Origin of the sequence: Streptomyces sp. P1-3 (assembly GCF_050613155.1) — a bacterium.
Lineage (GTDB): Bacteria > Actinomycetota > Actinomycetes > Streptomycetales > Streptomycetaceae > Streptomyces.
This window is the reverse complement of record NZ_CP192512.1, coordinates 567,183-620,643: the sequence shown is the minus strand read 5'-3', so window position 1 is coordinate 620,643 and position 53,461 is coordinate 567,183. Positions and strand designations below refer to the sequence as shown.

Genomic DNA, 53,461 nt, shown 5'->3' with positions numbered 1-53,461 from the left:
CGCCCACCGGGTGCCGTTCGGCGTGGTAGCTGTCGAGGAGCCCCTCCGGCGCCCAGCCGTCGACCGCGGCGGCCAGCTTCCAGCCGAGGTTGAACGCGTCCTGCACACCGAGGTTGAGCCCCTGCCCGCCCGTCGGCGGGTGGATGTGCGCCGCGTCGCCGGCCAGCATCACCCGGCCGACCCGGTAGCGCTCGGCCTGCCGGGTGGCGTCGCCGAACCGGGACAGCCAGCGCGGCGAGTGCACGCCGAAGTCGGTGCCCGCGAACGCCCGCAGCTGCTTCTTGAACTCCTCAAGGGTCGGCGCGGTCGCACGCTCCTCGGCCACGCCGTCGGCGGGCACGACGACGCGGTACCTTCCGTCCCCGAGGGGCTTGACACCGAACCGCAGTTGGGTCTTGTTGACTTCCGCGACGGCGGCGGCAATCGTCGCCGGATCCTCGGTCACCTCCACGTCACCCAGCAGCGTCTCGACCTTGGCGGGCTCGCCGGGGAAACCGACGCCGAGCAGCTTGCGCACCGCACTGCGGCCGCCGTCGCACCCGACGAGGTAGCGCGAGCGCAGGTGCGTGCCGTCTGTCAGCTCGACGGTCACCCCGTCCTCGTCCTGGCTCAGCCCGACCACTTCGCAGCCGCGCCGGATCTCGGTACCGAGTTCGAGGGCACGCTCGTTGAGCAGCCGCTCGGTGACCGGCTGCGGGGTGGCGAGGCCGTACGAGTGGGCCGTGTCCAACCGGTCCGGCCACGGCTTGGCGATGCCGCCGAAGAGACCGCCGACCTGGAACTTCTCACTGACCGCGGCGAACCGGTCCAGCAGGCCGCGCTGGTCCATCATCTCAACGCTGCGCGCGTGCAGGCCTTGCCCGCGGGACTGCTCGGTCGGCTCGGTCAACTTCTCCAGCACGACCACGTGCACGCCGTGCAGCCGCAACTCGCCGGACAGCATCAAGCCGGTCGGACCACCGCCGACCACGATCACGTCAATCATCACAACCCCCGTTTCCGCTCATTCTGGCTTCGACCGGAGATTCTGCGCCATGACCCGGGCCTTGTCGCAAGTCCCCCGGTGCGCTATACGTTGAGAGTGGAAAGGAGTGGGTACTCCCCTTTCCGGCTCCGCGGGCGATCACGGTCAGGCTTCAAGCCGCAGTGAGGAAAGGCCAGTCGCGGGGCTGCCGTCACCCGAATCGTCCGCCTCACCGTCGACGACGTCACCGACGACGGGTGTGGTTGGCGTCCGCCGGCGGGCCCGGGGACGCGGACGGGGCGGGTGCATCGGCATCGGGCCTCTGATTCGACGGGCGGCCCTTGGAGCGGCCGGTGACGATGAGGGCCACCGCGCCCACGATGACCGCGCCGCCGAGGTACACATTGGCGCCGATGGTCTCGCCCCCGAGGGCCACGCCCAGGACCACCGCGATCACCGGGTTGACGTAGGCGTAGGTCGCCACGGCGTCGTTGGGCAGGGTGCTGTTGGCGTACATGTACGCGGTGAACGCCACGATCGAGCCAGCGAACACCAGCCAGGCGAGCCCGGCGAGCGAGGCCCCGGAGATCTCCGCGACGTCCAGCCGCGCCGGCTCACCCCGTACGACTCCCAGGGCCAGCAGCATCACGCCTGCGGCGATCATCTGGGTCGAGGCCGCCACCATCGGGTGCGAGGGGAGCGGCGCGCTCCGGGCGTACACCGACCCGGTAGCCCACAGCGCGGAGGCGATGACCACCACGATGACGGCTCCGATGTTCACGTTCCCACCGGGCCCGCCGACCAGGATTCCGATCCCGGCGGTACCGAGCACCAGCGCCGCAACCACGGTCGCCGGTATGCGAGTGCGGGTGACCAGCGCGTTGATCAGCACCATCCACACCGGCACGGTGGCGACGATCAGCGCCGCCAGGCCCGAGTCCAGATGCTCCTCACCGGCGCTGAGCAGGCCGTTCCCTCCGACGAGCATCAAGGCTCCGACGGTGGTCGCGGACCGGATGTGCGGCCAGGTCAGACGCCGCTCACCGCTGGCGTGGCGCGGGGCCACGACGGCGAACATCAGCGCACCCGCGACCAGGAACCGGGTGCCCGCCATGAGGAACGGCGGGATGGTCTCGACGGCCATGCTGATGCCGAGGTAGGTGGATCCCCAGAGGATCCAGACGGTCACCAGGGCCGCCCACGACAGGGCATGTTCTTTCTTCAAATGAGGCATCATGGCCACTAAGCCTTATCTTTTTAAGATCAAAGAGCCTGTCGCTTCTGTATATTAGGTATGGGAGAGTGCGGCGACAAGCCGTGTGCGTACCGTGCGATGGAGGAGCTGCCTTCGATGAGCCGCCGACTGGACGACACCGACCGGGCTCTGCTCCGTGCGCTGAGCGCCGACGGACGCAGGACCCTGCGGGCCTTGGCCAAGGACGTGGAGCTGTCGGAGCCGGCCGTACGTGAGCGGATGCAGCGCCTCGAGCGGGATGGAGTGATCACCGGCTACCAGGCGACCGTGGCGCCGGAGCGCGTCGACGCCGCCACGGCCGCGTTCATCGCCCTGCGGTTCGGCCCGGGTGAAGAGGCCCGCGCCACGGTGGACGAGGCCCTGCGGCGCGAGCCCTGTGTGCTGGAGGCGCACCAGGTCGCGGGTGACGACTGCTACTTGATCAAGGTGCGAGTGGCGTCGACGGGTGAGCTGGCGGACGTGCTGGATCGGATCCGCGCCATCCCTCCCGTCCAGGGCACGGGCACGACGATCGCGCTGCGCACGATCTTCGAGCGGCCGCTGCTGGCGGGTGGCGCCGCACTCGGATCGGAGCCGGAGACGTCTGAGAACTAGGCTCTGGCCGTATGCACGTAGTTGCCGTCCTGGCCCTTGAGCTGCGGCTGCCTTCGACCTGGCCATCCCTTGCCAGGTGTTCGACATGGCGCGGGGTCAGAATGCCACGCCTGCCTATGAGGTGAGGTGTGGGCCGAGCGGACGGTCACCGCGACCGCCGGCGAGCAGCCGTCCTTCCGGGTCTCCTCACCGTACGGCCTGGACGACGCCCGCGACGCCGACACGGTGATCGTGCCCGGTATCGGCCCGGACCGGGCGCCGTCGCCGCGAGCCGTGCGGCTGAAACGCGACGTGGCCGCCCGGGGCGGACGCGTGGCGTCCAGCTGGCCTGACCTGTGCCTGTACATGGTGCGGTGCGAGCTGGGGGCGGCCGCGGCCGCCCGTACCGCCCGCATGAGCGTCATGGCGCCGCAGCGCGCCGGCGGCCAGGCGCAGTTCATCGACTACCGCGACCCCGTCGGCGGCGCCACGCGCCCCGGACGCGGCTCGGCCGGCACGGGGGAGAGCGCCCGCGTCGGTACCTGCCGAACGTGGCCGTATCTTACGGATCATGGGCAGTCGTGCCACCGTTGGACGGCCTCCGGCGCCGACGGACTTGGCGACGCACCGCTTCGCCAAGCACTCTCTGGAGCACGACATGCGCAGACGGAGCCTTCTTCACCGCCGACGGCCCGGGACGGTGATCACGCCCTCCGGTATGGAGATCGTGATCCGTGCGCCGTGGCCGCCACGTTCGGCCGACCCAATCATGGTGCCTATAGGCGGCTACGGGGACGGGTCCGGGCTGAGCGAGCAGATCAGCCGCGGCACCCTGCCCAAGGCGCGGGAGCGCCGCACCACGGCACCAGGCTCCGCGGCTGGTTGGTGATGCCCCGCGACGCGACGGCGGAAGCGCCGTGCCCGCTGCTCGTATGGATACACGGTGGCCCTCACAGCTCCTGGAACTCCTGGCACTTTCCTGCGGCGCGGCCACCAGCCCCGGGGTGTGGCTCGCGTCAGCCGACGACCGGTACCGAGGCGCAGCGGCGAGCGCGATCGGCGAGGGCGGCGAGATACCGCTCGGCGTCCAGGGCCGCCGCGCATCCGCTGCCCGCCGCTGTGACGGCCTGCCGGTAGGTTCGGTCCACCACATCGCCGGCGGCGAACACCCCGGGCAGCCTGGTCCGGGTCGAGGGCGCCGCGACGCGCAGATAGCCGTATCCGTCGGTGTCCAGTTGCCCGGCGAACAGCCGGCTGCGCGGATCGTGGCCGATCGCGATGAACAGCCCGGTGACCTCCAGCTGAGAGGTGGCCCCGGTGCGGGTGTTGCGGATCGTCACCCCGCTCAGCCGCTCCTCGCCGCTCAGCTCGGTCACCTCGCTGTCGAAGGCGTAGAAGATCTTCGGATCGGCGAAGGCGCGGGCCTGCATGGCCTTGGAGGCGCGCAGGGTGTCACGGCGGTGGATGAGGGTGACCGACTCGGCGTAGCGGGTGAGGAAGGTGGCTTCCTCCAGCGCGGTGTCCCCGCCGCCGACCACGGCCAGGTGCTGCCCCTTGAAGAAGAACCCGTCGCAGGTGGCGCACCAGGACACCCCGCGGCCGGACAGCTGCTCCTCGCGCGGCAGCCCCAGTTTGCGGTAGCCGGATCCGGTGGCCACGATCACGGTCCGCGCCAGGTGGGCGTGGCCGTGGGCGTCGGTGAGCCGCTTGGTGACACCTGTCAGATCGACCTCGACGATGTCGTCGTCGATCATCTGGGCGCCGAAGCGGACGGCCTGGGCCCGCATCGCGTCCATCAGGTCCGGGCCCTGGATGCCCTCCGGGAACCCGGGAAAGTTCTCCACGTCGGTGGTCGTGGCCAGCGAGCCGCCGACGAAGACGCTGCCGCAGAAGACCAGGGGGAACAGGCCCGCGCGGGCGGCGTAGAGGGCGGCTGTGTATCCGGCGGGACCGGAGCCGATGACGACGACATCCCGGACCGCGGAACCGTCGCCCGCGACCAGGGCGCTCACCGGGAGTCCCGGGCGGTGGATCCGCGGCCGACGTACAGCAGACGATTCTTGGACCCCGCGCCCGGATCCTGCACACGGTCCTTCGTGGACGCCTCGATCAGCGCCGTGTCGATGTCGGCGGGGGCGGCGTCCGGATGGTCGGACAGGTACATCGCCACGGCACCGGTCGCCTCGGCGGTCGCGGCGGAGGTCCCGGACAGGCTGCCGTACGCGTCGTCGCTCGCGGCCCCGGCGGTGGGGATGTCCTCGCCCGGCGCGAACAGGTGCACGCAGGCCCCGTAGCCGGACCAGGCGGGGCGGCCGTCCCGCCGGTCGGTGGCGGCGACGGTGATCCCGGTGGTCTGCCTGCCGGGGGTCTTCATGCAGGCGTCTCCGCCGGTCCCGTCGGCGCTGCCGCCGGCCGCCGCGGTGTAGGGGATGCCCAGGCGCGTCATGTTGTACAGCTGGCGGTCGATCACCGTGCCGGGCTCGCCGGAGAAGCCGAGGCTGACCACCGCGGGCCGTTCGGCGTGGGCGGTGATCCAGTCCACCGCGGACATGACGTGCTCCATCGAACCGGTGCCATCACAGCCGAACGCCCGTACCGACTCGATCCCGGCCTGCTTGGCGGCGCCGGACCGTTCTCCGGCCGCGATCGCGGCGGAGGCGGTGCCATGACCATGGCAGTCGTGGTCCTCGCCGGGGCCCTGGGCGATGGCGTCGTACGCGGTGCGGGCCCGCCCGCCGAACTCCTCATGGGTGGTGCGGACTCCGGTGTCCACGACGTAGACGCGGACACCGGAGGCGGTGTTGGGAGCGGAGTAGCCGCCGTCCAGCGGCAGTTCCCGCTGGTCGATACGGTCCAGTCCCCAGCCGGGCGCCGAGGGGCCGTCACCGGAACCGACGAAGCCGCCGGAGCGGTCGGGGGCGGCTCCCAACCGCCCTGCGACCCGGTAGGTGCGGTCCTTCGTCACCGAGTCCACCCGGCTGTCGTTGAGGTACTTCGCCACCTGCTCATCGGTCAGGGTCGCGGAGAAGCCCTGCGAGGCCGAGTAGTAGATCCGCCGCAGCTCGCCGCCGTTCTGGGAGGTCATCTCCTTCGCCGCTTTGGTCACTTCGTCGGCCGAGGCGGCCACGCCCCGTATCTGGACGATGTGCACGGTGCCGGCGGAGTGCGGCTCGGCCGCCATCGCGGACGGACCGGCGGCCAGAAGGGGCGTGGCCAGCGCGGCCGCGACGGCCACGGCAACCGTGGTGGTGCGCGCACGGCGCGAAGTCGCACGGAACGGGGTCTTCTTCATGGTGTGGGGGGTGCCTTTCACATCAGGTCACATCAGGTCACATCAGGGAGCCGGTTCTGCCCGGTGACCTCGGGGCAGGACAGGCCCGTCCTGTCCTGCCCCGAGGTGTGGGGGATGGAGAGAAGAGTGGCGTCCCGCCCGAGGGCGGCGGCTACAGCTTGTTCAGCCAGGCGCGCAGCGATTCGGGATCGTCGAAACCGACCTGACGGCTGCCCACTTCCTCACCGTTCTTGATGTCGATCAGGGTCGGGATGTACTCGATGCTGTAGCGGTCCGAGAGCTCCTTATTGGTGTCGACGTCGACCCGGGCCCAGACCCACTTGCCGTTGTCCTCCTTGTTGTACTTCTCGAGATACGGCTTCTGTGCCTGGCACGCGCCGCACCACTCGGCGGTGAAGTCGAGAACCACCGGCTTGGTCTTCGACCATTCCATGACCTGGTCGAAGTTGGCCGAGGTCACGTCGACCGAGTCGGGGATCTCGGCCGCGGTGGCGGCGTGGGGGGTTGCCGCAGGTGTCGGCGCGGCGACGGCGGGTACGGCCGCGCCGCAGGCCAGGACGGTCACGGCGGCCGCCGCGACGGAGAGTTTGCGGAGCATGGATGTGTCCTTTCGTCGGGAACGGAACGTGCTGAACGGCGGGCCGGGTCAGTCGGCGCGGGACACCTGGGACTTCTCGGTCGGCAGGCCACCGCTCACCCAGTCCTCGATGCCTTCGCGGTACTTGCGGACATTCGTGTATCCGAGTTCCACGAGCCGGGCACCGACGAGTTCGCTGTTGCGGCAGGGAACATTGGCGCAGTACACGACGATGGGGGTGGAGAGATCGGGAAGTACGGTGGGGGCGAGTTCATCGGTGAAGCGGGACGCCGCCTCGTACGGGAATCCCGGAATGTTCACCGCGTGCGGCAGATGCTCGCGCTCGTAGTAGTCCACCGGCATGGTGTCGACCACGGTCACTGATCCGGCCTCGATCTCGGCTTCGAGCTCTTCTCTCTTGACCAGCGGTAGCACTTCAGCCTCCGGATTTCGTCAGGTCAGTGTCGCGGAGAGGGGTTTGGCGCCTGGCCCGGCGCACTGCCGGGCCGTCGGACCGGGGCGCGGCACCCGCGGGGGCGATCCGGCCGATGGCCGCGTAGAGCAGGAATGCGACAACCACCGCGTTGATGGCCGGGATCCCGTGGTCCAGGTACTTTCCGACCCCGGCACCGGCCGCCCAGCACACCAGCGACAGCGGCATCCAGTCGGAGCACTCACCGGGCATGACACCGCTGAGCCGGGCCCGGTCGAGTTCGGCGCGGAACCGCCGCACCACGAAGTACTCGGCGATGATGATCCCGGCCACCGGTGGGGCCAGAATGCCGATGGTCTCCAGGAATTCGGTGAAGTCGTCGACGATTCCCATGGCGGACAAGGCGGTTCCGATGACACCGATCAGCAGGGTGACCGACCGTCTGCCCACCCGGCGGCCGAGGAGCACATCGATGGAGTTCACCAGGCCCAGCGAGGACGAGTAGAGATTCCAGTCGTTGATCTTGAGGATGGCCGTCGCGAGGATCAGGGTGCCGAGGAATCCCGAGGACGAGGTGATGATCCCGACGATGTCCGAGGTGCGGGCGGCGTGCGCGAGCAGCACCGCGGTCAGCCCGATCAGATACTCCCCGAGCGTCACGCTGATCACGGTCTGTTTGACGACGTCGGAGGGCCGGCGATTGAACCGCGTCATATCGGGCGTCATGATCGCGCCGAGAATGAACGCGCCGGAGACCAGGGTGGTGCCCTCGGCCAGTGACATCGCCGGACCCGGCGGGGCGGAACTGATCAGGTCGGCCAGTGAATGGTCCGCCAGGGCGTCGGTTATCGAGAACGCGGCGAGCAACAGGAAGGCCGGCACGGTGAGATAGGCGGTCCACGCCATCATCCGGAAGCCCAGCACGGTGATCGCGGTGATGACGCCCCCGCCGACCAGGGCCCACATCCATTCCGGTGCCCAGCCCGCGAGATCGTGCATGCCCTGGGCGAACACGCCGTTCTGTACGCCGAACCAGCCGGCCAGGCTCAGTGCGATGAGCAGGCCCACCAGCGCCGAGCCCTTGCGGCCGAAGCCGGACCAGCGGGCCAGCACCGAGGTGGACAGCCCCTCCCGGACACCGGCGATGCCGAGCAGAATGGTGATGACCTCCAGCATCACCGATCCGATGGTGATCGCCAGGACCGCGTCGGTGAAATCCATGCCGAAACCGAGCACGGCCCCGACCATGAACTGCTGGAACGACGACACCTGCCCGAATCGCTGGACGGCGACGGAGACCCAGGAATGCCGGGATTCCTCCGGCACCCGCGTGAGCGAGTAGTCGTCGAGCCGCTCATCCGGATCACCTGGCCGCGCTGCGGCGGCCATCAGCGGTTCGCTTCACTGGTCAGTCGCGCGCTGTACCGCGAGACCGCGCGATCCTGTTCCCGTACGACCAGAAACCCCTGGCCCGGGGCCGGTGACCAGGGCAGCTCATTCCGGTAGAAGCGCTCCAGAAAGTCCACGGGATGGTGATAGACGAACATCGATGGGCCGCTCTCGGTGATTCCGCCTGAATCGACGAAGAGCGGTAGCTCGGCAAGGAAGTAGCGGACCGCGAGGCGGAGCTGCTCCTGGGTCGGCAGCGTGTCCGGCGGCAGCTTGCGATCGAGGACCCAGTGCGAGGCGTCCAGGCATGCCTGCCGGAACAGCGGGTCGTCGGCGCAGAGCCCGTGGGCATGATCCAGCAGTTCGCGGTAGCGGGCGTTCTCCTCCAGTCGAGCCATGCCGAGTATCAGTTCGGCGGGGTCGTCGACCGACAGTGTGCGCAAGGCGGTGGTGATCTTGTTGTGCACGTACTGGCCCTGGCGCTGCGCCTTGTGGCGGGCGCGGTCCGGCGGATAGCCGAGCGCTTCGAGCGTGTAGGCCGCGGCCGTATCGGGGACGAAGAAGTGGCAGCTGTCGAATTCCGACAACGCCCAGTCCGCCAATGCGACGAGCCGTTTGGTGCTGAAGTAGCTGTTGAACGGGCTGACGCCGATGCAGGCGTGCGATGCGTTTTGCTGTGCTGCACAACAATTCTGGGTGAGGGGTTGGACATCGAACATGGCTTCGTCCTCGCGTATTGGTCTAGGCCAATAAGGTGGGGGAGAGGATCGGCGGCGGATCGTTCAGATCGTCGCTTGCGGGCGGAGCCTCTGGGTAGTGTCAATCCGTTATGCCGTGAACGCATACCCTCGGCCGCGGGCTGCGGTCGCCGCCGGAAGGCTCTGTGTTACGGCGGGAAGCCGCCCGTAACGCTACGCGCGTGGCGCCGTCGATAAGCTTCTCGGATTCCTTGTCCGGGCCTGGCCGCGGCCGCTAAAGCGCGGTTACCTTCTGACTTATGGACCTACAGCTCCGACACTTACGTAATCTGTGCGCTATTGCCGACGCGGGAAGCCTCAACCGCGCCGCGACGGCGCTCGGCCTCCCTCAGCCGGCGCTCAGTCGCCAGGTCCGGCGGCTGGAGCAGCTGCTCGGCGGCCCGCTCTTCGTACGGGACTGCAATGGAGTGCGGCCCACCGCCTTCGGAGTGGAGGTGATCAACCATGCCGAGTCGATCGTCCGGGTCGCCGATCGCTTCGGTGAGCAACTCCGCGCCCATCGGCTCAAGCAGCGCAGCGGCGTACGAGTGTGCTGGGCGACCAGCGCGCTGCACGAACCGCTGCTCCACTGCCTGCGCCAACTCCCCGGCGGCGGACGGCCGCACATCGTCGTCGCCGACTCCTCCCGCAGCCTGGCCGGACTGCTGCGCACCGGGGACGTCGACGTGGCACTGCGCGACCGATGCACCAGCGAGGAGCCGGCCGACACGCGGTGCGCCTCCACCGAGCAGGACGGTGATCCGGTCTCCGAGATCGTCTGGGCCGAGAGCCCGGTGCTGCTCGCTCTCGCCGCCGACCACACATTGGCCACCGCCCCGGCCATCACCATGGCCGATCTCGCTGAGGAGGACTGGATATCCGTGTACGGACCGGACAGATGCCATGAAGAACTGCGCCGCATATGCGGGGGATTCGGCTTCACCCCGCGCATCAGTCACGACGTCCCGGTCAGTGGCCCGCGCAGCGATGTGATCCGCCACCAGCGCTGCGTGACGCTCGTTCAGGCCATGCGGCCGATGGGGCCAGGAGTCGTCCGCCGCGAGATCGCCGACCTGCCGCTGCGGGTCCGGCACGCGGTCGCCTTCCGCCGCGACAGCCACTTCGCGGCCCAGATCCCGCTGCTGGTCGAACTGCTGGGCCGGGCGTATCAAGAGCTGGCGAGCGGGACACCGGGCCGACCGGCCGGTCAACCCACCGCGATGGACGTGCGCGCGGCCGGAGGCCCACGCGCCCACCCCTCCTGTACCGACCAGTGAATACCTGAACGCCATGGAGATCGAGATATCCGACCTGCGCCTCCTGCGAGCTGTCGCCGAGACCGGCAGCCTGGCCGGAGCCGCCCGCGAACTGGGCGCCAACCAGGGCAATCTGAGCCACAGGCTGCAACGGATCGAACGGGCCACCGGCCTGGTCCTCTTCCGCCGGCACCACCACGGCGTCACGCCGACCGCGGCAGGCCGACTCCTGCTGCACGAAGCCGACGCGCTGATCCCCCTGGTCGATCAGTTGCTCGCGGTCACCGCCCGAACCCCACACCCCGACCCCTACACCACTTCCCCCACCTCATACGAGGGATAGGCCGCCCGGACCGTCGTTCAACCCGACCTGACGAAACCGCAGCCGACTGCCTCTGCGGTCAGGGCTGGTCGTACCAGGCGAATGCTGCGATCCGCCAGCCCTCTGGGGTGCGGACGAACTGGATGGTCTTGGTCCCGCCTCCCTTGAACGGCTCACCGTCCAAGATCCCGGACTTGCGGTACTCGCCGAACCGCGACGCGATATCGCCCGCGATCTCTGTCCGTTCGGAGGTCTCCCACTCGGAGAACTCGACCAGCCGACCATCGGTCAGCAGCCGCTGGCGAGGCTCGATGAACTCGTCCACGGTATAGACCGTGAACTCCGGGCCGGTCTTGACGATCACGCCACCCGGTAGCACCAGCCGACGGATCCGGGCCACGTCGGCAGCCTTGCCGCCCCGATTGTCAAAGGCTCCGAAGAACTCGGAGGTCACCACGTCGATCTCGACCTTGGACATGGCCCGACACTAACACCGAGGGGGCGCCGCCTCAGGGGCCCTCTCGAGGGTCGGCATGCCTTCGAGCGCGCCGAGGCGGCGGGGCCGTCCAGATCGAGGCCGGCCTCTCTGACGTCGACGCGCCTTCGCCACAGCGGGAAGCCCACGACTCGGTGCTGCTCACCGTCGGCAAGAACTCATCGCGGTCGGGCCCCGGCTCCTCCCGGCCCGGAGTGGACATCACCTCGCGTGCGAGCGGTCCACCCGTCAGGAGTCGAAGTGGCGGCGAGAGGACTCGATGTGACCGAGGTACCGGTGCGTCCAGTCGCACATGCCGTCGATCGTCACTCGCAGGGCCTGGCCCGGCTCGGTCAGGGTGTACTCGACCCGGGGCGGCACGGTGGGGTGCACGGTCCGTTCGACCAGGCCGTTGCGCTCCAGCATGCGCAGGTTCTGGGTGAGCATCTTGTGGCTGATGCCTTCGATCCCATCGCGCAACTCGCTGAAGCGCAGGGTGCGTTCACCGAGGGCTTCGATGATCAGGAGCGCCCATTTGTTGGCGAGGTCCGAGAAGATCTCCCGCGCCAACGAGTCCGCGCGCGTCAGGTCCGCTTCCTTGGGCGAGCCCCTGAACTGCTTGGTCACCATAAGGTTCCCCAGTCACTGAAAAGTGCGTTCTTCCAGGTCAGCGGCCACTCTCCTACAGTTCTTGAGTAACCACAAGAGACCACAGACCTCGCAGTCCGGTGGGAAGCGAGCCCACGGGCTCTCAGGACAAGGAGACAGGCAGCATGGCCATCACCCTGGTGAACCCCAGCGGACTGCCGGAGATCGATGCCTACCGGCAGGTGTCGATCGCGAGCGGGTCGAAGCTGGTCTTCATCGCCGGGCAGGTCGCCTGGGATGCCGAGGGGGTCACGGTCGGCGAAGGCGACCTCGCCACGCAAGTCGAGCAGTGCTACCTCAACATCGGCAGGGCCCTGGCCGAGGTCGGTGGCAGCTTCGACGACGTGGCGAAGCTGACCGTCTACGTCGTCGACTGGACCCCCGACAAGATGCCCCTGCTCTTGGAGGGAATCACTCGGGCGGCCGCGAAGCTGGGCGTCACCCCGGTACCGCCGGCCACGCTGCTGGGAGTTGCGGCGCTGGACGTACTCGACCACCTGGTCGAGGTCGAAGCCACCGCGATCCTCGACTGAACAGGCGTTCTGGCGAGTGCCGTCGTGCCGTCGGCGACATGGCCGTTCCCGGCGAGCGGCAGCGTGCGCGCCGATTGGTAGCGGCAGCCCGCCGCGTCGAATGCCGCTGCGGCGGCGAGCTGTCGCGGCAGGTCGCCGTCCAGCGTCGCCTCCGCCCGGTCCAGCTGGGCGGAGGCGACCGGATTGCCGGCGACCACGCTCTGGGCGGCGTTGACCCGGTCCCGGGCGGTCGGCAGCGGGTCCGGCACCGCCATATGACCGGCTGAAGGCGGAAACCCGGCCGTCCCGGACCCGGACCCGGAGTCGGGGCCGAGGCGTCGGGGTTCAGCTGTCCCGGCGCCAGATCGTGCTGCCCAGGTCCGTGCTGCGGACGAGCTGGACGCGCCAGGGGTCGATGCGGATCACGTGGTACTGGGGGTCGTCCGGGCCGCCGCGCCAGTAGTGGACCGGGTCGTAGCCGACGCCCGGCGGCCCGCCCCTGAGGTAGAGGTCCCAGGCGTGGCGCCGGGACTCCTCGTCCTCGGCCCAGGTGGAGACGCTGTCGACGAAGAGGGCGTTCTGCCGGGGGCTCCAGTACGCGTACGTGGTGTGCGGGTTGTGCGCGAGGTGGGCCGTCTTGACCGGGGTCCGGTAGGCGGCGAGCCAGCCGACGGGGCGGCCGTCGACGATCTCCCAGACCGGGAGCAGCACCCGCGCCCGCGGGCGGTTCCGGCGGTCGACGGTGACCATCGTGGCGTACTTGATCTCGCGGATGTAGTGGAAGAAGGTGTTCTGGACCTCGGAGAAGTCGTGGGTCCTGGTGGCCATGAGGGGTCTCTCCTCGGTAGGGATCGGGTCGTCGGCCGCATCGGAGGGCAGCGCCTCAGATCGCGGTGCGGGTCTCCGTACGGTCCGCGCCGTCCATCCGCCCCATCCCGTCCGTGCGGCCCGTCCCGTCCGTACGGTCCGCGCCGTCCCTACGGTCCGTGCTCACGGCCCCCGGCACCGCGCCCGGGCGGCCACCGCCCCGCAGCCCGAACGCGCCGATGGCGACGGCGAGCAGGGCGGTGGAGAGCGGGACGGCGAGGGCGGCGTGGTAGCCGTCGAGCAGGGCGGCGGGGCTGCTCGAATCCGTGGCGGCGACGTTGACCGCGGTGGCGGCGGAGAGGCCGAGCGCGGCGCCGAACTGGAAGGAGGTGTAGAGCAGGCCGCCGGCCAGGCCCTGCTCGGACTCCTCCACGCCCTCCGTGGCGACGATGGTGAGCGGTCCGTACGCCAGCGAGAAGCCGAGGCCGAGGAGGATCAGGCTCGGCAGCATCATCGGGTACGTCCAGTCGGCGCCGACCGGCAGGAACAGGCCGTACGAGAGCGCCGCCAGCAGCAGCCCGCCGAAGATCACCCGGGCGTTGCCGAACCGGCCCACGAGCCTGGGGGTGAGCGTGGGCGACAGGATCGCGTCGACGCCGATGACGATCATCGCGAAGCTCGTCTGGAGTGTGGACCAGCCGCGCAGCTCCTGGAGGTAGAGCACCACCAGGAACTGGAAGCCGAAGAAGCCGGCGGCGAAGAGAAGCCCGACGAGGTTGGCGCGGACCAGCGAACCGCGGCGGAGGATGCCGAGGCGGACGAGCGGGGTGGCGGCGCGGCGCTCGACGGCAGCGAAGACGGCGAGGAGGGCGAGGCCGGCGGCCAGTGTGCCGACGGTCCAGCCGAGGCCCGCGTGCGAGGCGCGTTCGACCCCCAGGACGAGCAGCACGATGGCCGCGGTGACGGTGATCGCGCCCGCCAGGTCGACGCCCTGCCCGGCCCGGTCCTCCCGCGGCGACTTCGGCACGAGCGCAAGCGCGGCGACCAGGAGGACGGCGGACAGCGCGACCGGTGCGAAGAACACCAAGCGCCAGTCGGCCGCGGTGAGCAGCCCGCCGACGACCAGACCGATGGAGAAACCGCCGGCCGCGGTGCCGGAGTAGATGAGCAGGGCCCGGTCGCGCTGCGGCCCCTCCGCGAAGCTCGTGGTGATGATGGACAGGCCTGCCGGGGTCATGAAGGCGGCCGCGACGCCGGTGGCGAACCGCGCGGCGATCAGCATCCAGCCCTCGGTGGCGAAGCCGCCCAGGCCGGAGAAGAGCACGAAGACGGACAGCCAGAAGACGAACATCCGGCGGCGCCCGAAGAGGTCGGCCGCGCGGCCGCCCAGCAGCATGAAGCCGCCGTAGCCCAGGACGTAAGCGCTCATGACCCACTGCAACTCGCCGGTGGACATGCCGAGGTCCGCGCGGATCGACGGCAGGGCCACGTTGAGCATGGCCACGTCGATGCCCTCCAAGAAGATCGCCCCGCACAGGACGAACAACACGCCCCAGTTTCTCGCGCTCATCTGCATCTCTCGATCCCTCGGTTCCTCAGTGACGTGGGTGGATGGGGGGCGGGGGACGGGGTCGTCTCCCGCTCCATCACCCTCGGTCGGCCGGGGAGGGGGAACAACAGCGAAGATCGCAATGTTCGTTCAGGCAGGCTTACCGATCCGGGGACTTCCGGGGAGCGGAGGTTGTCCATGGAGCGCGACGAACTGGAGTGCTTCCTCATCCTCGCCGAGGAGTTGCACTTCGGCCGCACGGCCGAGCGCATGCGGCTGTCCCGGGCCCGGGTGAGCCAGCTCGTGCAGCGGCTCGAACGCCGCGTGGGAGCACCGCTGTTCGTCCGTACGAGCCGCCGGGTCGCCCTCACCGCCGTCGGCCGGCAGCTCCGCGAGGACCTCGAACCCCACCACCGCGCGATCGACGCGGCCCTCGCCAGGGCCGCCGCTGCCGCGCGCGGCAGCGGCGGGGTGCTGCACGTCGGCTTCTCCAGCCCGCCGGCCGGGGAGATCGTGCTGCGGGCGGCCGAGGCGCTGCGCGCGAGCCACCCGGAGCTCGACGTGGAGATCTGCGAGGTGCCGCTGTCCGATCCGTACGGACCGCTGCGCAAGGGCGAGTTCGACGTCCAGCTCATCGAGCTCCCGGTGCGCGAGGAGGACCTGGGCGAGGGCCCCGCGCTGTTCACGGAGGAGCGGGTGCTGGCCGTCGCGTCCGGGCATCCGCTCGCCGCCCGCCGGCGGGTCTCGCTCGAAGACCTGGCCGAGGTGGTGCTGCTGACGATCGCCGGTGAACTCCCCGACTACCGGCTGGAGCACCACGTCCCCGCGCACACCCCAGGCGGCCGCCCCATCGCGCGCGGTCCGGGCGTCACCAACATGCAGGAGGCGCTGATGCTCGTCGCCGCCGGCAAGGGCGCGTTCCTCACCGCCGCACACACCGCCACGTACTACGCCCGCCCCGGCATCTGCTACCTCGCCTTCGACGACGCCGCCCCAGTCGGCTACGGGCTGGTCTGGCGCGCCGGCGACAGCACCGGCGCGGTGCGGGCCTTCGCGCGGACCGCGCTGGAGGTGGCGCGGGCCGACGAGCAGACGAGGGCCCCGGGCGCGGCGACCCCCGCATCGCCCACATCCCGCGCCAGGAGGCGGGCGGCCGGGGCCGCGGCCTGAACCCGACGACCGCGTGGGGATTGACCCATGATTCAGGTGCTCGAATGACCTGGTCAGCGGGTCACTTCCGGCCGTAGAGTCATGATCATGACTGAGGAAATGACCACCGGATCCACGACCACGACGCCCCTGCAGGCGGTGCTGACCCGCAGTGCGGAGGCCGAGACCTGCGCCGACCCGAGCAGCGTGATGACCCTGCTCGGCGAGTCGGACGGCGCCGGAGGCGGCTTCACGAGCTACCGGTCCACCTTCGCAGAGGGAGCGGTGGGGGCACCGGCCCACTTCCACACCAAGGCGACGGAACTGTTCTTCGTGATCAGCGGATCCCTGCGGGTGCTGGTGGGCGAGGAGGTCACCGTCTTGAACGCGGGCGACTTCCTGGCGGTGCCGCCGCACACCCCGCACGCCTTCGCCGCGGCCCCCGGCGCCGAGGCGGACGTCCTGTTCGTGTTCACCCCGGGAATGGACCGGTTCGACTACCTGCGCCTGCTGAGCCGGGTGATGCGCGGTGAGGCCGACCCCAAGGAGATCGCCGAGTCCGGGGAACGCTTCGACAACCACTACGTCGACAGCCCCGTGTGGCGTGCCGCTCTGGAGGGCTCGGCGTGATCGACTCCACGACACACGTCCGCGTGGCCCGGCCCTCACGGGACCTCGCCGCTGCGGAACGCTTCTACGTTGACGGCCTCGGGCTCGACGTGCAGTGGCGGACCACCGAGCGGAGGCCGGGCAAGCACGATCTGCTGATGGTCGGCCCTGCCGGCGGGTCCTGGCACTTCGAGCTGACCCACGACCCCGAGCACCCGCTGGAGCCGACCCCGACCGTGGAGGACCTGTTCGTGGTCTACCTGGGCAAACCCGTGGACGACGCCCTCGTCGAGCGCCTGGTCGCCGCCGGTGGAACCCGGGTGCCCGCGCACAATCCGTACTGGGACGAGTACGGGGTGACGGTCGCTGACCCGGATGGCTACCGCCTCGTGCTGTGCTCGCGCACCTGGGGCTAGATCATGCCTGCTAGGCGTCGAGCCAGCCGCAGGGCGGTCTGACGCGTCGGGGCGGCGGGGGATCCAGGACGACCTCAGTGTAGGGACGACCTCAGCGTGGGCTGGGGGTCCAGGACGGGGAGCGGCCCAGGAGGGTCAGAATGCGGTCCAGCGTCGTTGTGCCGTCCGGGGTGGGGAGGGCGGGACGGAAGGCGCTTCCCGGGGGCAGGCGGTGGTCGTCGCCGGTGGGGACGGCCCGCGCGATCGGCAGGGCGGGTTCGAGCAGCTCCGGGTCGGGGTCGTACGGAAGGCCCAGCGTGCGGGCGACGTCCCAGCCGTGGACGACGTAGTCGAGGAAGTGGAAGCCGATCGCGCGGACGGCCGGGAATCTCTGGGCCGCCGTGAACTCCGGAAGGGTGCAGACCTGGTCCGGGTTCGTCACGGCGGCGAAGGCGGCGAGGACGTCGCCGGCCGCGGCGGCGTAGTCCGCCACCGGGTCCTCAGCGAGCGGCTTCGGCGACCAGTGCGCCAGGTCCTGGCCGTCGCCGCGGACTGCCGCCGCGAATCCCCGGTGCTGAACGGTCATATGGGCGAGCAGGTCCGCCAGGGTCCAGGCCGCGCAGGGGGTGGGGCGGGGCAGATCCGCGGGGGTCAGGTGGCGGACGACGGCGATGCTGCCGCCTACGGCTTCGGCGTTCAGCTTCTTGAGGTCGGTCAGGCGTTGCCGTTGCTCGTACGTGTGCGTACTCGTGGCCGCGTTCGCTCCGGAATCTATATGCATGCGCTTACGATGTGCGCATGCGTATGGTTAGTCAAGGGGTATTTTCGTGGCCATGGCTAAGCGCACGGCAGACGGAGGAGGCCAGGCACCGGGGACGGCGGGCGGCGGAGACCGGGCAGAAGGCGGGGAGCGCCGTCCGGATCTGGCGGCGATGATCGTGCCGCTGGGCCGGGCTCTGATGGCCGCCGAGCAGCCGATCCTCGATACCCACGGCCTGGCTATGTGGGCCTACGCGGTGCTGCTGCGCCTCGGCGAGAACCCGATCCGCTCGCAGGCGGCACTGGCCGAGGCCATCGGGGCGGACAAGACGCGCATCATTGCCGTCCTCGACGACCTGGACGCACGGGGGCTGATCCGGCGTCGGCCCGATCCGGACGACCGGCGGGTGCGGCTGCTGTCGATCACGCCCGAAGGGCGACGGCTGCGCGACGCCGTACAAGCCGACATCCAGCGGGGAGAGGAAGAACTGCTGGCGCGGTTTCCGGCCGCGGACCGGGAGGGTTTCGTAAGGGTCCTGCGGGAACTGTCCGCCGCTACGAGGGGAAGCGGCAGCGCACGGCAGGGCGCAGCGCCATGAGCGCCGGCGCGGCCGGCCATCGGCGGCTGCGCAGCCACCGAAGCCCATCGCCCACTGCCGGAACGTACCGACTTCCCGGGCTGGGGCTGCCCGCCGACTCCCGGCGGGCGGCCCCAGAGACATTTCGCGCTATGCGGTCACCACTTGTAGGTCCAGACGGTGTCGTTGTACGTGTCGGAGCTGTTCACGTGGATCCGGATGCGAGCGGTGTCGTCTTGGAATGTCTGGCCGGGTTTCCAGGTCTGCATGTCCAGCGTGGTGCAGTTCCCGGTGGGTGCGGCGGCTTTGGGATTGCTCACCACGCGGACCGGTCCACTGCCGCTGGCGACCGAGGTGTCGACCTTGTAGATCAGTACGCCGGTGGCGCAGGCGCCTGAGTCGTTGTTGGCGGCCTTGCGGGACTCGGCGACGTAGGCCGTGGTGGCGCTGGTCTTGATCACCGCCAGCTTGTGGCCGCTGCCCCCGTATTCCACCCCGTTCAGGTTGGTGGAGTACGTGCCGTCCGTGGACAGACACGAGACCTGGCTGTCCGTGATCCATCCGAGCTTCCATGCCTGCCAGCCGAGGAACTGCGGGGCGGGGCCGCTCACCTTGCCCATGACGTCCCAGCCGCCGACGTACTGGTGCTGTTCGCCGTTGAAGGCGTAGAGGTCGGGCAGGCCGAAGGTGTGGCCGGTCTCGTGGTCGGCGACCTTGTAGCCCCAGTGCCACATGTCCTGTCCGAAGGTCACCGCCCACTTGATCGTCACCCAGGCGTTCGTCGCCTTGTTCCAGACATAGGTCGGGTTGGCGGGGTCCTGGACCCAGGTGGGGGTGTGGGTGATCGCGGCCGCGGTGCTGGTCGGCACGATGTAGAACATGTCGTAATTGGCGATGTTGACGCCTGCCTCGGCGGCGCCGGCGAGCGCGTCCTTCAGATATACCCGGTGCGTGTCCCAGGAGAACCCGCGCGCCCAGTTGTAGTCGGTTGAGTTCTTCGGCATGCGCACCCAGTTACCGTTTGGGGCTTGCATGTCCAGCCAGACCTTGCCGTTGGATGCCTTCCACATCCAGTCGGCGGCGCCGGATATTTGGTTGTAATAGCGATCGAGAGGCTTGGTGGTCCCGACGGCGTCGGGGAAGTCCACGTAGATCACGCCCACGCGCTTGGTGCCCGCCGGTTTCTGGAACCGGTTGTAGTCGGTTTGCTGGCCCTCGTCGGTGTAGCCGGTCGTCCCCTGGAGCGCGCATTCCGAGGTGCTTCCGTTGGACCCATGGGCGGTGTCGACGGGGCCGATGAGCAGGGCGACCGACGCGATCAGGGCCAGGGCGAGTACGGGCACCGCGACGCGCGGGCGCCACGACGCGAGTGGGGATCTCATGGTGTGCCTCCGTGGGGGAGAGGTGTGCGTCCGTGGGGGAGCCCGCTCTGAGTGATGCGGGCATGACATTCCGTTGCCTAACCGATGAATGTGTTGGGGACAGGATGCGGATGCGGCGGCGGTGCCAAAAGCTACCGGATTCCCATAACAGTGCGCTATGAGCCCGGAATTGTGTCGCCCCGATCACGAGCGGTTATCGAGAATCCGGGCGCAAAACGAAACCCCGGTCCGGCGCGCTGGGCCCGTAGGGAGCATCATCGAATTCTTCGGAAGGGCGATGCCGCGTAAGCGGCCGTCTCAACTCCGTGCCACCGGAGGCCATTTGAGGCGGCAGTCGTGGTGGCTGTTCGGTCGGATCGGCTCATCGCTGCATCCGGCCGGCCTCGGCCGCGTCGGGCGCGCCGCGTTCGTTCGGGCCTCGGTACCGGATCCCGGGGATGTCCCTGTCGGCCGACGAGCGGCCGACAGGGACATCGGGCTCAGGGGAGGTCGAACCGATCGAGGTTCATCACCTTGTCCCACGCCGCCACGAAGTCGCGCACGAACTTCTCTCCCGCGTCCGCGGACGCGTAGACCTCCGACACCGCTCGGAGCTGGGAGTGCGAACCGAAGATGAGGTCGACGGCGGTGGCGGTCCACTTGACCTCGCCCGTGGCGCGATCCCGGCCGTCGAACACGTTCTCGGCCGAAGCCGACGCCTTCCACTCCGTGCCCATGTCGAGCAGGTTGACGAAGAAGTCGGTGGTCAGTGTCTCCGGCCGGTGGGTGAGGACGCCGTGCGGGGACCGCCCGAAGCCGGTGTCCAGAGCCCGCATGCCGCCGATCAGAGCCGTCATCTCGGGAGCGGTCAGGGTCAGCAGGTTGGCGCGGTCCAGCAGGAGGGTCTCCGGCGAAAGCTTCTCTCCCGCCCGGAGGTAGTTGCGGAAACCGTCCGCCCTGGGTTCGAGCACGGCGAACGACTCCACGTCCGTCTGCTCCTGCGATGCGTCCGTGCGCCCCGGGGTGAACGGGACGGTGATGTCGTGCCCGGCGTTCTTCGCGGCCTGCTCGACGGCCGCGCACCCGCCCAGGACGATCAGGTCGGCGAGTGAAACTCTTGTTACGCCGGTCTGTGAGCGGTTGAAGTCCTGCCGGATCTGCTCAAGGGTCCGCAGCACCTCGGCCACCTCGGGCAGATCGTTGATCTCCCAGTCCTTCTGCGGCGCGAGCCGAATCCGTGCCCCGTTGGCCCCGCCGCGCTTGTCGGTGCCGCGGAAGCTCGCCGCCGACGCCCAAGCGGTGGTGACCAGCTGGGCGACGGACAGTCCCGAGTCGAGGATCCTGCCCTTGAGGGCGGCGATGTCCTCGTCCGCGACCAGTTCGTGATCGACCGCGGGGACTGGGTCCTGCCACAACTGGGGCTCGGGAATCCACGGGCCGAGGTAACGTGCGACCGGTCCCATGTCGCGGTGCAACAGCTTGTACCACGCCTTGGCGAACGCCACCGCGAGCTTGTCGGGGTTCTTGTGGAAGCTCTTCGCGATCGGCCCGTAGATCGGATCCAGCTTCAGCGCGAGGTCCGTCGTCAGCATCATGGGAGCGTGCCCCTTCGACGGATCATGAGCATCAGGCACGGTGCCCGCGGCCGATGGATCCGTGGGAGTCCACTGCTTCGCACCGGCGGGGCTCGACGTCAGCTCCCAGTCGTACCTGAACAGGTTGTCCAGGTACCCGTTGTCCCACTTCGTCGGCTCGGAGGTCCATGCGCCCTCAAGCCCACTCGTGAGCGCGTCGGCGCCCTTGCCACTGCCGTAGGTGTTGCTCCAGCCGAGGCCTTGCTGCTCGATGGGGCCGGCCTCGGGTTCCGGACCGATGTACGAGGGATCGACCGCACCGTGACACTTGCCGAACGTGTGGCCGCCGACGATGAGCGCAACCGTCTCCTCGTCATTCATCGCCATACGCCCGAACGTCTCGCGAATGTCCCTGGCGGCAGCCATCGGATCCGGGTTGCCGTTGGGCCCCTCCGGATTGACGTAGATCAGTCCCATCTGCACGGCACCGAAAGGACCGGCGAGCTCTCTTTCGCCGCTGTAGCGCTCATCTCCGAGCCACGTGTCCTCGAGCCCCCAGAAGATCTCCTCGGGTTCCCAGATGTCCTCTCGTCCGAAGCCGAACCCGAACGTCTTGAACCCCATGGATTCCATGGCGCAGTTGCCGGCGAAGATGAGAAGGTCGGCCCAGGAGATTTTCCGGCCGTACTTCTGCTTGACCGGCCAGAGCAAACGGCGCGCCTTGTCGAGGCTCGCGTTGTCCGGCCAGCTGTTGAGGGGGGCGAAGCGCTGCGCGCCGCTGCCGCCACCGCCCCGCCCGTCAGCGATGCGGTACGTTCCCGCGGCATGCCAACTCATCCGGATGAAGAGCGGCCCGTAGTGGCCGTAGTCGGCAGGCCACCAGTCCTGGGACGTCGTCATCACCTCGAACACGTCCCGCTTCAGCGCACCGAGGTCGAGGGTCGAGAACTCCTTCGCGTAATCGAAGTCCTCATCCATCGGATTGGAGCGGGGCGAGTGCTGGTGGAGAACTTGAAGGTCCAGCTGATTCGGCCACCAGTCCCGGTTCGTCTTGGGGCGAGTCGGCGTGGGGGCCGGGGAGGGGATTACTGGGTTCTCGCTTTCGCTGCCGGACACGTCCGTCCTTCTTTCTGTCTCGGTGCTTCCTTCTGCTGGCTGCTGCTCTTGACGTCGTTCGCCTTGCTGGTGTCGAGCGTTCGGCCCGCGTTCGCCTTTCCTCACAACGACGCCGGTGACTGTTCCGGTGTCGGCGTCCGTATGGTCGCGCACCGCAGATCGCACCGCTACGAGAACACGCAGAGCGCCCCGCGTAACAAGGACTCAGAATCCGTATCCGAATGCGGGACTTGGCTCAATGGTTGACGACTCTCCCGGCCTCTGAACCATGCGAGAAACGGCGGCTTTTGTGATTATCGGGATCACGCCGCTGGCGTGGCCGAGCACAGGGGGCCGGGCGGCCCGGCTGCGCCCCAGCCACTTCCCCCTTACGCCTCCAGCCGAGCCGCCAGTTTCCCGGGCAGCGCATCCCGGTTCTGCGCCGTCACCTGGACCAGTTCGATGCCGGCGCGCCGCTTGAGGGCGTCGGTGAACGGGTCGTGGTGCGCGTGCACGGTGGCGACGAGGTCGATGCCGGCTGCGAGCAGTTCCTCCACAGCCTCCCGGAACGCGGAGCTGGACAGCTCCATCCGGCCCAGCTCGTCGATGAGCGCGAGATCCCCCGGCACCGGGTTCCGCGACAGTGGGGCGATGGCCGACAGCGCCAGTTCCTCCATGACGCGCAGATCGACACCGTACCGGCCGACGCGCGGCGGGCCCGGGAAGGCGGCATGCGCGAGCACGGCCCGCCTGCCGTCCAGCGTCTCCAGCGCGAAACCCACTCGGGCGGTGCCCTTCCGGATCTCCTCCGTCGTGAATCCGACGGGCGTACGGGTGTGCAGCAGAGAGGCGAGCCGCCGCACGGCGGTCGTCTTGCCGATGCCCGGGCGTCCCTCGAGCAGGATTCTTGTCGGCATCGCATCCTCCGAGCGTGCGTTCATGGCGCCCCCGCGAGCGTGCGTTGATGGCGCCCCGCGATCCTCGCGCACGCGAGTCCGCAGGAGCGGCAACCGGTGCTGGTTCGGTGCTGGTTCGGTTCTGGTCTCCAGGCCGTCGAGGAGGCGAAACCGCAGCTCCCAGCCATGACCGGATGAGTTGTCATACCACTCGATGGCCGGCGGGTGCGGTGAACGCGCCGGGCGTGGGCGAGGATGACCGCTGTGCGGTCTCGCGTTGCATCGCACGTGCGGGGCGAGGCGCCCCGGCCCGGAGAGCACAATCCGACCAGTGGACCAGGACGGTGGTAATCCATGGCCGATCACGATCTGAACGGGTTCGACCGCGACACCTTCACCCATGGCGGCACCACCCGCCGGATCCTCCGGCGTGGCACGGGACCCGCGGTGATCGTGATGGCGGAGATCCCGGGGATCACGCCCAAGGTGCTGGAGTTCGCGGAACGGGTGGCCGCGATCGGCTGCACCGCCGTGCTCCCGGTGCTCTTCGGCACGCCCGGACGTGGTGCCGACCCCGCGGTCGACGGCCGGCTGAAGTCCGGGCGCTACCTGGCCTCGTCGATATGGCGGGTGTGCGTGAGCCGTGAGTTCACCCTACTGGCCACGGGGAAGTCCTCAGCCGTGGTGACCTGGCTGCGGGCCCTGGCCGCGCACGAGCACCAGCGTTGCCAGGGCCCCGGGGTCGGGGCCGTCGGCATGTGTCTCACCGGAGGCTTCGCGCTGGCCATGGCCGCCGATGAGCGTCTTCTCGCCCCCGTTCTGTCCCAGCCGTCCCTGCCGCTGGCCCTCACCACGAGCCGGGCCGCGGGTGTCGACATCTCCGCCGCGGACCTCGCCGCGGTAAGGGGCCGCTGCGAACGCGACGGTCTTCGCGTCATGGGGTTGCGGTTCCGCGGGGACCGGTTGGTACCGGGCGACCGGTTCGCCTTCCTGCGGCGCGAACTCGGCGACGCGTTCACCGCCGTCGAACTGGACGATTCCGTCGCGAACCCCGGTGCGGCCATGCCGCCGCACTCGGTGCTGACCGAGCACCTGATCGACGAACCCGGCCAGCCGACCCGCGCGGCGCTGGACCAGGTACTCGACCTCTTCCGCACCCGCCTGCTCGAACAGCACCGTGGATCGTGACCCACGGCCGACCGGGACGGCGCGTGGGCCCGCCGGTCCGCCCCCGGGCCGGAGGCCGTACGACGACCGCCGGCACCCGCGACCTGGGGGCGACCGGGCCGTGGACACGTGCCGATCCGGTGCGACCTGGTGCACGGGGCACCACCAGGCGGCTGAGGGGCAGCCGTCATGACGGGGAGCGTCTGGGGTACCTGAGGACGCGGGCGCCAAGTGGTGCGCAGCGGGCCCGGCGCAGCGGGCCCGCTGCGTCACCGGTCGCTGGTGGAGATGGCCCCGACCCGACCGCGCGGTGATCGCGGTGCCGGGTCAGGGGCAGAACTCCCCCTCCAGGGCCGCCTCCTCGAGTGCGTGATCGCCCCAGTCGCTGTTCCGGTTGATCGTGATGACGTACTCGTGTGGCGGCTACGCCGTACGGCCGATCTGCCCGCCGACACCAGCGACATGGTGACCGCCGGTCACGCAGGGGAGCGGTCAGCGCATCGTGCTGTCCCGCCCCGTTTGCGCGACATCGGTGACCGGCACGACGTCCACCTCAAGGAGCCATTCCGTAGGCGTTCCTCTCTCTACGCCGCGCAGAACTCGTTGCCTTCCGGGTCCTGCATGATCCACCAGTGCCCGGCGGGCCCCTGGTCGACCTCGCGGACGCGGGTTGCCCCCAGGTCTTCCAGCCGAGCCACCAGCTTGTCCAGGCCGCCGCGCTCGCAGTGGATGTCGAGGTGCAGGCGGTTCTTGCCCACCTTGCCCTCGGGTACGTCCTGGAAGAGCAGCCTCCGCCCGCGGCCGACGCCGCTGGCCTGATCGAACGGGTCCTCGGGGTGGCGGATCGCGGCGTAGCCGCGGAAAGTCTTGCGGCCGCGACGCTCGCTGACCGCCTCCTCGTCGATGCGGCCGGCGGCCAGCAGCTGCTCGATGAGAGCGCTGGGGTCCTCCACCTCGTACTCCAGGGCCGCAGCCCAGAAGTCCGCGAGAGCGGACGCGTTCGTGCTGTCGATGACCAGCTTCCAACTCAATGCCATGTAACCAGTTATATTGGTTACATGGATCCTTCCGCAACCAAGGGGTTGACGCTGCACTCCCATACCGGCGTCGCCTACCGGTTCGACCCCGGCGCACTGTGCCTGGAACTGCTGGTCACCGGCGGCCCCGGCCCCTACCGCCGCTACGAGGTCCTGCACGAGCCCGCCGACCTGGCCGCCTGGGCGGACCGATCGCGGCTGACACCGACGCCCCCACTGGCGATCTCCGAAGCCGAGGTGGCCGACATACGAAGGCTGCGCGACGCACTGTTCCGAGTGGTCATCGCCCACACACGCGGCGAGCCGCACCCGCCCGGCGACCTGGAGACCATCAACGAGGCCGCCGCCCGTCCAGCCCTGGCACCCGCTATCACGCCGACCGGGAAGCGGCAGTGGGCCGGCACCCCCAGCGGCACGCACCTGGCAGCCACCGTCGCCCAGGACGCGGTTGAGTTGCTGACCGGGCCCTTCGCACACCGCATCCGCACCTGCGCCGCCGAAGACTGCCACCTCGTCTACGTCGACACCTCACGCCCCGGCCGCCGCCGCTGGTGCTCCATGGAGCACTGCGGCAACCGGCACAAGGTAAGGGCGCTGCGCGCCCGCCACTCCGAGGAAGGATGACCGCTATGCCCACCGGATTCACCAAGGACGCCGGCTGGCAGATCGGCGTGTCCCGCACGCTGCCTCACCCCGCGCCCGTCGTCTGGGACTTCATCAGCAGCCCCGAAGGGCTCGCCCTCTGGCTCGGCCCCGGCGCGGTCCTCATCCCGGAACGCGGCGCACCCTACCGGACGGCCGCGGGAGTGGCGGGCGAGGTACGCGGCTACCACCGCGGTCAAAGGATTCGCGTCACCCACGGCACCACCACAGTCCAGGTCACCCTCACCCCCACCGCCGATGGAGCCCGGACGATATTCCGCTTCCACCAAGAGCACCTGGCGAGCGCCGAAGAGCGCGAACAGCAGCGGACACACTGGCAGCACATCCTGAACCAAGCCGCTGCCGCCCTCGACCGGCAGTGACGGCGACGCGCAATACCCGGGCAGAGTCCGGCGCCTCAAGCCGGACACCCCGCCCCCGGTGCAGCTCCCGGGCGCGGGTGCCCGGATGGTTCTTTGGGCGTACGGTCCCTTCGGCAGCCTTCAGGTGAGCTGCTCGGCCAGTCCGACGATGATGCCCTCGGGGCCGCGGACGTAGCAGAGCCGATAGCTGTCCTCGTACTGCGCCAGCTCGCCGACGAGTTCGGCGCCGTGGGTGCGCAGGCGGGCAACGACGTCCTCGATGTCGTCGACGGCGAACATGATGCGACGAATGCCCAGGGTGTTCGCCGGCGCGTCCTTCGGCTCGGCGCTGATCGCCTTCGGCGAGTGGAACATCGCCAGCTCGATTCCGCCGTGGCCGTCCGGGGTCCGCAGCATTGCGATGTCCAGTCGGACATCGTCGAGCCCGATGACCCGCTCCACCCAACGTCCCTCGATTGGCGCCTTGCCCTCGAGTTTCATACCAAGTTCGACGAAGAACGAAATAGCAGCGTCAAGGTCGTCGACAACGATGAGGACGTTGTCCATCCGCTGGATCGTCATGCTGGGTCTCCTTGGTGTAGGTACGGCCACCGTGGCCGCATTCGCCTCCGAGACGGAGCCGCCAGGCCGTTCTCGACATCCTCTGCCACATCTTCTTCGAGAGCCTTTTTACGGTGATGTCCCCGCCGTTCTTGAGGGCGGAGCCGATGGCCTTGAGAACGCGTTCGCGGCGCGACGGACGGAGTCGGTCGCACGTGCCCCGTCGTGCCCGCCGGCTGCGACGTTGGTATTGGAACTGTCTGAATGCCTGGTGTCCGTGCTCACATGTAGTCGAAGTAGCGGTGCCACCACAGCTGCTGCCAGTCGTCCATCTCCGTCGGTCCGTCGTATCGCTTCCTCAGCACGTGCCTGGGCATCCAGACGCAGTCGAGTGCTGCTGCGGCGGCTGTGATCCGGCTGCGGTCCTCGTCGTGTAGCCCGTCGGCGGGCTCCGCGGTATCGGCTGCGACGCCTCCTGTAGTCGCGGTGATCAGGGATCCGAAATTGCTGAAGCGGACGATGATGAAGTCACGGCCCTTCGTGGCGACAGCTGGGATGACAATGTCGCCGTGGAAACTGGCATCTTGCACTCCCCGATCAACGGAGCATGTGCAGCCGAATGCCTGGTCGAGGTGTGCGGCGAGCTGATCGAAGCGGGCTCGGGTGGCGACATGGTCGTAGTCCCGAGGAAACTCCCAGTGTTCTGGATCGTCCAGGTTCCGCAGCAGAGCCAGTAGGCGCTGGTCCTCAATGGTCATGTGCTTCTCTCTGCTGGCCGGAAAGGTCGGGGCGTCGACCGACTTCGGCAGCATAGGTGGCCCAGTCGCCCGGAGAGGCGTTGCCAGGCGACGGCGATGTCGGTGTGGATGCCGAAGGTGCGGGCGGGGATCGCGGCGGGGATCTCGGTGGCGAGCTGGAAGAGTGCGGTGCTGCGGACCTGGTTGCCCCTTGCGGTTCGCGGCGAGAGTGCGGGCCGGCTGGGCGACGGCCTCGGCAACTGAACAGGTGCATTGCCGAGGTGGAGACGTACTTCCCGGTCGCCGTGTCCGGCGCGATCCGCATCGCCGGGGGCGGCACGGCGTGGGGCGGCGCCCCGGGCGACACTGCTGGCTTCCAGGAACGCACGTCAAGACTGCGGGAACTGGTCGCCGGTATGGCGGAGTCGAACACTCCTTGAGAAGCCGGCCGAGTCGCCAGTTCCGCTGGGGGCGGCTCTGTGAGGTGTGTGTATGGGACAGTGAGATCCTGCACCATTTGATCACCGAGTCATGTGATCGCTTGCAAGGACGACGCCACCTCCCGCACCACCACCGGTGTGCAGCTCACGCCCCCACGGGGCTCGCGCGGCATGTCGCCTGGGTCGCGGCGCTGTGCTCCGTTCGGCTGCGTCGGGCTGCGGGGTGCCAGGGGGCGTGGCAGCCTGTCGGGCGGGGGATCCGAGACTCAGAGGAGAACGTGCGGTGAGTGTCAAGCCGATTCCCGAGGACTATCCCCGTGTCACGCCGTATCTGGCCATCGATGGCGCGGCGGCTGCCATCGACTTCTACTGTGAGGTGCTGGGCGCGACCGAGCGCATGCGCATTCCGGCACCCGGTGGCAGGATCGGCCACGCCGAGCTGCAGATCGGGAATTCGGTGATCATGCTCGCGGACGAGTTCCCGGAGATGGGCGCGCGGGGCCCGAAGGCGGTCGGTGGCACTCCGGTGAATCTGTACGTATACGTGGTCGACGCGGACGCCGCCTTCGCCCGGGCGATGGCGAAGGGTGCCAAGGAGCTCCAGCCGATGGCGGACCAGTTCTATGGCGACCGCGCGGGCCAGTTCGAGGACCCCTTCGGGCATCGCTGGAACGTCGCCACGCACGTCGAGGACGTGCCCTCGGAGGAGCTGGCCGAACGTGCCGCCGCGGCGATGAAAGGCTTGCAAGGCGCCTGAAGCCGCATTGGCGACCAGTACCGCTGCCCCAGGTCCGCTGGCCCTTGTACGCGGTCGAACGGGTCGGCGTGGTGGGTGAGGCACGCCCGCGGGTCGTTGCGCAGATTCCGTAACTTGACCCTGCCCACTGAGGTGTTGAACCAGCGGTTGCCACCGTCCACATCGACCCACATGGGACTCACGTGCGGCGCCCCATCCGGGCATGTGGTCGCCACGAACCAGATGACCGCCGCCAGCAAGCTCGGTGTTCAAGCGTTCGACCAGCTGCTCTCCTCCGGGCAGATCGCCGTCGCGGTTCCCTGAGGCTCTGAGATCCTCTCGCCGCGGCCCCTATCCCTTCGGGTTGGGAGAGGGCAGGCTGAGGACATGAATCTGGCCGAACACGCGAACGCACGGCTGGCTGATTGGCCGGCGCTCTCGCGGGGGCGTGCGGGTTGCGGAGCACGGGATTGCTTATGCGCCGGTGCCCGGGAGATCGTCCATTTCCATGGGGACAACGAGGTCGACGTTCACCTGACACGTGACATGATCGACAGGCTGCGTCCGGCTCTGCGGAATTCCAGCGCCCTTGAGCTGCCCGCGGTATCTGCGTGGGTCACGGTCCGGCTCGAAACAGGCTCCGACATCGACGTGCTCGCCACGCTTGTCAGCGCCGCACTGCTCGCGACCGGAAGCCAACCGGGGCCGGCCGAATCGGCTCGGACGGACCCCTGCACCCGGGCATCCTCGCAGGCGTCCCACTACCGTCCGGGCCGGTCACGACGGCTCTTCGCGTGGTGCCGGAAGGACAAGGGCAGCCCCGGTTGACGGGGGCGGCGACCGGCATGGCGTCGTCTGGTGTGTGCACTGCAGGAGCCGTGAACCTTCGGCGACTCCGTGGGGCTCATCGATGGCCGTGATAGGCGGCCATGCGCTGGTGGCGGCACCAGCCTGACGGACCTCAACCACCCCTTCCAGACCACCGCTCTGATCCTGATCTCGGCGTTCGTGACGTCCTTCGCGCACCGTCGCGAACGGCACGAGCGGGAACTGACCCAGCTCAGGTCGGTGGCGGAGGCGACCCAGGGAGTGCTGTTGCGGCCCCCTCCGGAGCGGAGCGGCCCGCTGCGCATCGCGTCGGTCTATCTCGCCGCCGAGGCCGAGGCGCAGATTGGTGGCGATCTGCATGCCGTCGCCCGTACCGCCCGGGGGAACCCTTTACTTGGATTCGACCCGTCCGAGCGGGTTGGGTCCTGCTGTCAGCGCGTCACGCGCTGTCTGCCAAGCGGGATCCCCGGGGTAGAGCTCGGTGCGGAGGTATGCCCAGGTGAGCCGCTGGACCGCGGACACTCGCTCGGGGTTCTCGTCCGTGGTCTCGGCGACGTCGTATCCAGAGACCCCGCCGAGCCCGTGCTCCGCGTCGAACAGGGTGAGCAAGGACTTGGGGCCCGGCGAGAGCAAGTACGGATCGGCGTGCCATTCCGGGCCCCGAACCGTCAGGTGGGCAGAGTCGTCCCTGTCGCCGGCGACCACGAGTGCGGGCGTCGTCATCTCGGAGAAATCCGTGGTCAAGAAGAAAGGCCAATTCTCTGCCACGAACTCGGTGAGGGCATCGCCCCCTCCGCCGGGTGCGGCAAGCAGCACGCCCGCCTTGATCCGGGGCTCGGTCAGGTTCACTTCCGTTCCGTCGTGCGGATCGGTGAGCCGGGCGCCGAGCAGCAGGCTCGCGGTGTGCCCGCCCATCGAGTGCCCGGCTACGGCGACCTTGCCTCGGTCCAGGCGCCCGAGGAGCTGCGGGACGGCGGCCTCGAGCGCGTCGAGGTGGTCGAGGATGAGCTTCATGTCCTCGGCCCGTGATCGCCAGTACAGCGGCGCTCCGGGGGCGTCAGGGTCCAGGCTCAGCGTCCTCGAGCTCAGATGGGTGGGCTGGATTACGACGAAGCCGTGCGCCGCCCAGAAGTTGGCGAGGGGGGCGTAGCCGTTCAGTGAGGAGAGGTTGTTCGAGTAGCCCTGACCGTGCGAGAGGAGGATCACCGGCAGGTCGCTCCCGGTCAGGGGCGCGGAGACCCGCACCTGTAGGTCCACGGCTCGGCCGGGAGCCGGCAGCACCACCGGACTGACCGAGAGGACGGGAGCGGGTGAGTTGACGGTGTCGGCCGTGTAAGTCGATTCACTCATGATGCGCATTCCCTTCGATGGCCTCTGCTGCCGGTCTCGTTCGGCTGGCGGCGGGTGAGGCGGTCGGGAGCGTCCGGCTTCGGCTACGCTGAAAACGGAACGCCGTTCCGATTAATATACGGAACAGTGTTCCGCTTTGGCAACGGCCATCGGAAGGAGGGTGCCATCGCCGCCCGCAGAGACCTCTGCGGCCGCGGCGAAGGCATGGATCTCGGCGGCGGGCAGCCCGGCGATCTCGTGCCACGATGCTCCCGGGGGCGGCGAGGTGGACGGGCCCAGGCGTAACGCCCTGAACGCCGACTGAGACGAACGGCCGGGAACGCGCACGGGAACGGCGGCGACAGGTCGCCGCTGCCGTTGTGGACGTTCACACCTTGCCGCCGAAGAAGACCTGCATCTCCTGGATGAGCCCGTCCCGCACGGTGATCGCCTCGACGTTGCGATGCCGGTCACCTGTCATCAGCTCGTACTCGTAGTACACGAGCACCAGTTCTTCGTCAGCCGGGGTGACGTGCAGCAGTCGCTGCTCCTTGAGTCGGTCGGCTGTGGGGAAGCACCGCTCGAAGAATGTCGCCTTGTCGATGTGATCGTCCTGGGGGCTGGTGAACGTGAAGCCGCCGTGCCATGGCACGGCGGGGTGGGCGTACAGGCGCCAAGCCGGCCGCCTCGTACTCGATCACGAAGACGCGGTCGTCGAAGGCCGCGGCGTACTGACCGCATTCGTCGTACTGGCCGCACTCCTCGGCGGCGGCGAGGTCGAATCCGAGGCTCTTGCCCTGCTTCGCCAGCCCGGCGGCTCACGCTTTGCGACGCCCCTCCGGAATTCGCCCGATCGGTGAGGCCGCGGCGGCATGCGCCTGTTGGCTGCACCGCTTTGACGGCTGCTCACGGCGCAGTAGGGCCATGAGCGCAGGCGGCAGCGATGTTCTGGCCCGGGCACGCGTGGCGACCAGGCTTCCAGCCCAGGACCTGGACCGGGCTCGGCGTTTCTACTCCGAGCGGCTCGGTCTGGAGCCCGTGGATGAACGGCCCGGTGGGCTGCTGTACCGGTGTGGAGGCGTGGACTTCGCGCTGTTCCAATCGACGGGGCGCGAGCCGGTCGTCTGAGGAGAACCCCCGGGTGTCAATCTGTCCAGCTCCGGTAACTCGCCGAGGCCGTGGAGGTGCCGGCCGCCCTCGCGCCCACCTGGCCGTACGTCACTCCGTAGCGATGGCGCGCAGTACGTCCAGTCGGGCCGCCCGCCGTGCGGGCCGCAAGCCCGCCAGCGCACCGGCGGCGAGCCCGACCAGGGCCACGACCGCGAGTTGGACCGGCGGGAGCGTAAAGGCGCTGGTGCCCGCGGTGTCGGAGGCCCGGACCAGCGCCCAGCCGAGGAAGCCGCCCAGCAGCAGCCCGCTCGCCGTGCCGAACGCCGCGACCAGCACCGACTCCCAGCGCACCATGGCGCGCAGTTGGGCCCTGGTCTGGCCGACGGCGCGCAGCAGGCCCAGTTCGCGGGTCCGCTCGTGGACGGCGAGGGTGAGGGTGTTGGTGATGCCGAGCAGGGCGATGACGACGGCGAGAGCCAGGAGCGCGTAGACGAGGGTGAGCATCATGTCGATGCCCGCGGCGGAGGACGCGGCGTACTCGTCGCGCGTCTGGACCTCCGGATCGCCGTACGCCGCAGCGGTCTTCGCCACCGCCGCCTTGCCGTCGCCGATCGGCACGCCGTCCTTGAAGGACACGGCGACCAGGGTGTCGGAGTCCTGTACGCGGTGCGGGGCCCATGCGGCGCGGGTGATGACGTAGTCGCCGGCCAGGTCGTCCTGGCCGTAGAGCGCGCGTACCGTGTACGGCTCGGTCCGCCCGTCGGTGAAGGTGAGCGCGGCGGTGCTGCCGATCCGCCAGCCGCGCTTGTCCGCCTCGCCGGCGGAGACCGCGAGGCCGCGGGTGCCGAGTCCGTCGAGGCTGCCGTCGATCCGGCCGAGATCGAGGACCCGGGCGAGGGCCGCGGGGTCGGTGACGGTCAGCTGCCGGCCCGCCCCGTCGACCTTCGCCACGCCCCGGCCGAGGCCGAGCGCGGTGTCCACCTCGGGCAGCCGGTCGAGCGCCGGGGCGAGCTTGGGGCTGAGCCCGCTGCCGCCCGCGCCGAACGCGGGCGCGCTGACCGCCACATCGCCGGCGAAGGCGCGCGAGACCGTCTGGTCCATCGTCGTCCTCAGGGAGGCGGCGAAGACGGTGAACAGCGCGACCACGGCGACGCCGATCATCAGCGCGGTGGCGGTGGCCGCGGTCCGGTGGGGGCTGCGCAGCGCGTTGCGCTGGGCGAGCGCCCCGGTGACGCCGCGGAGCCTGCGCAGCGGCCCGCCCAGGACCCGTACGACGGCGGTCGAGGCGACCGGCCCCAGGACGATGAACGCGGCGAGGGTGAGCGCCGCCCCGGTTCCGGCCAGCGTGATCGACGGGCCCGCGGTGGCTCCGGCCGCGGTCAGGGCGATGCCCGCGGCGCCCAGGGCCGCACCGATGACGGCCCGGCGCCGGGAGGCGCCGGAGGTGTCCACGGCCGTCTCGCGGAGCGCGGCGAGCGGCGCGGTGCGCCCGGCCCGTACGGCGGGCAGCAGCGCGGAGGCCAGGCAGACCAGCACACCGACGGCGAGCGGCAGCAGCAGCGAGACCGCGCCGATGACCAGGTCGCCTTCGGGGAACGGGAAGCCGACCGCCGGGAACAGCGCCTGCAGCCCGGCGGCGATCCCGACCCCGCCGAGCAGCCCGGCGCCGGACGCGATGACGGCGACCACCGCGGCCTCGGCGAGGGTGGCGCCGACGATCTGGCGGCGGGCGGCGCCGAGCGCGCGCAGCAGGGCGTTCTCGCGGGTGCGCTGGGCGACGACGATGGTGAAGGTGTTGTGAATGCTGAACGTGGCCACCAGCAGCGCGATTCCGGCGAAGACGAGCAGGAACGTGGTGAACAGGTTCAGGAACCGGCCGGAGACGACGTCCAGGTTCTCCTCGGTCGCCTCCTGGCCGGTGATCGCCTCGACGCTCTTGGGGAGCACGGGCTCCAGGGCGTCGACGAGTTCCCGCTCCCCGACGCCGGGGGCGGCCCGGACCTGGATGCTCGTGGCCTGCCCCGGCTCGGGGGTGAGGTACTTCTCCGCGTCGGCCCGGGTCAGTCCGGTGAAGGTGCTGCGGCCCATGCCGTCCTCGCCGCCGAAGGTCGCCAGGCCGACGATCGTCACCCGTACGGGGTCGGGGGTGCGCAGCACGGCGGTGTCGCCGATCCTCAGGCCGCCCGCCTCGGCCGCGCCCCGGTTGACGACGGCCTCGCCGGAGGCGCGCGGCGCCCGGCCTTCCGCGATCCGGTACGGGTTGAGCTCGGTGTCGGTGATCCAGTTGCCGGCGAGGGTGGGCGGGCCCTGGCCGCCGACGGGGTCGCCGTCGCGGCCCACGAGCTGTCCGGCGCCCTCGACGCTGGGCACGGCGGCGGCGACGCCCGGCACCTTCGCGATCCGCTCGGCGAGCGAGGCGTCGACGGGCGCGCGGGTGCCCCGACCCTCCCCGGGCACGGTGATGGCGTCGGCGCTGCGCACGACCGCGTCCGTACCGCGATTCGCCCTACCGAACAGGGTGTCGAAACTGGCGCGCAGCGTGTCGCCCATCACCAGCGTGCCGGCGAGGAAGGCGACGCCCAGCAGCACGGCGAGGAACGTGCCCGCGAAGCGCCGTTTGTGCGCGCGCAACGAGGCCGAGCTGATACGCAGGGTGGCGCGGCCGTTCATGACTCCACCACCCGCGGGGCGGGCGATCCGCCGTCGAACGCCTTCATCCGGTCCAGGACCCGTGCGGCGGTGGGCTCGGCCATCCGGTCCACCAGCCGCCCGTCGGCGAGGAAGACGACCTCGTCGGCGTGGGCGGCGGCCACCGGGTCGTGGGTGACCATGACGACCGTACGCCCCATAGTGCGCACCGCCCGGCCGAGCAGCCGCAGCACCTCCTCGCCGGAGCGGGAATCGAGGTTGCCGGTCGGCTCGTCGGCGAAGACGACGTCGGGGCGGCTCGCGAAGGCGCGGGCCACGGCCACGCGCTGCTGCTGCCCGCCGGACAGCTCGCTCGGCCGGTGGTGCAGCCGGTCGCGCAGCCCGACGACGTCGATCAGGCTGTCCACCCAGGCGCGCTGCTCCGCGTCGGCGCGGGCGCCGGACAAGTCCCGCGGCAGCGTGATGTTCTCGGCGACCGTCAGCGTCGGCACGAGGTTGTACGCCTGGAAGACGAATCCGATCCGCTCGCGGCGCAGCAGTGTCAGCTTGCGGTCGCCGAGTACGCCCAGCTCGGTGCCGGCGATGTACGCCGACCCCGAGGTGAGCGTGTCGAGCCCCGCCGCGCAGTGCATCAGGGTGGACTTGCCGGACCCGGAGGGGCCCATGATCGCGGTGAACCGGCCGGCGGGGAAGTCGAGGCTCACCCCGGCCAGGGCGGTCACCTCGGTGTCACCCGATCCGTAGACCTTGACCGCGTCCACCACGCGGGCGGCGGGTTGGGAGCCTGCCACCGATCCGGGCTGGGAGCCCGTCACAGACCCGGGCTGGGAGCCCATCACAGACCACCACCCCTGCCCGCACGGCCGAACTGCTCGTCCAAGACGGACAGTCGGCGCCAGTACTCGTCCTCGTCGATCTCCCCGGCGGCGAAGCGGCGGCCGAGCAGCGCGATCGGCGACTGCTCGCCGTGCCCGGTGGCCCGGTCCCGCTGCCACGGGGCGCGGCCCCGCCACACGGTGCGGCGCAGCAGGAAGATCCCGCCCGCCACGACCAGCGCCCACACCAGCGGGAAAAGCAAGACCCACGGACCAGGCCCGCCTCCGTCGGCGAATCCGTGCGCCAAGGTGTTCATCTCGGTTCAGCTCCTCGGTGGCGATGCTTGTTGCGTCACCACCAAGCCTGATCGCGGCAAGGCACCTCGTCGTCGTACGGCCGGTGACACCCCGCGTACCCCGCGGGGAGTACATGCCTCGCCTGCACGGACGCCCACCTCATGGAGCGGTGAACCGGTAGGACTCTCGGGGTCGGTGCGGCGCCCGGTGCGCGGGCTTGCTCGCCCGGCTGCGCTATCGGAGCGTGCTCCATGCCGACCGCAGGGCGGGAACGCTCTCAGCCACGGCCGTGAGGTCCCGGTCGTCCGCCGCCTGGCGCAGCTCGCGGAGCCGGTTCTCGACGCGGGAGGCGGGGTCCTTGTCGGCGGTGTGGCCGACTCGGTCCCAGATCCGCTCCAGCGTGGCCACGTCGCCCGCCACGGCGCCGTGGTCTTCGGCGGCCGTGTCGACGAGGAGCTGACGGGCCCAGAGGGCCAGGCGTGCGGCATCGATGTCGGCAGGAGGCCGGTGCCGCAGCTGCAGGTCCAGGTCGGCCTGCGCGGCCCTGAGGGCCGACTGGCGGGCGTCGTCCGCGTCGCGGGCGGTGACCGCCGCGTTCATGGCGTCCACGGCGTCGCTCAGCTGGTCGCCGAGTGCGGCCGGAACGTCGCCGGAGCGGAAGGTGTCCCGCGCCCGCTGCGCGGTCGCCGCCGCGGCCGACGCGCCGGACCAGTCCCCCGTGCCCGCGGTGTCGAACACCCGGTCCGCGGCGCCGGAGATGCGGGTGAGTTCGGCCGGAACCGGGCCGCCTACCGCATCGGTGGGTACGGCGAGGGTCACGGCCTCCAGGTCGCCCTGGCCGGTTCCGGTGGAGAACTCGCCGTAGCCCGGCGCGAAGATCTTCTCCTCACGCGCGCTGTCCTGGTGGATCTCCTCGACGGTGATCGCCCCCTTCACGGGGCCGTTCGGGCCGGGCACCGTCTGGTCGACGGCCTTGACGCTCACCTCCTCGAACACCGTGCCGGGGATGTTCTCGGGGCGGTAGGCGTCACCGACCTCGGGCTCGGCGGGCATGATCATCGCGGCGGTGCCGTCCTTCCCGGCCTGCCAGGTGCCCTCCTTGTCGGCTACGACGCCGTCTTCGTAGTTGAACACGTCCTCGCCCAGGTACCACACCGATCCGTCGTCCGCCTGGGCGTACCAGTCGAGCGCCACCTCGGCGATACGACCGTCCTGGTAGGCGACGTACTGCGAGATGACCGCGTCGATCCGCTCGCCGTTCCAGGTGATGGTCTTGCTGCCGGGCAGGAGCGTCACCTCCGCCCGGAACGGTTCGCCGTCGGCCCGGCCGCCGTAGAGGGTCTGGGCGACCTTGCTGGTGGGGTGGAGGGGGTTGGTCACCGCAGTGGGGTGGGAGAACTCCGGCTTGTCCAGGTCCACCCGGTCGCCGGTCGGGGCGAGGGGGAGGCATCTGCCGTCCGCCTCGGATTTCACACAGGCCGGGCCCGCGGGCAGCCTGCCGGAATCGGTGCCCGAATCGCCGCAGGCACCGGTGACGACCGCGGCGGCCACACCGATAGCCAGCAGTACGGGGCGGGTTATTCCGTGGCGCAGCATGACGTCCCCCTGCACCAGATCGATGAAGGATGGTCGGTTCTCGGCGGTCAGTCGTCGCCTTCGTCTTCCGGGCCGTGGTCGGGCTGGCTGCCGACGACCTTGAAGCCCTCGTCGAGGTGGACGTCGACCCGGCTGCCGTCGGGGAGGGTCACCTCGACTTCGTAGAAGGCGTCCTCGTCGCCGACCTCGGAGTCGGTGACCCGGCCGCCGCCGGTGTGGTCGAGTGCCGCGGCGCTCGCCTTCTCCAGGGCGCGCCCGGTGATCGGCGGCTCGGAGTCGTCCCCGCCGCTGCTCGCCAGGCCGATTCCCGTTCCGCCGCCGATCAGGGCGGCGGTGGCCACCGCGCCGACGATCCACTTCTTCTTGCGGTTCATCACGGGGCTCCTCTCCTGCTCACCCCATTCCTGTGCACCCCCATCGTGCGCCGCGCGTGCTGAACAGAGGCTGAACTCACGCGCCCTCTGCGGAGGGGAGGACCACCTCGATGCGCGCCCCGCCCAGCCCGCTGTCGGCGATCGCGACCGTGCCGCCGTGCGCGCGGACGAGTTCGGCGACGATCGCGAGGCCGAGACCGGTCCCTCCGTGGTCGCGGGCCCGGGCGTCGTCGAGTCGTACGAACCGCTCGAAGACCCGCTCACGCTCGGCCTCCGGGATGCCGTCACCGTCGTCCTCGACGGTGAGGACCACGCTCCCGGCCCGTTCGGAGAGGGTGAAGGCCACCTGCCGGCGGGCGTATCGGGCGGCGTTGTCCGCGAGATTGCGCAGCATGCGCCGCAGCCCCGCAGACCGGCCGAGGCTCAACGAGCTACCCGTCCTACGCACCGGACCTGAACCCGTAGGAGGGCATCTGGTCGCTGGTCAAACGCGACATCGGCAACCTCGCCGCAGCGGACGCACGACCGAGCCGTTTCAGTAGCGACATCCCCCTCGTTTGCCGACACTCCGGCTGTCAGCGGGGCAGAGGGGTCAAGGCCTGTCCCTGCATCTCTCCTGTGACAACCTGCATGTAGGCGTGGGCGACGTCGCTCAACGGCGTGCCTCCCCCGTTGTCCATACCGAGCTTTTCGAGTATCTCCTTCACCCACCCTGGGCTGATGGCGTTCACTCTTAGCCCGCGGGGCATCTCGATGGCCGCAGCTTGGACGAATGCCTCCAGCCCCGCATTGACGAGAGCGCCGAACGAGCCGCCTGGCGTGGGCTCCTGAAAGGTGCCGCTGGTGAGTGTGATGGAGCCGCCGTCCCGCACGTGGTTCAGAGCCCGGCGCAGCAGTGCCACCTGCCCCAGCAGCTTGCCTTGCAGTCCGAGAGTGAACTCGTCGTCGGAAGGGGAAGTGAGCGGCGTCAGCTGACCGCTGGCCGCGCAGCAGATGACCGCGTCCACCTTGCCGACGGTGTCGAAGAGGGCGTCGATGGAGGCCGGTATTTCCAGGTCGACCCGTGTGCTGCCGTTGCGTGAAGCCCGTATCACCTCATGCTCGGTCTCCAACGCGGCTGCGACTGCACGGCCGATGGTGCCAGTTGCCCCGATCACAATGATCTTCACACTGATTCCTTCCGTTATCGGGCGAGGCGGGTTGGAAGGGGCGCCAGCGGGAAGTTGGCCCACACGCCCAGCCTCGGTGGATGTCGACGACGTACTCACCGTTGCTGCCGAGAAACACGGGTTCGGCCTGGAAGCCCGCCTTACCGAGCTGGTCGAAGAAGCCGACCACCTCGTCGAGCCCGCGCTTGGTGCCCGACAGCGGGATGGGTTCCGTACCGGGCTGCCCGGTCGCGTGATCAACGATCCCGCCAGCCCGCCGTAGTCGTCCAATGCCTGCTTCCATAACCTGGCGGCATGGATATCGACACCCGTCTGCTGCGGTACTTCGCCGCAGTGGTCGAGGAAGGCAACCTCACGCGGGCCGCTGAACGGCTCTACATCTCACAGCCCGCGCTGACGAAGCAGATACGGCAGCTGGAAGCCCAGCTGGGAGTGGGCCTCTTCGTCCGTTCCCGCGCCGGGATGGCCCCCACCGAGGCCGGTGAGGCTCTGGCCGCCCACGCCGGCGCCGTGCTGACCGCTTGGGAGCGCGCGCTGCGCGTCACCCGGGCCGCCACGACCCGGGCCGCACGCACGCTACGGGTCGGCTTCGTCGCCAGCGCCGCCAATGAGCACACACAACTGATCACCGCCGACTTCGCCCGGCGCCGACCCGGCTGGCGGGTCCAGATGCGGCAGACCGAATGGACCGACCCCACCGCCGGGCTGGCCACCGGCGAGGTCGACGTGGCGCTGCTACGCCTGCCCGTGCCCGCGCAGAGCGACTTCAACGTCGAGGTGCTGCTGACCGAGCCACGCTGGATCGCCCTGCCTGCGGGGCATCGTCTCGCGGCGGAGGACCGCATCCGGTTCCAGGATCTGTACGACGAGCCGTTCGTGGCGACTCCCGCCGAGTCGGGGGAGTGGCGCGACTACTGGCTCGCGACCGATGAGCGCGAGGGCCACCCGGTGCGTATCGGCGCGGTCGCGCATCACCCCGATGAATGGCTCAACGCGATCGCCCACGGCCAGGGCATCAGCCTCACCCCCGAAGCGACCGCCCGCTTCTACCAGCGCCCAGATGTCGTCTACCGGCCCGTGACGGGCGTCAGTCCCAGCCAGATCGGTGTCGCCTGGCCCCGCACCCAACTGGTTGACGACGCCGTCGACGCCTTCATCCTCAGCTGCCGTGCCGTATGCCACGACGGCCGCCTCGCAGACACCGGCCTGACCATGGACAGCTGACGCAACCAAGCCGACATCACGCATTCACGTTCAGCAGTGGTCCGGCCTGTTGGTGGCGTCGGTGTCGGCGAAGTCCCAGACCGCGGGAAGGAGTTGCCCGGGGGTTTCGAGCTGGGGCACGTGCCCGGTGTGGTGAAGGAGCTCGAATCGGGCCTTTGGGATGGCTGCCGCGCAGGCGCGTCCGTACTCAGCGCGGAAGCCCTCTTCTGCCTCACGGACCCTGCGCGGGCTCGGCCCTGACGAGGCCCTCGCCAGCGCCGTGCGCACCGCGACCACACTGACCGATGCCGTGGTGCGCGCGGCCGCCGAGCGCTGAGGCGCAGCCGGCGACCTACTCGCCGACCGCTCCGTCGATCGCTTCGCGCGGCAGGTCGGCGTGGCCGTTGTCACGCGCGTACTCCTCGATCATGTGCTTCAGGACGTAGCGCAGCGAGGTGGCTTCACCCCGAAACTCCACCGTGTCGTCGGGGGACTCGAAGGCGTCCGAGACAGTGCGGGAGCCCTCACATGCCTCACGCCAGAGTGTGAACGCCTCGTCGACGTCGGCGTCATCCACGTGGAACTCGCCGAAGGTGCCATCGACCGCGGGCCACAGGGCCGCGCCCTGCTCTCCGCTCAGTCCCATGCGGAACCAACTGCGTTCGACCTCGGCCGCATGCCGGACGAGGCCGAGCAGGGACAGGCCCGAGGTCGGAACGGCCTCTGCTTCAGCTGCTCATCGGTCAACCCCTCGGCACTTCATGGCCAACGTGGCGCGCTGATAGTCGAGGAACGAGGCCAGCGACGCACGCTCGCCGGCGGTGTGACGACCGCGCGGTGCTTGCAGCGATCAGCTTCGACGCCACCACGGGCTGCACCTTGCGGCAGCTTCCACCGATCCTTTGCGCCTCGTGGCAGACCCTGGCACGCAGGCTGCCGCTGGTATGGGCGGGATGGGCGGGATGGGTCGGCGGTCAGACGTCTGGGCGGGTGCCGCGTGCGGCGCCCGCCGATGCGGCCACCACGCACAGCACCGCGATCCACTGCGACCAGTGCAGCGACTCCTGAAGCACGATGAGGCCGATGAGGGCCGCCATCGCTGGTTCGAGGCTCATCAGGATGCCGAACACGCGCGGTGGGATTTTGCGTAGTGCTTCCAGATCCAGCGAGTACGGGATCACCGACGACAACAGTGCTACGCCGAGCCCCGCAACCAGGACCCACGGCTGAACCAGCGCCGTTCCGCTGTCGGCCACGCCGAATGGCACAGCCACCAGTGCCGCGACGGCCATTCCCAGAGCCAGACCGTTGCCTTCCGTGGTGTGGCGGCCCAGCGCCGCGCCGACCAGGATGTACAGGCCCCAGCACGTTCCTGCGGCGAGGGCGAACAGAAGGCCGACAAGGTTGAGGTCGCCCCGTCCCCCCATCAGCAGGACCACACCGCCTGCCGCGAGCACGGCCCAGAAAGCGTCCAGCCATCGTCTCGATCCGGCCAGGGCCACCCCCAGCGGCCCAAGGAACTCGATGGTTACCGCGATCCCCAGCGGGATCCGGGCCAGCGCCAGGTAGAAGCACAGGTTCATCAAGCCGAGAGTCACGCCGTAGCTGAGCACTACTGTCCACGTGCGACGATTCATGCGTAGTGACGGCCGCCACAACAGCATCAGCACCGCCGCCGCGAAGAACAGCCGCAACGCGACTGTCCCGGAGCTGCCCACTGTGCTGAACAGGTGCTTGGCCAATGCCGAGCCCACCTGAACGCTGACGATGCCGAGCAGTACCAGCGCCGGTGGCGGGATCGCGCCGAAGGTACGTCCGGCCACCGCGGTCAAGGAGGAGCGGGGGGACAGGCCGCGTTCAGTCCTGTTGACGTTCATGGTGGCCACGCGTGGATTCTCGACGATCGGGCGCCGCGCGGCACGTGATTTTTCTCGGATTCCGGGACGCGACCTACCCCATCTGCGCGCTTGGCTGCGACGCCGGTAGATCGTGCCGCGGATCGCCCGCCTGCGGCGTGGAAACCTCCAGCCAACTCGGCCGGCACCGCTGGCTCGTGGAACGGACGATGTCCTGGCTCAACGGATCCGGCACCGACACCGCCGCTACGAACGCAAAGCCGAACACTCCTCGCCTTCCTCGCCTTCGTCGGCATCGCCAGTGCCCCATCTGGTCGGACGGGGTGATGACCGAGATGGCGGCGATGACGGTCTGGTGTCGGTCGAGGGCGGGCGCGGCGACGCCGGTCATGGAGACGTCCCATTGGGGACGTGAGAACACCGCGTACCGGTCGCGGCGGATGGACGCGAGCCGGGACCGCCGCGCCTCGACCGTTCCGATCAGCTCGTCCTCGTCGGTTGGCCCATCGACGGCGAGGAAGTCCTCTTGCACCTGGGTGGGGGCGAACGCCAGCAGGACGAGCCCGGGAGCGGTGGCGTGCAGCGGGATCCGGCCGCGGCATCGACGATGGCGGTGGCCTCGTCCTGGGTGGTGCGCCCGATCGTGCCGAAGTTCATCGCGCCGAGCGCGAGGGAGCTGACCTGCACACCGGTGCGGCCCAAGGCGTGGTACCGCATGACCGTGGTCCTCCATTGCGGATGAAGCGTGGTGGCGATGCGCGGCTTGGTTGCCGGGCCCTGCCCTGGCATCATGAGCGAAACGGAACCTTGTTCCGATAGCGATACGGAACGCTGTCCCCTTTTGGCGAGGTCGGTAGCGGAGGGAGTGGCACGGTGAACGGCAGCGACGAGGGCGCGGGGCACGCAGCCCCGTCCAAGCGGAAGGACGCCCGGCGTAACAAGGAGACGCTGCTCGACGCCGCCGCCGCGGTCTTCGTGACGTCAGGCGTGGAAGCGCCGGTACGCGACATCGCGGCAAAGGCCGGCGTCGGGCTGGGTACGATCTACCGCCACTTCCCGACGCGAGCGGAACTCATCATCGCCGTCTACCGGCACCAGATCGACGCCTGCGCCGAGGCCGGTCCAGCCCTGCTGGCGACCAGCGCAACTCCTCACGCCGCACTAGGGCAATGGATCGACCTGTTCGTCGATTTCTTGGTCACCAAGCACGGACTCGCCGCCGTGCTGCGGTCCGACGACGCCGGCTTTGACACGCTGCACGCCTACTTCCTCGACCGGCTCGTGCCCGTGTGTGCCCAGCTGCTCGAAGCCGCGGCCAGTTCTGGCGAGACTCGATCCGACATGGATGCCTACGAACTCATGCGCGGCGTCGGGAACCTCTGCATCGGCGCGGACAGCGATCCCCGCTACGACGCACGTCGACTGGTCGAACTCCTCATCGCAGGACTGCGCCGACCGCACTAGCTCTTCTTGATCACGGAGGTGTCGTTCTCGCGGTAGACCGCCCGGGTCGTGCCGTCTCGATGTGGATACTGGCTGGCATGCGCATCGACTTCGACCCCGAGCAGTGTGACCGCAACGCGTTCTACCGGTTGCTGACCGCCACCGTCGTGCCCCGCCCCATCGCGTGGGTCTCCACCGTCTCGGCGGACGGCGCCGACAACCTCGCCCCTGCGAAGTTCTGACGAGAGCGGTATCGGCTACGGGGACGTTAGCCCAGGTCAGAGGGCGCGGCAACCGTCGAAGTATGGCGCTGCGTACCCGTGCTGACGCACCTGCGATCTGGCGGAGGGTGAGGTTTGCGAGGTCGGCGCGGGGGAGCGCACCCGTACGGGTGCTGGTGTCCGCGTCCTGTCTTGTCTGGTGCTGAAAATCGTTCCTGCTTAGGGTGGAGGTGTTCCTAGGCAGTGGGCCTGCCCCAGCGGGTCCGTTCGGCCCCCAGGAGGACGCCTATGTGTGCGCTCCCCTCGCGGACAGCGGATCGCCGTACGACCCTGCTCGCACTCGCCTCCGCCACGGCTCTGGTGGTGATCGGCGCGGCCTGCTCCAGCTCATCCTCGGATTCGGGTGATGCCTCTTCGCGGATCCGCGTCGTGGCGGCGGAGAACTTCTGGGGCAGCATCGCCGAACAGCTCGGCGGCGACAAGGTGGACACCACCAGCATCATCGACAACCCGGACGCGGACCCGCACGACTACGAGCCGACCGCGGCGGACGCCCGTACGGTCGCGGACGCGCGGTACGTGATCGTCAACGGCGCCGGCTACGACGCCTGGGCGCCCAAGCTGCTGGCGGCCAATCCTGTCGAGGGCCGGACCGTGCTGACCGTGGGCGACCTGGTGGGGGTCGGGGAAGGCGGCAACCCTCACCTCTGGTACTCGCCGGAGTACGTGCACCGGGTGATCGACCGGGTCACGGCGGACTACAAGAAGCTGGCCCCGGACGACGCGGCGTACTTCGACAAGCGCAAGCAGACGTTCGAAGACCGGACGCTGGCCCGCTACAACGAGCTGATCTCCGAGATCGGGAAGACGTACGGGGGCACGCCGATCGGGGCGTCGGAGTCCATCGTTCCGCCGCTCGCCGAGGGGCTGGGGCTGAAGGTGCTCACGCCCGAATCCTTCCTCGACGCCATCAGCGAGGGCGCCGACCCGACGGCCCGGGACAAGGCCGCCGTCGACCGGCAGATCAAGAACAAAGAGATCAAGATCTTCGTCTACAACAGCCAGAACTCCACTCCGGACGTCCAGGCCCAGGTGAAGGCGGCGAAGGCGGCGGGCATCCCGGTGGCCACGGTCACCGAGACCCCGGTCCCGGCGGACGCCTCGTTCCAGGACTGGCAGGTATCCCAACTCCAGGACATCGCCCGAGCCCTTGCCGAGGGGACAGGGAGCGGACGATGAATCCGTCGGCATGGGTCCGCGAGGTGACACGGAACCGGGCGGCCTCCCGGGCCGGGCAGGCCACCGGAAACGCTCCTGAGCCCGTCGCCCTGCGGCCTGCTCCCGCCCTCTCACCAGCGGACGGCCGGCTGGTCTCCCTGCGCGGCGCCGCTGCCCGAATCGGTGACCGCACCTTGTGGTCGGGCGTGGACCTCGACATCGGCGCGGGCGAGTTCGTGGCCGTCCTCGGGCCCAACGGAGTGGGCAAGACGGTCCTGGTGAAGATCCTCCTGGGGCTGCTGCGGCCCGCGGCGGGCGAGGTGCGGGTCCTCGGCGCGAGCGCCGGGCACGCGAACCACCGCATCGGATATCTGCCGCAGCGGCGCGGCTTCGATGTCTCCGTACGGGTCCGGGGCGCGGACATCGTCCGGCTCGGCTTCGACGGTGACCGCTGGGGTACGCCGCTGCCCTGGCCGGCCCGGTTCAGCGCGCGGCGCCGTGCAGTCCGGGCGCGGATCGCCGACGTGATCGAGCTGGTCGGCGCGTCGGCGTACGCGCACCGGCCGATCGGCGCGTGCTCGGGCGGCGAGCAGCAGCGGCTGCTGATCGCGCAGGCGTTGGTCCGCCGCCCGCAGCTGCTGCTGCTGGACGAGCCGCTGGACGGGCTGGACCTGCCCAGCCAGGCGTCGGCCGCCGCGCTGATCAGCCGTATCTGCCGGGAGGAGGGCGTGGGCGTGGTGATGGTCGCCCACGACGTGAACCCGATCCTGCCCTATCTGGACCGGGTGGTGTACATCGCCGAGGGCGGCGCGGCCGCCGGACGACCCGAGGAAGTGATCACCACCGAGACGCTCTCGCGGCTGTACGGCACGCGGGTGGAGGTGCTGCGCACACACGACGGCCGACTGGTGGTCGTCGGCCAGCCGGAGGCGCCCGCGATCCACGCCGCCCGGCACCCGACCGGCCCGGCCGACCCGCCCGCGGGCCCGCCGGCGGGAGGCTCCGGTGGTCCGGGCTGAGGCTGGTCCGGTCCGGGCTGACGCCGAGCCGGCCTGGTCGTGGAATCCGATCACCGACCTGCAGGAGATCTGGTCCTACCCGTTCATGGTCAACGCGTTCCGGGCGGGAACGGTCGTCGCCGTCCTGGCTGCCGCCATCGGCTGGTTCATGGTGCTGCGCCGGCAGAGCTTCGCCGGTCACACCCTCGCCGTGGTGGGGTTCCCGGGCGCCGCCGGCGCCACCCTGCTCGGCGTCAGCGCGGTCTACGGCTACTTCGCCTTCTGCCTGGCCGCCGCCCTGGTCATCGCGGCCGTGCCCAGGGCGGGCCAGGGCGGGAGGGCGGAGGAGTCGGCGCTGATCGGGACGGTGCAGGCGTTCCTGCTCGGCTGTGGATTCCTCTTCATCGCGCTGTACCGGGGCTCGCTCAGCGGGACCAACGAGCTGCTGTTCGGCCGCTTCCTCGGCATCACCCAGGGGCAGGTGCTTCTCCTGACCGCGGTGGCGGTGGCGGTGCTCGCCGCGCTGGCGATCGTCGGGCGCCCGCTGTTGTTCGCGTCCGTGGATCCGGACGTCGCCGCCGCGCGAGGGGTGCCGGTGCGGGCCCTGTCCGTGGTCTTCCTGGTCCTCCTGGGAGCGGCTGTCGCCGAGGCGAGCCAGATCACCGGCACGCTGCTGGTCTTCGCGCTCCTGGTGATGCCACCGGCCACCGCACATGAGCTCACCGCCAGACCGGGCCGCGGTCTGGCTCTGGCCGTGGCCATCGGCCTCACCGTGACCTGGCTGAGCCTGACGGTCGCCTACTACTCGCCGTACCCCATCGGCTTCTGGGTGACGAGCTTCGCCTTCGGCGCCTACGTGCTGGTCCGGTGCGGTCGGGCTGTACGAAGGCGCACTCACCGGCCTCTGGGCGCCGGCCGACCGCACCCGGCTCACCCTGCGGGGGAGGCCCGGTGAACGCGGCGACCGCCCCGGAGCTGGCCGGTGCGCTGGACCAGCCGTTCTTCCAGCACGCCGTGCTGGCGGGGACGGCCATCGCGGCCGCCTGCGGGCTGGTCGGCTACTTCCTCGTCCTGCGCGCCCAGGTCTTCACCAGCGACGCCCTCAGTCATGTGGCCTTCACCGGGGCGGTGGCGGCGCTCGCGTTCGGTTACGACCCGCGGCTCGGCCTGTTCACGGCCACCATCGCCGTCGCGCTGCTGCTGGGCGCGCTGGGCCACCGCGGCAGGACCGACGACGTCGCCATCGGCAGCGTCTTCTCCTGGATCCTCGGCCTCGGCGTCTTCTTCCTCGCGCTCTACACCACCTCGCGCAGCACGGCCGACAGCCGCGCCGGGGTCAGCGTCCTGTTCGGGTCGATCTTCGGGCTCTCCGCCGCCCGGGCCCAGCTGGCGGCGTTGATCGCGGCCGGGATCTGCCTGGCGATGCTGTTGCTCTCCCGACCGCTGCTCTTCGCCTCCCTCGACGAGGCCGTGGCCGCCGCCCGGGGGGTACCGGTCCGGGCGCTGGGGTTCGGGTTCCTCGCGCTGGTGGGCGCCTGCGCGGCGGAGGCCACCCAGGCGGTCGGGGCCCTGCTGCTGCTCGGCCTGCTCGCAGCCCCCGCCGGTGCGGCGATGCGCCTGACCCACCGGCCGTACCGTGCGCTCGCCCTGTCCGCCGGCCTGGCCGTGGCCGAGATGTGGTCGGGACTCGCACTCAGCTACGCGATTCCCAAGCTCCCGCCCAGCTCAGCCGTCATCGCCGTGGCCACTGCCGTCTACGCCGCGACCTTCCTGGTCCCCATAAGCCGCAAAAGGGAGAGAATTGACTTAGCTGCGTAGGCCGCCGCACGTCGTTCGATGAGGGAGGTCCCATGCATCCCGTCGCTGTCGCCGGTGCCGCTGCCGGCCGTCTCGCGCACTACGTCGTCTCCGGCGTTGTCGGTGGAGCTGTGCTGCGCGGAGCGGCGAAAGCCGCACCGAGAGCCAAACCCGCGGCGCGCAAGGCCCTGGTAGGGAGCCTCGCGAGCGGGATCGTCGCCGGGCGGTGGCTCGGCTCCGCCGCCGAGGAAGCCCGGTTGAAGGCCGGGGACATGCTCGCCGAGGCCCGTTCCTCACTCGGCGAGGAAGCACCGCCACCCTCCGCGGTCGACATCGAGGGCCACGAGCACGACCACGAGCACTGAGCGATCATGACTGCCGTCGTCGTGCGCTCGGTGGCCGCCGGGCGGGTCCGGCTGATCGTGCCGTGGTTGCGGGAGCGGCCCGGATGCGCGGGGCTGGTCGACGACCGACTGCTCGGCGTGCGGGGCTTCCGGGCCCTGCGCATCTTCCCCCGGACCGGCAGCGTCATCATCTGGGTGGCCCCGGGCCATCTGAACGTTCCGCAACTGGTGGCGGCGTTGGAGGAGGCCCCGCCGGCCTCCGCCCCGGTCAAGGCGACCCGTTCGACACCTGACTCCTCCACCGGCGAGGTCGCACGGCTGGTCGTCGGAGGAGCCGTACTGGCCCTCGTGGCCGTCCGCCGCCTGCTGGGCCGCCCGCGCGTGACCGCCGGCTCCACCGGCTTCCTCGGCGCGGTCACCGTCTTCACCGGCCTGCCGTTCTTCCGCGGCGCGCTGCGGACCCTCCGCGGCCGCCGACACGCGGGCACCGACACCCTCGTCACCGCCGCCACGGTCATCTCGCTCGTGCTGCGGGAGAACGTGGTCGCGCTGACGGTGCTGTGGTTGCTCAACATCGGCGAGTTCCTGCAGACGCTGACCCTGCGCCGGACCCGCCGCGCCATCGAGGAGCTGCTGAGCATCGGAGAGGAGCGGGTCTGGCTGGTACGGGAGGGCGTCGAGGTCGAGGTGGCGCTGGAAGACGTCGCGCGGGACGACGTCGTCGCCGTCTACGAGCACCACAAGATCCCGGTGGACGGGGTCGCGGTCTCCGGCGAGGCGCTGGTGGACCAGGCGGCGATCACCGGTGAGGCGCTGCCGGTGTACGCCCGCACCGGCACCCATGTCTACGCCGGCACCATCGTCACCTCCGGCTCGCTGACCGTACGCGCCACCTCCGTCGGCCGGGACACCACCGTCGGCCGGATCATCAGCCGGGTCGAGGAAGCCCAGGCCGACCGCGCGCCGATCCAGACCGTTGCCACGCGCTTCACCCGCCGCTTCGTGCCCGTCTCCTTCGCCCTCGCGGCCGCCACGTACGTGCTGACCCGCGACGCCCGGCGCGCCATGACCATGCTGCTCATCGCCTGCCCGTGCGCCGCCGGCCTGGCCACCCCCACCGCCATCAGCGCCGCCATCGGCAACGGCGCCCGCCGCGGCACCCTCATCAAGGGCGGCACCCACCTGGAGGGCGTCGGCCGGGTCACCGCGGTCGTCTTCGACAAGACCGGCACCCTCACCTTCGGCCGCCCACTGGTCACCAGCGTCGTCGCCCTGCACCCGGACTACACCGCCGACCACGTCCTCAGCCTGGCCGCCTCCGGCGAACTCCACGCCCGCCACCCGCTGGCCCAAGCCATCGTCGCCCACACCGCCAAGCAGCACCTGCACGTCCCCATCCATCAAGCGTGCGAAGTGGTCCTCGGCATGGGCATGCGCGCCGAACTCGACGGCACCCGGCTCCTCGTGGGCAGCCCGGCCCTGCTGCGCCGGCACGGGCTGCGGCTGAGCGACGTCGCCCAGGAGTGGACCGAGCAGCTGCGCGGACGTGGCGAGACGGTCATCTGCCTGGCCCACGACGACGACCTGATCGGGATGCTCGGCGTCTCCGACGCCGTACGGGCCGGAGCCGACACCGTCATCCGCCAGCTCGAGGAACTCGGTGTCGCCCGCCTGATCCTGCTCACCGGCGACGCGCCGGAGACCGCGCAGGTCGTCGCCGACGCGCTGGGCATCACCGAGGTCCACAGCCACGCCCTGCCCGAGGCCAAGCTCCAACTGATCCGGGACCTGCGGGCCGAGGGGCACATCGTGGCGATGGTCGGCGACGGCACCAACGACGCCCCGGCGCTCGCCCTGGCCGACGTCGGGATCACCATGGGCGAGCACTCCTCCCATGTGGCACTGGAGACCGCCGACATCGCCCTCGCGGGCAACGACCTGCGCCAAGTCCCCGCCGTGGTCGAGCTCAGCCGCCACACGCTCCGCGTCGTCCGGCAGAACTACGGGCTGGCCATCGGCGTGAACATGCTCGGCCTGGCCGCCGGCGCCGGTGGCTCCATCAGCCCCGTCCTCGCCGCCCTGTTGCACAACACCAGCAGCATCGCCGTCGTCGGCAACTCGGCCCGCCTGGTCAACCACACCCCCCACCTCCCCGGCGACGCCGGGCGCGTCCGGCACGCAGCGCCCCTGGAGGATCGCCGCGTGCAATGAGCCGGGGCCTTCGCCGGGTGGCCTGGCCGATCGTGTCAGCCGACCGACGCGGTGACGTAGCTCGCGCAGATACAGCCCGCCCTTGAAGGGTCCATCTCTGGTCCGCCCAGCCGTGCGCTACCGGCCCCTTGGCCAGCTCTTCCTCCAGCACTGCGACCAAGGTCTCGCTCAGCTTCGGACGGGACGCCGGCCCCTTCGAGCGAAGACCGCGTTCTCCCGAGTCTTCCCATGCCCGGCGCCACCGTTGAACCGACCGCACGTTGACCCGTAACTCCCGTGCGATCGAGGCATTGCCCTGACCGTCAGTGAACATGATGGCCGCTTGCATCCGGAGCAGCTTTCCCGGGTCGTCCGACGGGTCCTCGGCGGGGCAGGCGAGGAGTTGGGCGAGGAAGGCGTCCATGCCTTCGTTGATGGCCTGCTCGGTTGCCTTCGCCACGATGTACGTGCCAGCGCAGCCCCCGTGGGCTGACGGCGGGCAGCGGTAGCCGGGCACCTTCTTACCGTTCTTCCTCCCGAACTGGGCGCCGACCAGGCCCCTCTGGACCTGCGACCAGACCTTCGGGCTGACGATGGGATCCCAGCAGCCCAGCAGGGGGTGGGCCGTCGTCGTCGAAGAGGACCAGAGACCAGCCGTCCCACTCCTTCGACGCGTCCACGCGGTGCTTGCCGGAGTAGGAGACCATGCCCGCGTAGCGTGGGTTGCGGAGCATCTTGTTGATCATGGTCGAGGACCACAGCCTCGCCGCCGGTGGGCACACGCCGTCGTCGCCGACCAGATCACTCTGTCACGGGCAGGCACTCGGCGAGCAGGTCGACGACGTCGCGCCAGGCTCGCTGCGCGTGCCGTGGGTGGTGGCCGACGCCGGGGAGCACGGTCTGGTCGACCGGCGGGTGGTGGAAGGCGTGCAAGGCGCCGCCGTAGACCACGAGGCGCCAGTCGACGCCCGCGGCCTGCATCTCGGCGGTGAACGCGTCCCGTTGCGCGGGCGGCATGATCGGGTCTTCCGACCCGACCCCGGCCCACACCGGGCAGCGAATGCGCGCCGCCTCGCCCGGTCGGCCCGTGGTCAGTGCGTCGACTGTCCCGATCGCGCGCAGGTTGACGCCGTCGCGCCCGAGTTCCAGCACGATGGCACCCCCCGTGCCATAGCCGACGGCGGCGATCCGGTCGGGGTCGGTCCGCGGTTCGGCGCACAACACCTCGAGCGCCGCGCTTGCCGGTGGGGATGGTCAGGTCGGGCTGGATCGGTTCGACGGACTCACCGCCTGCGCGGCGCCGGAGCACGGTGTGCAGCATGTCGTCGGTGATGACCGGCGGCCGGCCGCCGTGCTTGCCCTTGCGGGCCGCGGTGTCGGAGCCCTTCGAGGGTCGACTCGCGGATGTTCTCCCGCTCGGTCTCGGCCATCGCGGCGAAGAACGCGAACAGCAGCTTGCCCGGCCCGGTGGGGTCGTAAAATGCCGGGCAGGGGCCCGGCAAGCATCTCCAGCACCAGGCCGCCGTGCGCGGTCAGATGGTCGGCGACGTGGTCAACTCCGCCGCGTCCCTCCCCAGCCGCTTCATCTCGAACGCCGTGCAAATCACTCGGCAGTGCGGGGCGTGGGCCTTGGTCTCCCGCGCGGTCCGAAGGGCTTCCTCGAAGGCGGGGCGGGCCCGTACTCGCGTGCTGATTTTCTCACTGAAGATCTTGTCCCTCGGGATGCCATGCCTGCTGAGCACGTCCAGGTGCGAGTCGAGTTCCTGGCCGAGGGTGGAGCACCTCGCGTAGCCGATGCGGATGTCCGCGCTTGGCAGGTCAGGGCCGACCGCACGGGTCGGCTCGGTTCGCCGCAGCGAGCATCGCGACCGCCTGGTCGCCAGACGCGCCCCGCGCTCTCCGCGTCGGCGTCTCGATGGCCGCCGGTGCCCCGCGGACGGGCGCCGGATGCGTCGGGGAAACGGCTCGTTCCTAAGCGACCGTGAGCACGATCTTGCCCTGGATGTGCCCTCGGGCGGCGCGTTCGTGCGCGGCTCGGGCATCCGCGAGCGCAAACGTGCTGTCGATCGCGACGCGGACCGTGCCCGCGTCGAGCAGGCGCCCCAGTTCGGCAAGCTGTGCGCCGTTCGAGCGGACCTGGGCGCTTGAGACCGTGACGCCCAGCTTCGCGGTCTCTTCTTCGTCGAAGTCCCCGGGGAGTACGGGGAACTGGGCGCCGCCGCGCTTGAGCGTGCGCAGGAAGCGTTTGCTGTCGGGGCCGCCGACGGTGTCGAGAACGAGGTCGAGGTCGTGCACGAGTTCCTCGGGACGACTCTTGGTGTAGTCGATGAACTGGTCGGCGCCGAGCTTGCTCAGGAACGATTCATGCGCGCTCGACGCCGCCGCGATGACACGTGCACCCTTCCACTTCGCCAGCTGTAGCGCGAAGTGCCCCACGCCGCCCGCGGCGCCGTTGATGAGCACCGTCGTGTCGGCGTCGAGTGCCGTCGGGCGATGCCGTGCCTCCTGGAAGGGCGACGGGTGATGGTGTCCGAGCTCGATCAGGAACTGCCACGCCGTCAGCCCGGCCATGGGCGCCCCGGCGGCGTGCACGTGGTCGATGCCGGCCGGCTTGAGTGCGAGGTCCGACGCGGGCGCGGCCACGTACTCGGCATATGCGCTGCCGTCGAAGCTGGGAAAACGCAGAAGACCGAAGACTTCATCACCTACGGCGAGGCCGTCCACGTCCGCGGCGACGGCCTCGACGACGCCCGACACGTCCGTCCCTGGAATCACCGGCAGGCTGACCGTCGATTCCGTCTCCCCGGGCATCGTGGTCAGCCCGGCGCGCAGGTACCAGTCGGGGGGATTGATGCCGGCCGCGTGCACGCGAACGAGCACCTCGCCCGGCCCCGGCTCGGGAATCGGCACCTCGTCGTAACGCAGAACGTCAGGGCCGCCGTGCTCATGGAGCCGGACCGCCCTCATCGTGTGTCTCGGCATCGTTTTCTCCTGTCCGCGCTGAGGGATAGGGTTATTCGGATCAGCGATCCACATAAGTGGACCACTGATCCGAATATATGGACCACTGATCCGGATAGTCAAGAGGGACAGATGCGGGCCGACGCCAGGAAGAACCGCGACCACCTGCTCGCAGT

58 protein-coding genes and 10 pseudogenes (2 of these 68 only partly in view) are annotated in these 53,461 nt (G+C 70.0%); 29 read left to right on the top strand and 39 right to left on the bottom strand.

The annotated features are described in order from the left end of the window. Both rox and ACQUSR_RS02720 read right to left on the bottom strand, forming a co-directional pair. Positions 1-985: the 5' portion of a rifampin monooxygenase gene (rox, locus tag ACQUSR_RS02725; RefSeq protein WP_431040899.1), read on the bottom strand. Its footprint begins 443 nt before the window's first position; the window shows 985 of its 1,428 coding nt (coding positions 1-985); the start codon lies at positions 983-985; its stop codon lies off the left edge, out of view. A gap of 223 nt (positions 986-1,208) precedes the next feature. After that, positions 1,209-2,189, bottom strand: a complete 981-nt coding sequence (locus ACQUSR_RS02720) for an EamA family transporter (RefSeq protein WP_431040898.1) — start codon at positions 2,187-2,189, stop codon at positions 1,209-1,211. Positions 2,190-2,315: 126 nt separating this feature from the next. Between ACQUSR_RS02720 and ACQUSR_RS02715 the strand changes: the two genes are divergently transcribed. Continuing rightward, a complete protein-coding gene (locus tag ACQUSR_RS02715) occupies positions 2,316-2,813 on the top strand; it encodes an Lrp/AsnC family transcriptional regulator (RefSeq protein ID WP_431040897.1) in 498 nt (165 codons plus the stop codon). A 995-nt stretch (positions 2,814-3,808) separates the two neighbouring features. Here the strand turns inward: ACQUSR_RS02715 and trxB are convergent. From trxB to ACQUSR_RS02685, 6 genes are all read right to left on the bottom strand, one after another. Continuing rightward, positions 3,809-4,804 carry a thioredoxin-disulfide reductase gene (gene trxB, locus ACQUSR_RS02710; protein WP_431040896.1) on the bottom strand — a complete coding sequence of 332 codons (996 nt, stop codon included), beginning with the start codon at positions 4,802-4,804 and terminating at the stop codon, positions 3,809-3,811. Continuing rightward, on the bottom strand, positions 4,801-6,084 hold the full coding sequence (locus ACQUSR_RS02705; RefSeq protein ID WP_431040895.1) for a S8 family peptidase: 1,284 nt from the start codon (positions 6,082-6,084) through the stop codon (positions 4,801-4,803). Before ACQUSR_RS02705 ends, trxB begins: the two co-directional genes overlap by 4 nt. Before the next feature lie 151 nt (positions 6,085-6,235). Then, a complete protein-coding gene (locus tag ACQUSR_RS02700) occupies positions 6,236-6,682 on the bottom strand; it encodes a thioredoxin family protein (protein ID WP_431040894.1) in 447 nt (148 codons plus the stop codon). A gap of 48 nt (positions 6,683-6,730) precedes the next feature. Further along, positions 6,731-7,096: a rhodanese-like domain-containing protein gene (locus ACQUSR_RS02695; RefSeq protein WP_431040893.1), complete on the bottom strand. Its 366-nt coding sequence runs from the start codon at positions 7,094-7,096 to the stop codon at positions 6,731-6,733. Position 7,097: 1 nt separating this feature from the next. Further along, positions 7,098-8,483 (bottom strand): purine-cytosine permease family protein, encoded by a 1,386-nt coding sequence (locus ACQUSR_RS02690; RefSeq protein ID WP_431040892.1) that lies wholly within the window; start codon positions 8,481-8,483, stop codon positions 7,098-7,100. Continuing rightward, positions 8,483-9,202 carry a tRNA-dependent cyclodipeptide synthase gene (locus ACQUSR_RS02685; protein ID WP_431040891.1) on the bottom strand — a complete coding sequence of 240 codons (720 nt, stop codon included), beginning with the start codon at positions 9,200-9,202 and terminating at the stop codon, positions 8,483-8,485. Before ACQUSR_RS02685 ends, ACQUSR_RS02690 begins: the two co-directional genes overlap by 1 nt. 278 nt (positions 9,203-9,480) lie before the next feature. On the opposite strand from ACQUSR_RS02685, the gene ACQUSR_RS02680 reads away from it, so the two are divergent. Both ACQUSR_RS02680 and ACQUSR_RS02675 read left to right on the top strand, forming a co-directional pair. Beyond that, positions 9,481-10,497, top strand: coding sequence for a LysR family transcriptional regulator (locus tag ACQUSR_RS02680; RefSeq protein ID WP_431040890.1), 1,017 nt, complete (start codon positions 9,481-9,483; stop codon positions 10,495-10,497). A 13-nt stretch (positions 10,498-10,510) separates the two neighbouring features. Continuing rightward, the gene (locus tag ACQUSR_RS02675; RefSeq protein WP_431040889.1) at positions 10,511-10,819 is read left to right on the top strand and encodes a LysR family transcriptional regulator; all 309 of its coding nucleotides are present in this window, start codon (positions 10,511-10,513) and stop codon (positions 10,817-10,819) included. A gap of 58 nt (positions 10,820-10,877) precedes the next feature. Here ACQUSR_RS02675 and ACQUSR_RS02670 read toward each other — a convergent pair whose 3' ends face one another. Both ACQUSR_RS02670 and ACQUSR_RS02665 read right to left on the bottom strand, forming a co-directional pair. Next, entirely contained in the window at positions 10,878-11,276 is a 399-nt protein-coding gene (locus ACQUSR_RS02670; protein WP_431040888.1) for a DUF4440 domain-containing protein, read from the bottom strand. A 246-nt stretch (positions 11,277-11,522) separates the two neighbouring features. After that, entirely contained in the window at positions 11,523-11,903 is a 381-nt protein-coding gene (locus ACQUSR_RS02665) for a winged helix-turn-helix transcriptional regulator (RefSeq protein ID WP_431040887.1), read from the bottom strand. A gap of 143 nt (positions 11,904-12,046) precedes the next feature. Here ACQUSR_RS02665 and ACQUSR_RS02660 point away from each other — a divergent pair, with 143 nt between their 5' ends. Beyond that, positions 12,047-12,454: a RidA family protein gene (locus tag ACQUSR_RS02660; protein ID WP_431040886.1), complete on the top strand. Its 408-nt coding sequence runs from the start codon at positions 12,047-12,049 to the stop codon at positions 12,452-12,454. Positions 12,455-12,778: 324 nt separating this feature from the next. Here the strand turns inward: ACQUSR_RS02660 and ACQUSR_RS02655 are convergent, their stop codons facing one another. Both ACQUSR_RS02655 and ACQUSR_RS02650 read right to left on the bottom strand, forming a co-directional pair. Continuing rightward, positions 12,779-13,261, bottom strand: coding sequence for a pyridoxamine 5'-phosphate oxidase family protein (locus tag ACQUSR_RS02655; RefSeq protein ID WP_431040885.1), 483 nt, complete (start codon positions 13,259-13,261; stop codon positions 12,779-12,781). 55 nt (positions 13,262-13,316) lie between these two features. Continuing rightward, a complete protein-coding gene (locus ACQUSR_RS02650; protein ID WP_431040884.1) occupies positions 13,317-14,810 on the bottom strand; it encodes an MFS transporter in 1,494 nt (497 codons plus the stop codon). A 177-nt stretch (positions 14,811-14,987) separates the two neighbouring features. On the opposite strand from ACQUSR_RS02650, the gene ACQUSR_RS02645 reads away from it, so the two are divergent. The 3 genes from ACQUSR_RS02645 to ACQUSR_RS02635 all read left to right on the top strand — a co-directional run bounded on the left by ACQUSR_RS02645 (position 14,988) and on the right by ACQUSR_RS02635 (position 16,963). Beyond that, complete coding sequence (locus ACQUSR_RS02645) at positions 14,988-15,959, top strand: LysR family transcriptional regulator (protein ID WP_431040883.1); 972 nt, start codon at positions 14,988-14,990, stop codon at positions 15,957-15,959. Positions 15,960-16,046: 87 nt separating this feature from the next. After that, positions 16,047-16,568 carry a cupin domain-containing protein gene (locus ACQUSR_RS02640; RefSeq protein WP_431040882.1) on the top strand — a complete coding sequence of 174 codons (522 nt, stop codon included), beginning with the start codon at positions 16,047-16,049 and terminating at the stop codon, positions 16,566-16,568. Next, the gene (locus ACQUSR_RS02635; RefSeq protein ID WP_431040881.1) at positions 16,565-16,963 is read left to right on the top strand and encodes a VOC family protein; all 399 of its coding nucleotides are present in this window, start codon (positions 16,565-16,567) and stop codon (positions 16,961-16,963) included. Before ACQUSR_RS02640 ends, ACQUSR_RS02635 begins: the two co-directional genes overlap by 4 nt. 91 nt (positions 16,964-17,054) lie before the next feature. On the opposite strand, the gene ACQUSR_RS02630 is transcribed toward ACQUSR_RS02635, so the two are convergent. After that, positions 17,055-17,723: a TIGR03086 family metal-binding protein gene (locus ACQUSR_RS02630; protein WP_431040880.1), complete on the bottom strand. Its 669-nt coding sequence runs from the start codon at positions 17,721-17,723 to the stop codon at positions 17,055-17,057. A gap of 52 nt (positions 17,724-17,775) precedes the next feature. On the opposite strand from ACQUSR_RS02630, the gene ACQUSR_RS02625 reads away from it, so the two are divergent. Next, positions 17,776-18,300 (top strand): MarR family winged helix-turn-helix transcriptional regulator, encoded by a 525-nt coding sequence (locus tag ACQUSR_RS02625; RefSeq protein WP_431040879.1) that lies wholly within the window; start codon positions 17,776-17,778, stop codon positions 18,298-18,300. 137 nt (positions 18,301-18,437) lie between these two features. Here ACQUSR_RS02625 and ACQUSR_RS02620 read toward each other — a convergent pair whose 3' ends face one another. From ACQUSR_RS02620 to ACQUSR_RS02610, 3 genes are all read right to left on the bottom strand, one after another. After that, the gene (locus ACQUSR_RS02620; protein ID WP_431040878.1) at positions 18,438-19,661 is read right to left on the bottom strand and encodes a M6 family metalloprotease domain-containing protein; all 1,224 of its coding nucleotides are present in this window, start codon (positions 19,659-19,661) and stop codon (positions 18,438-18,440) included. 479 nt (positions 19,662-20,140) lie between these two features. Further along, positions 20,141-22,330 carry a catalase/peroxidase HPI gene (katG, locus tag ACQUSR_RS02615; protein ID WP_431040877.1) on the bottom strand — a complete coding sequence of 730 codons (2,190 nt, stop codon included), beginning with the start codon at positions 22,328-22,330 and terminating at the stop codon, positions 20,141-20,143. A 368-nt stretch (positions 22,331-22,698) separates the two neighbouring features. Continuing rightward, positions 22,699-23,226, bottom strand: a complete 528-nt coding sequence (locus ACQUSR_RS02610; protein ID WP_431040876.1) for a nucleoside-triphosphatase — start codon at positions 23,224-23,226, stop codon at positions 22,699-22,701. Positions 23,227-23,559: 333 nt separating this feature from the next. On the opposite strand from ACQUSR_RS02610, the gene ACQUSR_RS02605 reads away from it, so the two are divergent. Further along, the gene (locus tag ACQUSR_RS02605) at positions 23,560-24,393 is read left to right on the top strand and encodes a dienelactone hydrolase family protein (protein WP_431040875.1); all 834 of its coding nucleotides are present in this window, start codon (positions 23,560-23,562) and stop codon (positions 24,391-24,393) included. A gap of 563 nt (positions 24,394-24,956) precedes the next feature. Here the strand turns inward: ACQUSR_RS02605 and ACQUSR_RS02600 are convergent. Next, positions 24,957-25,409: a VOC family protein gene (locus ACQUSR_RS02600; RefSeq protein WP_431040874.1), complete on the bottom strand. Its 453-nt coding sequence runs from the start codon at positions 25,407-25,409 to the stop codon at positions 24,957-24,959. A 21-nt stretch (positions 25,410-25,430) separates the two neighbouring features. Here ACQUSR_RS02600 and ACQUSR_RS02595 point away from each other — a divergent pair, with 21 nt between their 5' ends. Beyond that, on the top strand, positions 25,431-26,033 hold the full coding sequence (locus ACQUSR_RS02595) for a CGNR zinc finger domain-containing protein (protein ID WP_431040873.1): 603 nt from the start codon (positions 25,431-25,433) through the stop codon (positions 26,031-26,033). A 5-nt stretch (positions 26,034-26,038) separates the two neighbouring features. Further along, entirely contained in the window at positions 26,039-26,434 is a 396-nt protein-coding gene (locus ACQUSR_RS02590; protein ID WP_431040872.1) for an SRPBCC family protein, read from the top strand. A gap of 120 nt (positions 26,435-26,554) precedes the next feature. On the opposite strand, the gene ACQUSR_RS02585 is transcribed toward ACQUSR_RS02590, so the two are convergent. Together ACQUSR_RS02585 and ACQUSR_RS02580 are read right to left on the bottom strand one after the other, a co-directional pair. Continuing rightward, positions 26,555-26,995 (bottom strand): VOC family protein, encoded by a 441-nt coding sequence (locus ACQUSR_RS02585; RefSeq protein ID WP_431040871.1) that lies wholly within the window; start codon positions 26,993-26,995, stop codon positions 26,555-26,557. Between the two features lie 260 nt (positions 26,996-27,255). Continuing rightward, positions 27,256-27,732, bottom strand: a complete 477-nt coding sequence (locus ACQUSR_RS02580) for a hypothetical protein (RefSeq protein WP_431040870.1) — start codon at positions 27,730-27,732, stop codon at positions 27,256-27,258. Positions 27,733-27,828: 96 nt separating this feature from the next. Between ACQUSR_RS02580 and ACQUSR_RS02575 the strand changes: the two genes are divergently transcribed. From ACQUSR_RS02575 to ACQUSR_RS02565, 3 genes are all read left to right on the top strand, one after another. Further along, positions 27,829-27,975, top strand: a complete 147-nt coding sequence (locus ACQUSR_RS02575; protein WP_431040869.1) for a hypothetical protein — start codon at positions 27,829-27,831, stop codon at positions 27,973-27,975. 17 nt (positions 27,976-27,992) lie between these two features. Then, complete coding sequence (locus ACQUSR_RS02570; RefSeq protein WP_431040868.1) at positions 27,993-28,151, top strand: hypothetical protein; 159 nt, start codon at positions 27,993-27,995, stop codon at positions 28,149-28,151. 283 nt (positions 28,152-28,434) lie between these two features. Continuing rightward, positions 28,435-28,908: a VOC family protein gene (locus tag ACQUSR_RS02565; protein WP_431040867.1), complete on the top strand. Its 474-nt coding sequence runs from the start codon at positions 28,435-28,437 to the stop codon at positions 28,906-28,908. 119 nt (positions 28,909-29,027) lie between these two features. Here ACQUSR_RS02565 and ACQUSR_RS02560 read toward each other — a convergent pair. Next, positions 29,028-29,081 (bottom strand): annotated as a pseudogene (locus tag ACQUSR_RS02560) (hypothetical protein); the annotation flags it as partial. On the opposite strand from ACQUSR_RS02560, the gene ACQUSR_RS02555 reads away from it, so the two are divergent. After that, positions 29,080-29,211: a hypothetical protein gene (locus tag ACQUSR_RS02555; RefSeq protein ID WP_431040866.1), complete on the top strand. Its 132-nt coding sequence runs from the start codon at positions 29,080-29,082 to the stop codon at positions 29,209-29,211. The pseudogene ACQUSR_RS02560 and the gene ACQUSR_RS02555 sit on opposite strands and share 2 nt — an antisense overlap. A 63-nt stretch (positions 29,212-29,274) precedes the next feature. Continuing rightward, complete coding sequence (locus ACQUSR_RS02550) at positions 29,275-29,715, top strand: luciferase family protein (protein ID WP_431040865.1); 441 nt, start codon at positions 29,275-29,277, stop codon at positions 29,713-29,715. A 390-nt stretch (positions 29,716-30,105) separates the two neighbouring features. Here the strand turns inward: ACQUSR_RS02550 and ACQUSR_RS02545 are convergent, their stop codons facing one another. The 3 genes from ACQUSR_RS02545 to ACQUSR_RS02535 form a co-directional block, all read right to left on the bottom strand. Beyond that, positions 30,106-31,065 (bottom strand): alpha/beta hydrolase family protein, encoded by a 960-nt coding sequence (locus ACQUSR_RS02545; protein WP_431040864.1) that lies wholly within the window; start codon positions 31,063-31,065, stop codon positions 30,106-30,108. Positions 31,066-31,432: 367 nt separating this feature from the next. Continuing rightward, entirely contained in the window at positions 31,433-31,648 is a 216-nt protein-coding gene (locus tag ACQUSR_RS02540) for a hypothetical protein (protein WP_431047335.1), read from the bottom strand. Continuing rightward, on the bottom strand, positions 31,563-31,853 hold the full coding sequence (locus ACQUSR_RS02535; protein WP_431047333.1) for an endo alpha-1,4 polygalactosaminidase: 291 nt from the start codon (positions 31,851-31,853) through the stop codon (positions 31,563-31,565). The genes ACQUSR_RS02540 and ACQUSR_RS02535 overlap by 86 nt, the downstream gene beginning before the upstream one ends. A 115-nt stretch (positions 31,854-31,968) precedes the next feature. On the opposite strand from ACQUSR_RS02535, the pseudogene ACQUSR_RS02530 reads away from it, so the two are divergent. Next, positions 31,969-32,163, top strand: a pseudogene (locus ACQUSR_RS02530) (VOC family protein); the annotation flags it as partial. Positions 32,164-32,262: 99 nt separating this feature from the next. Here ACQUSR_RS02530 and ACQUSR_RS02525 read toward each other — a convergent pair. The 7 genes from ACQUSR_RS02525 to ACQUSR_RS02495 form a co-directional block, all read right to left on the bottom strand. After that, positions 32,263-34,824 (bottom strand): ABC transporter permease, encoded by a 2,562-nt coding sequence (locus tag ACQUSR_RS02525; protein WP_431040863.1) that lies wholly within the window; start codon positions 34,822-34,824, stop codon positions 32,263-32,265. Continuing rightward, positions 34,821-35,639, bottom strand: a complete 819-nt coding sequence (locus ACQUSR_RS02520) for an ABC transporter ATP-binding protein (protein ID WP_431040862.1) — start codon at positions 35,637-35,639, stop codon at positions 34,821-34,823. The genes ACQUSR_RS02525 and ACQUSR_RS02520 overlap by 4 nt, the downstream gene beginning before the upstream one ends. Beyond that, on the bottom strand, positions 35,639-35,935 hold the full coding sequence (locus ACQUSR_RS02515; protein ID WP_431040861.1) for an SHOCT domain-containing protein: 297 nt from the start codon (positions 35,933-35,935) through the stop codon (positions 35,639-35,641). Before ACQUSR_RS02515 ends, ACQUSR_RS02520 begins: the two co-directional genes overlap by 1 nt. A 214-nt stretch (positions 35,936-36,149) precedes the next feature. Further along, positions 36,150-37,511 (bottom strand): hypothetical protein, encoded by a 1,362-nt coding sequence (locus ACQUSR_RS02510; RefSeq protein WP_431040860.1) that lies wholly within the window; start codon positions 37,509-37,511, stop codon positions 36,150-36,152. A 47-nt stretch (positions 37,512-37,558) separates the two neighbouring features. Then, entirely contained in the window at positions 37,559-37,885 is a 327-nt protein-coding gene (locus tag ACQUSR_RS02505; protein WP_431040859.1) for a PepSY domain-containing protein, read from the bottom strand. Between the two features lie 76 nt (positions 37,886-37,961). Beyond that, positions 37,962-38,333, bottom strand: coding sequence for an ATP-binding protein (locus ACQUSR_RS02500; protein ID WP_431040858.1), 372 nt, complete (start codon positions 38,331-38,333; stop codon positions 37,962-37,964). Between the two features lie 127 nt (positions 38,334-38,460). Beyond that, entirely contained in the window at positions 38,461-39,054 is a 594-nt protein-coding gene (locus ACQUSR_RS02495; RefSeq protein ID WP_431040857.1) for a short chain dehydrogenase, read from the bottom strand. A gap of 76 nt (positions 39,055-39,130) precedes the next feature. Between ACQUSR_RS02495 and ACQUSR_RS02490 the strand changes: the two genes are divergently transcribed. Then, the gene (locus tag ACQUSR_RS02490) at positions 39,131-39,316 is read left to right on the top strand and encodes a hypothetical protein (RefSeq protein ID WP_431040856.1); all 186 of its coding nucleotides are present in this window, start codon (positions 39,131-39,133) and stop codon (positions 39,314-39,316) included. Between the two features lie 32 nt (positions 39,317-39,348). Next, positions 39,349-40,278 carry a LysR family transcriptional regulator gene (locus tag ACQUSR_RS02485; protein WP_431040855.1) on the top strand — a complete coding sequence of 310 codons (930 nt, stop codon included), beginning with the start codon at positions 39,349-39,351 and terminating at the stop codon, positions 40,276-40,278. A 331-nt stretch (positions 40,279-40,609) separates the two neighbouring features. Here ACQUSR_RS02485 and ACQUSR_RS02480 read toward each other — a convergent pair. Beyond that, positions 40,610-40,972 (bottom strand): annotated as a pseudogene (locus tag ACQUSR_RS02480) (DUF664 domain-containing protein); the annotation flags it as partial. Positions 40,973-41,231: 259 nt separating this feature from the next. After that, positions 41,232-42,134: an EamA family transporter gene (locus tag ACQUSR_RS02475; RefSeq protein WP_431047331.1), complete on the bottom strand. Its 903-nt coding sequence runs from the start codon at positions 42,132-42,134 to the stop codon at positions 41,232-41,234. A 109-nt stretch (positions 42,135-42,243) separates the two neighbouring features. On the opposite strand from ACQUSR_RS02475, the pseudogene ACQUSR_RS02470 reads away from it, so the two are divergent. Further along, a pseudogene (locus tag ACQUSR_RS02470) lies at positions 42,244-42,378 on the top strand (IS5/IS1182 family transposase); the annotation flags it as partial. 102 nt (positions 42,379-42,480) lie between these two features. On the opposite strand, the pseudogene ACQUSR_RS02465 reads toward ACQUSR_RS02470, so the two are convergent. Together ACQUSR_RS02465 and ACQUSR_RS02460 are read right to left on the bottom strand one after the other, a co-directional pair. Then, positions 42,481-42,645: pseudogene (locus ACQUSR_RS02465) on the bottom strand (hypothetical protein); the annotation flags it as partial. A gap of 62 nt (positions 42,646-42,707) precedes the next feature. Then, positions 42,708-42,830, bottom strand: a pseudogene (locus ACQUSR_RS02460) (aldo/keto reductase); the annotation flags it as partial. 156 nt (positions 42,831-42,986) lie between these two features. Between ACQUSR_RS02460 and ACQUSR_RS02455 the strand changes: the two are divergent. The 8 genes and pseudogenes from ACQUSR_RS02455 (at position 42,987) to ACQUSR_RS02420 (ending at position 50,345) form a co-directional block, all read left to right on the top strand. Continuing rightward, on the top strand, positions 42,987-43,577 hold the full coding sequence (locus ACQUSR_RS02455; RefSeq protein ID WP_431040854.1) for a TetR/AcrR family transcriptional regulator: 591 nt from the start codon (positions 42,987-42,989) through the stop codon (positions 43,575-43,577). A 77-nt stretch (positions 43,578-43,654) separates the two neighbouring features. Next, positions 43,655-43,795 (top strand): annotated as a pseudogene (locus ACQUSR_RS02450) (flavin reductase family protein); the annotation flags it as partial. Positions 43,796-44,065: 270 nt separating this feature from the next. Then, positions 44,066-45,016, top strand: coding sequence for a metal ABC transporter solute-binding protein, Zn/Mn family (locus ACQUSR_RS02445; protein ID WP_431040853.1), 951 nt, complete (start codon positions 44,066-44,068; stop codon positions 45,014-45,016). Then, positions 45,013-46,014, top strand: a complete 1,002-nt coding sequence (locus ACQUSR_RS02440; protein WP_431040852.1) for a metal ABC transporter ATP-binding protein — start codon at positions 45,013-45,015, stop codon at positions 46,012-46,014. Before ACQUSR_RS02445 ends, ACQUSR_RS02440 begins: the two co-directional genes overlap by 4 nt. Further along, on the top strand, positions 46,001-46,948 hold the full coding sequence (locus ACQUSR_RS02435) for a metal ABC transporter permease (RefSeq protein WP_431040851.1): 948 nt from the start codon (positions 46,001-46,003) through the stop codon (positions 46,946-46,948). The genes ACQUSR_RS02440 and ACQUSR_RS02435 overlap by 14 nt, the downstream gene beginning before the upstream one ends. Then, positions 46,945-47,811, top strand: a complete 867-nt coding sequence (locus tag ACQUSR_RS02430; RefSeq protein WP_431040850.1) for a metal ABC transporter permease — start codon at positions 46,945-46,947, stop codon at positions 47,809-47,811. The genes ACQUSR_RS02435 and ACQUSR_RS02430 overlap by 4 nt, the downstream gene beginning before the upstream one ends. A 32-nt stretch (positions 47,812-47,843) precedes the next feature. Beyond that, positions 47,844-48,155 (top strand): DUF1490 family protein, encoded by a 312-nt coding sequence (locus ACQUSR_RS02425; RefSeq protein WP_431040849.1) that lies wholly within the window; start codon positions 47,844-47,846, stop codon positions 48,153-48,155. Between the two features lie 6 nt (positions 48,156-48,161). After that, on the top strand, positions 48,162-50,345 hold the full coding sequence (locus ACQUSR_RS02420; protein ID WP_431040848.1) for a heavy metal translocating P-type ATPase: 2,184 nt from the start codon (positions 48,162-48,164) through the stop codon (positions 50,343-50,345). Between the two features lie 85 nt (positions 50,346-50,430). Here the strand turns inward: ACQUSR_RS02420 and ACQUSR_RS02415 are convergent. The 5 genes and pseudogenes from ACQUSR_RS02415 to ACQUSR_RS02395 form a co-directional block, all read right to left on the bottom strand. Further along, positions 50,431-50,682 (bottom strand): annotated as a pseudogene (locus ACQUSR_RS02415) (helix-turn-helix domain-containing protein); the annotation flags it as partial. Positions 50,683-50,845: 163 nt separating this feature from the next. After that, positions 50,846-51,106, bottom strand: coding sequence for a recombinase family protein (locus ACQUSR_RS02410; protein ID WP_431040847.1), 261 nt, complete (start codon positions 51,104-51,106; stop codon positions 50,846-50,848). Between the two features lie 19 nt (positions 51,107-51,125). Next, positions 51,126-51,560: pseudogene (locus tag ACQUSR_RS02405) on the bottom strand (dienelactone hydrolase family protein); the annotation flags it as partial. 47 nt (positions 51,561-51,607) lie between these two features. Next, positions 51,608-52,366, bottom strand: a pseudogene (locus tag ACQUSR_RS02400) (recombinase family protein). Further along, entirely contained in the window at positions 52,296-53,306 is a 1,011-nt protein-coding gene (locus ACQUSR_RS02395) for an NADP-dependent oxidoreductase (protein WP_431040846.1), read from the bottom strand. Before ACQUSR_RS02395 ends, ACQUSR_RS02400 begins: the two are co-directional and overlap by 71 nt. Positions 53,307-53,417: 111 nt before the next feature. On the opposite strand from ACQUSR_RS02395, the gene ACQUSR_RS02390 reads away from it, so the two are divergent. Then, positions 53,418-53,461: the 5' portion of a TetR/AcrR family transcriptional regulator gene (locus ACQUSR_RS02390; RefSeq protein ID WP_431040845.1), read on the top strand. Its footprint extends 550 nt past the window's final position; the window shows 44 of its 594 coding nt (coding positions 1-44); its start codon is at positions 53,418-53,420; its stop codon lies beyond the right edge, outside the window.

Coding starts and splice junctions, on each gene's coding strand:
- ACQUSR_RS02715 (WP_431040897.1), top strand. CDS start 2,316: ATGAGCCGCCGACTGGACGACACCGACCGGGCTCTGCTCCGTGCGCTG.
- ACQUSR_RS02705 (WP_431040895.1), bottom strand. CDS start 6,084: ATGAAGAAGACCCCGTTCCGTGCGACTTCGCGCCGTGCGCGCACCACC.
- ACQUSR_RS02700 (WP_431040894.1), bottom strand. CDS start 6,682: ATGCTCCGCAAACTCTCCGTCGCGGCGGCCGCCGTGACCGTCCTGGCC.
- ACQUSR_RS02690 (WP_431040892.1), bottom strand. CDS start 8,483: ATGGCCGCCGCAGCGCGGCCAGGTGATCCGGATGAGCGGCTCGACGAC.
- ACQUSR_RS02685 (WP_431040891.1), bottom strand. CDS start 9,202: ATGTTCGATGTCCAACCCCTCACCCAGAATTGTTGTGCAGCACAGCAA.
- ACQUSR_RS02680 (WP_431040890.1), top strand. CDS start 9,481: ATGGACCTACAGCTCCGACACTTACGTAATCTGTGCGCTATTGCCGAC.
- ACQUSR_RS02675 (WP_431040889.1), top strand. CDS start 10,511: ATGGAGATCGAGATATCCGACCTGCGCCTCCTGCGAGCTGTCGCCGAG.
- ACQUSR_RS02670 (WP_431040888.1), bottom strand. CDS start 11,276: ATGTCCAAGGTCGAGATCGACGTGGTGACCTCCGAGTTCTTCGGAGCC.
- ACQUSR_RS02665 (WP_431040887.1), bottom strand. CDS start 11,903: ATGGTGACCAAGCAGTTCAGGGGCTCGCCCAAGGAAGCGGACCTGACG.
- ACQUSR_RS02660 (WP_431040886.1), top strand. CDS start 12,047: ATGGCCATCACCCTGGTGAACCCCAGCGGACTGCCGGAGATCGATGCC.
- ACQUSR_RS02655 (WP_431040885.1), bottom strand. CDS start 13,261: ATGGCCACCAGGACCCACGACTTCTCCGAGGTCCAGAACACCTTCTTC.
- ACQUSR_RS02650 (WP_431040884.1), bottom strand. CDS start 14,810: ATGAGCGCGAGAAACTGGGGCGTGTTGTTCGTCCTGTGCGGGGCGATC.
- ACQUSR_RS02645 (WP_431040883.1), top strand. CDS start 14,988: ATGGAGCGCGACGAACTGGAGTGCTTCCTCATCCTCGCCGAGGAGTTG.
- ACQUSR_RS02640 (WP_431040882.1), top strand. CDS start 16,047: ATGACTGAGGAAATGACCACCGGATCCACGACCACGACGCCCCTGCAG.
- ACQUSR_RS02630 (WP_431040880.1), bottom strand. CDS start 17,723: ATGCATATAGATTCCGGAGCGAACGCGGCCACGAGTACGCACACGTAC.
- ACQUSR_RS02625 (WP_431040879.1), top strand. CDS start 17,776: ATGGCTAAGCGCACGGCAGACGGAGGAGGCCAGGCACCGGGGACGGCG.
- ACQUSR_RS02620 (WP_431040878.1), bottom strand. CDS start 19,661: ATGAGATCCCCACTCGCGTCGTGGCGCCCGCGCGTCGCGGTGCCCGTA.
- ACQUSR_RS02610 (WP_431040876.1), bottom strand. CDS start 23,226: ATGCCGACAAGAATCCTGCTCGAGGGACGCCCGGGCATCGGCAAGACG.
- ACQUSR_RS02605 (WP_431040875.1), top strand. CDS start 23,560: ATGGCCGATCACGATCTGAACGGGTTCGACCGCGACACCTTCACCCAT.
- ACQUSR_RS02600 (WP_431040874.1), bottom strand. CDS start 25,409: ATGGCATTGAGTTGGAAGCTGGTCATCGACAGCACGAACGCGTCCGCT.
- ACQUSR_RS02595 (WP_431040873.1), top strand. CDS start 25,431: ATGGATCCTTCCGCAACCAAGGGGTTGACGCTGCACTCCCATACCGGC.
- ACQUSR_RS02590 (WP_431040872.1), top strand. CDS start 26,039: ATGCCCACCGGATTCACCAAGGACGCCGGCTGGCAGATCGGCGTGTCC.
- ACQUSR_RS02585 (WP_431040871.1), bottom strand. CDS start 26,995: ATGACGATCCAGCGGATGGACAACGTCCTCATCGTTGTCGACGACCTT.
- ACQUSR_RS02580 (WP_431040870.1), bottom strand. CDS start 27,732: ATGACCATTGAGGACCAGCGCCTACTGGCTCTGCTGCGGAACCTGGAC.
- ACQUSR_RS02575 (WP_431040869.1), top strand. CDS start 27,829: ATGTCGGTGTGGATGCCGAAGGTGCGGGCGGGGATCGCGGCGGGGATC.
- ACQUSR_RS02555 (WP_431040866.1), top strand. CDS start 29,080: ATGGGACTCACGTGCGGCGCCCCATCCGGGCATGTGGTCGCCACGAAC.
- ACQUSR_RS02550 (WP_431040865.1), top strand. CDS start 29,275: ATGAATCTGGCCGAACACGCGAACGCACGGCTGGCTGATTGGCCGGCG.
- ACQUSR_RS02545 (WP_431040864.1), bottom strand. CDS start 31,065: ATGAGTGAATCGACTTACACGGCCGACACCGTCAACTCACCCGCTCCC.
- ACQUSR_RS02525 (WP_431040863.1), bottom strand. CDS start 34,824: ATGAACGGCCGCGCCACCCTGCGTATCAGCTCGGCCTCGTTGCGCGCG.
- ACQUSR_RS02520 (WP_431040862.1), bottom strand. CDS start 35,639: ATGGGCTCCCAGCCCGGGTCTGTGACGGGCTCCCAGCCCGGATCGGTG.
- ACQUSR_RS02515 (WP_431040861.1), bottom strand. CDS start 35,935: ATGAACACCTTGGCGCACGGATTCGCCGACGGAGGCGGGCCTGGTCCG.
- ACQUSR_RS02510 (WP_431040860.1), bottom strand. CDS start 37,511: ATGCTGCGCCACGGAATAACCCGCCCCGTACTGCTGGCTATCGGTGTG.
- ACQUSR_RS02505 (WP_431040859.1), bottom strand. CDS start 37,885: ATGAACCGCAAGAAGAAGTGGATCGTCGGCGCGGTGGCCACCGCCGCC.
- ACQUSR_RS02485 (WP_431040855.1), top strand. CDS start 39,349: ATGGATATCGACACCCGTCTGCTGCGGTACTTCGCCGCAGTGGTCGAG.
- ACQUSR_RS02475 (WP_431047331.1), bottom strand. CDS start 42,134: ATGAACGTCAACAGGACTGAACGCGGCCTGTCCCCCCGCTCCTCCTTG.
- ACQUSR_RS02445 (WP_431040853.1), top strand. CDS start 44,066: ATGTGTGCGCTCCCCTCGCGGACAGCGGATCGCCGTACGACCCTGCTC.
- ACQUSR_RS02440 (WP_431040852.1), top strand. CDS start 45,013: ATGAATCCGTCGGCATGGGTCCGCGAGGTGACACGGAACCGGGCGGCC.
- ACQUSR_RS02425 (WP_431040849.1), top strand. CDS start 47,844: ATGCATCCCGTCGCTGTCGCCGGTGCCGCTGCCGGCCGTCTCGCGCAC.
- ACQUSR_RS02420 (WP_431040848.1), top strand. CDS start 48,162: ATGACTGCCGTCGTCGTGCGCTCGGTGGCCGCCGGGCGGGTCCGGCTG.
- ACQUSR_RS02395 (WP_431040846.1), bottom strand. CDS start 53,306: ATGCCGAGACACACGATGAGGGCGGTCCGGCTCCATGAGCACGGCGGC.